The sequence below is a fragment of the Candidatus Bathyarchaeia archaeon genome, assembly GCA_035283685.1.
In the GTDB taxonomy this organism is placed as follows: domain Archaea; phylum Thermoproteota; class Bathyarchaeia; order Bathyarchaeales; family Bathyarchaeaceae; genus DATETJ01.
In genome coordinates this window covers 57,672-112,281 of the sequence record DATETJ010000009.1, presented here as the reverse complement: position 1 = coordinate 112,281, position 54,610 = coordinate 57,672, and the positions used below count along the sequence as shown (strand labels likewise).

At 47.5% G+C, this 54,610-nt stretch carries 68 protein-coding genes and 1 tRNA gene (2 of these 69 only partly in view); 36 read left to right on the top strand and 33 right to left on the bottom strand.

Annotation, left to right across the window (positions count from 1 at the left end; translation table 11 throughout):
• On the top strand, window positions 1–542 hold the 3' portion of the coding sequence (locus VJ249_07245) for an MFS transporter (GenBank protein ID HKZ94357.1). The gene continues 106 nt to the left of window position 1, outside the view; only the last 542 of its 648 coding nucleotides appear in the window; its start codon lies off the left edge, out of view; the stop codon is at window positions 540–542.
• On the opposite strand, the gene VJ249_07240 is transcribed toward VJ249_07245, so the two are convergent.
• Window positions 442–1,263 (bottom strand): extradiol ring-cleavage dioxygenase, encoded by an 822-nt coding sequence (locus VJ249_07240; GenBank protein HKZ94356.1) that lies wholly within the window; start codon window positions 1,261–1,263, stop codon window positions 442–444. The two genes, VJ249_07245 and VJ249_07240, sit on opposite strands and share 101 nt — an antisense overlap.
• 101 nt (window positions 1,264–1,364) lie before the next feature.
• Here VJ249_07240 and VJ249_07235 point away from each other — a divergent pair, with 101 nt between their 5' ends.
• Genes VJ249_07235 through VJ249_07225 form a run of 3 tightly spaced genes read left to right on the top strand, consistent with a single transcriptional unit; the run spans window position 1,365 to window position 3,400 of the window.
• On the top strand, window positions 1,365–1,868 hold the full coding sequence (locus VJ249_07235; protein ID HKZ94355.1) for a rubrerythrin family protein: 504 nt from the start codon (window positions 1,365–1,367) through the stop codon (window positions 1,866–1,868).
• A gap of 51 nt (window positions 1,869–1,919) precedes the next feature.
• Entirely contained in the window at window positions 1,920–3,134 is a 1,215-nt protein-coding gene (locus tag VJ249_07230) for an FAD-dependent oxidoreductase (protein HKZ94354.1), read from the top strand.
• A gap of 56 nt (window positions 3,135–3,190) precedes the next feature.
• Window positions 3,191–3,400, top strand: coding sequence for a hypothetical protein (locus tag VJ249_07225; GenBank protein ID HKZ94353.1), 210 nt, complete (start codon window positions 3,191–3,193; stop codon window positions 3,398–3,400).
• Between the two features lie 101 nt (window positions 3,401–3,501).
• On the opposite strand, the gene VJ249_07220 is transcribed toward VJ249_07225, so the two are convergent.
• The 4 genes from VJ249_07220 to tdh all read right to left on the bottom strand — a co-directional run bounded on the left by VJ249_07220 (window position 3,502) and on the right by tdh (window position 8,417).
• Window positions 3,502–3,975 (bottom strand): hypothetical protein, encoded by a 474-nt coding sequence (locus tag VJ249_07220; protein HKZ94352.1) that lies wholly within the window; start codon window positions 3,973–3,975, stop codon window positions 3,502–3,504.
• Window positions 3,975–5,663, bottom strand: a complete 1,689-nt coding sequence (locus tag VJ249_07215; protein ID HKZ94351.1) for an ATP-dependent DNA ligase — start codon at window positions 5,661–5,663, stop codon at window positions 3,975–3,977. The genes VJ249_07220 and VJ249_07215 overlap by 1 nt, the downstream gene beginning before the upstream one ends.
• 440 nt (window positions 5,664–6,103) lie before the next feature.
• Window positions 6,104–7,297, bottom strand: coding sequence for a glycine C-acetyltransferase (locus VJ249_07210; GenBank protein ID HKZ94350.1), 1,194 nt, complete (start codon window positions 7,295–7,297; stop codon window positions 6,104–6,106).
• A 52-nt stretch (window positions 7,298–7,349) separates the two neighbouring features.
• Complete coding sequence (gene tdh / locus VJ249_07205) at window positions 7,350–8,417, bottom strand: L-threonine 3-dehydrogenase (protein ID HKZ94349.1); 1,068 nt, start codon at window positions 8,415–8,417, stop codon at window positions 7,350–7,352.
• A 274-nt stretch (window positions 8,418–8,691) separates the two neighbouring features.
• Between tdh and VJ249_07200 the strand changes: the two genes are divergently transcribed.
• On the top strand, window positions 8,692–9,810 hold the full coding sequence (locus VJ249_07200; GenBank protein HKZ94348.1) for an ATP-NAD kinase family protein: 1,119 nt from the start codon (window positions 8,692–8,694) through the stop codon (window positions 9,808–9,810).
• A 15-nt stretch (window positions 9,811–9,825) separates the two neighbouring features.
• On the opposite strand, the gene VJ249_07195 is transcribed toward VJ249_07200, so the two are convergent.
• A complete protein-coding gene (locus VJ249_07195; protein HKZ94347.1) occupies window positions 9,826–10,230 on the bottom strand; it encodes a secondary thiamine-phosphate synthase enzyme YjbQ in 405 nt (134 codons plus the stop codon).
• Window positions 10,231–10,593: 363 nt separating this feature from the next.
• Between VJ249_07195 and VJ249_07190 the strand changes: the two genes are divergently transcribed.
• The 3 genes from VJ249_07190 to VJ249_07180 all read left to right on the top strand — a co-directional run bounded on the left by VJ249_07190 (window position 10,594) and on the right by VJ249_07180 (window position 11,650).
• On the top strand, window positions 10,594–11,052 hold the full coding sequence (locus VJ249_07190; GenBank protein HKZ94346.1) for a CBS domain-containing protein: 459 nt from the start codon (window positions 10,594–10,596) through the stop codon (window positions 11,050–11,052).
• 61 nt (window positions 11,053–11,113) lie between these two features.
• Window positions 11,114–11,290 carry a hypothetical protein gene (locus VJ249_07185; protein ID HKZ94345.1) on the top strand — a complete coding sequence of 59 codons (177 nt, stop codon included), beginning with the start codon at window positions 11,114–11,116 and terminating at the stop codon, window positions 11,288–11,290.
• A gap of 186 nt (window positions 11,291–11,476) precedes the next feature.
• Window positions 11,477–11,650 (top strand): hypothetical protein, encoded by a 174-nt coding sequence (locus tag VJ249_07180; protein ID HKZ94344.1) that lies wholly within the window; start codon window positions 11,477–11,479, stop codon window positions 11,648–11,650.
• Between the two features lie 13 nt (window positions 11,651–11,663).
• Here VJ249_07180 and VJ249_07175 read toward each other — a convergent pair whose 3' ends face one another.
• Window positions 11,664–11,870, bottom strand: coding sequence for a hypothetical protein (locus VJ249_07175; protein HKZ94343.1), 207 nt, complete (start codon window positions 11,868–11,870; stop codon window positions 11,664–11,666).
• Window positions 11,871–12,043: 173 nt separating this feature from the next.
• Between VJ249_07175 and VJ249_07170 the strand changes: the two genes are divergently transcribed.
• Window positions 12,044–12,475 (top strand): hypothetical protein, encoded by a 432-nt coding sequence (locus VJ249_07170; protein HKZ94342.1) that lies wholly within the window; start codon window positions 12,044–12,046, stop codon window positions 12,473–12,475.
• Between the two features lie 40 nt (window positions 12,476–12,515).
• Here VJ249_07170 and VJ249_07165 read toward each other — a convergent pair whose 3' ends face one another.
• Window positions 12,516–12,980: a hypothetical protein gene (locus VJ249_07165; GenBank protein ID HKZ94341.1), complete on the bottom strand. Its 465-nt coding sequence runs from the start codon at window positions 12,978–12,980 to the stop codon at window positions 12,516–12,518.
• A gap of 238 nt (window positions 12,981–13,218) precedes the next feature.
• On the opposite strand from VJ249_07165, the gene VJ249_07160 reads away from it, so the two are divergent.
• Window positions 13,219–13,983 (top strand): class I SAM-dependent methyltransferase, encoded by a 765-nt coding sequence (locus VJ249_07160; GenBank protein HKZ94340.1) that lies wholly within the window; start codon window positions 13,219–13,221, stop codon window positions 13,981–13,983.
• A 200-nt stretch (window positions 13,984–14,183) separates the two neighbouring features.
• On the opposite strand, the gene VJ249_07155 is transcribed toward VJ249_07160, so the two are convergent.
• Entirely contained in the window at window positions 14,184–14,942 is a 759-nt protein-coding gene (locus VJ249_07155; protein ID HKZ94339.1) for a hypothetical protein, read from the bottom strand.
• A 237-nt stretch (window positions 14,943–15,179) separates the two neighbouring features.
• On the opposite strand from VJ249_07155, the gene VJ249_07150 reads away from it, so the two are divergent.
• Both VJ249_07150 and VJ249_07145 read left to right on the top strand, forming a co-directional pair.
• On the top strand, window positions 15,180–15,410 hold the full coding sequence (locus VJ249_07150; protein ID HKZ94338.1) for a hypothetical protein: 231 nt from the start codon (window positions 15,180–15,182) through the stop codon (window positions 15,408–15,410).
• 110 nt (window positions 15,411–15,520) lie between these two features.
• Window positions 15,521–16,804, top strand: coding sequence for a glutamate-1-semialdehyde 2,1-aminomutase (locus VJ249_07145; GenBank protein ID HKZ94337.1), 1,284 nt, complete (start codon window positions 15,521–15,523; stop codon window positions 16,802–16,804).
• Window positions 16,805–16,941: 137 nt separating this feature from the next.
• Here VJ249_07145 and VJ249_07140 read toward each other — a convergent pair whose 3' ends face one another.
• The 6 genes from VJ249_07140 to VJ249_07115 all read right to left on the bottom strand — a co-directional run bounded on the left by VJ249_07140 (window position 16,942) and on the right by VJ249_07115 (window position 20,105).
• Window positions 16,942–17,160 carry a DUF2249 domain-containing protein gene (locus VJ249_07140; protein HKZ94336.1) on the bottom strand — a complete coding sequence of 73 codons (219 nt, stop codon included), beginning with the start codon at window positions 17,158–17,160 and terminating at the stop codon, window positions 16,942–16,944.
• A 57-nt stretch (window positions 17,161–17,217) separates the two neighbouring features.
• Complete coding sequence (locus tag VJ249_07135) at window positions 17,218–17,463, bottom strand: hypothetical protein (GenBank protein HKZ94335.1); 246 nt, start codon at window positions 17,461–17,463, stop codon at window positions 17,218–17,220.
• Window positions 17,460–17,762, bottom strand: a complete 303-nt coding sequence (locus VJ249_07130; GenBank protein HKZ94334.1) for a hypothetical protein — start codon at window positions 17,760–17,762, stop codon at window positions 17,460–17,462. Before VJ249_07130 ends, VJ249_07135 begins: the two co-directional genes overlap by 4 nt.
• A 4-nt stretch (window positions 17,763–17,766) precedes the next feature.
• A complete protein-coding gene (locus VJ249_07125; protein ID HKZ94333.1) occupies window positions 17,767–18,096 on the bottom strand; it encodes a metalloregulator ArsR/SmtB family transcription factor in 330 nt (109 codons plus the stop codon).
• 283 nt (window positions 18,097–18,379) lie between these two features.
• Complete coding sequence (locus tag VJ249_07120) at window positions 18,380–19,792, bottom strand: cbb3-type cytochrome c oxidase subunit I (protein HKZ94332.1); 1,413 nt, start codon at window positions 19,790–19,792, stop codon at window positions 18,380–18,382.
• 22 nt (window positions 19,793–19,814) lie between these two features.
• A complete protein-coding gene (locus tag VJ249_07115; protein HKZ94331.1) occupies window positions 19,815–20,105 on the bottom strand; it encodes an iron-sulfur cluster assembly protein in 291 nt (96 codons plus the stop codon).
• Between the two features lie 368 nt (window positions 20,106–20,473).
• On the opposite strand from VJ249_07115, the gene VJ249_07110 reads away from it, so the two are divergent.
• Complete coding sequence (locus VJ249_07110; protein ID HKZ94330.1) at window positions 20,474–21,046, top strand: hemerythrin domain-containing protein; 573 nt, start codon at window positions 20,474–20,476, stop codon at window positions 21,044–21,046.
• Between the two features lie 21 nt (window positions 21,047–21,067).
• A complete protein-coding gene (locus tag VJ249_07105) occupies window positions 21,068–22,285 on the top strand; it encodes an FprA family A-type flavoprotein (GenBank protein HKZ94329.1) in 1,218 nt (405 codons plus the stop codon).
• Here VJ249_07105 and cofE read toward each other — a convergent pair.
• Complete coding sequence (gene cofE, locus VJ249_07100) at window positions 22,282–23,037, bottom strand: coenzyme F420-0:L-glutamate ligase (GenBank protein ID HKZ94328.1); 756 nt, start codon at window positions 23,035–23,037, stop codon at window positions 22,282–22,284. The genes VJ249_07105 and cofE overlap by 4 nt on opposite strands.
• A gap of 301 nt (window positions 23,038–23,338) precedes the next feature.
• Window positions 23,339–23,734: a hypothetical protein gene (locus VJ249_07095; protein HKZ94327.1), complete on the bottom strand. Its 396-nt coding sequence runs from the start codon at window positions 23,732–23,734 to the stop codon at window positions 23,339–23,341.
• Between the two features lie 103 nt (window positions 23,735–23,837).
• Here VJ249_07095 and VJ249_07090 point away from each other — a divergent pair, with 103 nt between their 5' ends.
• Both VJ249_07090 and VJ249_07085 read left to right on the top strand, forming a co-directional pair.
• Entirely contained in the window at window positions 23,838–24,443 is a 606-nt protein-coding gene (locus VJ249_07090; GenBank protein HKZ94326.1) for a hypothetical protein, read from the top strand.
• A 159-nt stretch (window positions 24,444–24,602) separates the two neighbouring features.
• Window positions 24,603–24,758 (top strand): hypothetical protein, encoded by a 156-nt coding sequence (locus VJ249_07085; GenBank protein ID HKZ94325.1) that lies wholly within the window; start codon window positions 24,603–24,605, stop codon window positions 24,756–24,758.
• 197 nt (window positions 24,759–24,955) lie between these two features.
• Here the strand turns inward: VJ249_07085 and VJ249_07080 are convergent, their stop codons facing one another.
• Together VJ249_07080 and VJ249_07075 are read right to left on the bottom strand one after the other, a co-directional pair.
• A complete protein-coding gene (locus VJ249_07080; protein HKZ94324.1) occupies window positions 24,956–25,576 on the bottom strand; it encodes a molybdenum cofactor guanylyltransferase in 621 nt (206 codons plus the stop codon).
• 53 nt (window positions 25,577–25,629) lie between these two features.
• Window positions 25,630–26,046 carry a zinc ribbon domain-containing protein gene (locus VJ249_07075; GenBank protein HKZ94323.1) on the bottom strand — a complete coding sequence of 139 codons (417 nt, stop codon included), beginning with the start codon at window positions 26,044–26,046 and terminating at the stop codon, window positions 25,630–25,632.
• 131 nt (window positions 26,047–26,177) lie between these two features.
• Between VJ249_07075 and VJ249_07070 the strand changes: the two genes are divergently transcribed.
• Entirely contained in the window at window positions 26,178–26,696 is a 519-nt protein-coding gene (locus VJ249_07070; protein ID HKZ94322.1) for a hypothetical protein, read from the top strand.
• An 81-nt stretch (window positions 26,697–26,777) separates the two neighbouring features.
• Here VJ249_07070 and fdhD read toward each other — a convergent pair whose 3' ends face one another.
• The 3 genes from fdhD to VJ249_07055 form a co-directional block, all read right to left on the bottom strand.
• On the bottom strand, window positions 26,778–27,593 hold the full coding sequence (fdhD, locus tag VJ249_07065) for a formate dehydrogenase accessory sulfurtransferase FdhD (protein ID HKZ94321.1): 816 nt from the start codon (window positions 27,591–27,593) through the stop codon (window positions 26,778–26,780).
• Between the two features lie 24 nt (window positions 27,594–27,617).
• The gene (locus VJ249_07060; GenBank protein HKZ94320.1) at window positions 27,618–28,526 is read right to left on the bottom strand and encodes a RimK family alpha-L-glutamate ligase; all 909 of its coding nucleotides are present in this window, start codon (window positions 28,524–28,526) and stop codon (window positions 27,618–27,620) included.
• 159 nt (window positions 28,527–28,685) lie between these two features.
• The gene (locus VJ249_07055; protein HKZ94319.1) at window positions 28,686–29,624 is read right to left on the bottom strand and encodes a metallophosphoesterase; all 939 of its coding nucleotides are present in this window, start codon (window positions 29,622–29,624) and stop codon (window positions 28,686–28,688) included.
• 80 nt (window positions 29,625–29,704) lie between these two features.
• On the opposite strand from VJ249_07055, the gene VJ249_07050 reads away from it, so the two are divergent.
• Both VJ249_07050 and VJ249_07045 read left to right on the top strand, forming a co-directional pair.
• Window positions 29,705–30,808: a prenyltransferase/squalene oxidase repeat-containing protein gene (locus VJ249_07050; protein ID HKZ94318.1), complete on the top strand. Its 1,104-nt coding sequence runs from the start codon at window positions 29,705–29,707 to the stop codon at window positions 30,806–30,808.
• A 17-nt stretch (window positions 30,809–30,825) separates the two neighbouring features.
• Window positions 30,826–31,863: a Coenzyme F420 hydrogenase/dehydrogenase, beta subunit C-terminal domain gene (locus VJ249_07045; protein HKZ94317.1), complete on the top strand. Its 1,038-nt coding sequence runs from the start codon at window positions 30,826–30,828 to the stop codon at window positions 31,861–31,863.
• A gap of 12 nt (window positions 31,864–31,875) precedes the next feature.
• Here the strand turns inward: VJ249_07045 and VJ249_07040 are convergent, their stop codons facing one another.
• Window positions 31,876–33,126: a hypothetical protein gene (locus VJ249_07040; GenBank protein HKZ94316.1), complete on the bottom strand. Its 1,251-nt coding sequence runs from the start codon at window positions 33,124–33,126 to the stop codon at window positions 31,876–31,878.
• 64 nt (window positions 33,127–33,190) lie between these two features.
• Window positions 33,191–34,150 (bottom strand): triphosphoribosyl-dephospho-CoA synthase, encoded by a 960-nt coding sequence (locus VJ249_07035; protein HKZ94315.1) that lies wholly within the window; start codon window positions 34,148–34,150, stop codon window positions 33,191–33,193.
• A 108-nt stretch (window positions 34,151–34,258) separates the two neighbouring features.
• Between VJ249_07035 and VJ249_07030 the strand changes: the two genes are divergently transcribed.
• Window positions 34,259–34,948: a hypothetical protein gene (locus VJ249_07030; protein ID HKZ94314.1), complete on the top strand. Its 690-nt coding sequence runs from the start codon at window positions 34,259–34,261 to the stop codon at window positions 34,946–34,948.
• Window positions 34,949–34,993: 45 nt separating this feature from the next.
• Window positions 34,994–35,464: a hypothetical protein gene (locus VJ249_07025; protein ID HKZ94313.1), complete on the top strand. Its 471-nt coding sequence runs from the start codon at window positions 34,994–34,996 to the stop codon at window positions 35,462–35,464.
• A 12-nt stretch (window positions 35,465–35,476) separates the two neighbouring features.
• Here the strand turns inward: VJ249_07025 and VJ249_07020 are convergent, their stop codons facing one another.
• Genes VJ249_07020 through VJ249_07010 form a run of 3 tightly spaced genes read right to left on the bottom strand, consistent with a single transcriptional unit; the run spans window position 35,477 to window position 37,778 of the window.
• On the bottom strand, window positions 35,477–35,854 hold the full coding sequence (locus VJ249_07020; protein HKZ94312.1) for a cupin domain-containing protein: 378 nt from the start codon (window positions 35,852–35,854) through the stop codon (window positions 35,477–35,479).
• A gap of 26 nt (window positions 35,855–35,880) precedes the next feature.
• Window positions 35,881–36,795: an LLM class flavin-dependent oxidoreductase gene (locus VJ249_07015; protein HKZ94311.1), complete on the bottom strand. Its 915-nt coding sequence runs from the start codon at window positions 36,793–36,795 to the stop codon at window positions 35,881–35,883.
• Window positions 36,792–37,778, bottom strand: a complete 987-nt coding sequence (locus VJ249_07010; GenBank protein HKZ94310.1) for an LLM class flavin-dependent oxidoreductase — start codon at window positions 37,776–37,778, stop codon at window positions 36,792–36,794. Before VJ249_07010 ends, VJ249_07015 begins: the two co-directional genes overlap by 4 nt.
• Window positions 37,779–37,818: 40 nt before the next feature.
• Between VJ249_07010 and VJ249_07005 the strand changes: the two genes are divergently transcribed.
• On the top strand, window positions 37,819–38,865 hold the full coding sequence (locus VJ249_07005; protein ID HKZ94309.1) for a hypothetical protein: 1,047 nt from the start codon (window positions 37,819–37,821) through the stop codon (window positions 38,863–38,865).
• On the opposite strand, the gene VJ249_07000 is transcribed toward VJ249_07005, so the two are convergent.
• Complete coding sequence (locus VJ249_07000) at window positions 38,839–39,933, bottom strand: nucleotidyltransferase domain-containing protein (GenBank protein ID HKZ94308.1); 1,095 nt, start codon at window positions 39,931–39,933, stop codon at window positions 38,839–38,841. The genes VJ249_07005 and VJ249_07000 overlap by 27 nt on opposite strands.
• 169 nt (window positions 39,934–40,102) lie before the next feature.
• Between VJ249_07000 and VJ249_06995 the strand changes: the two genes are divergently transcribed.
• The 3 genes from VJ249_06995 (at window position 40,103) to VJ249_06985 (ending at window position 42,831) form a co-directional block, all read left to right on the top strand.
• Window positions 40,103–40,801, top strand: coding sequence for a metal ABC transporter ATP-binding protein (locus VJ249_06995; protein HKZ94307.1), 699 nt, complete (start codon window positions 40,103–40,105; stop codon window positions 40,799–40,801).
• 9 nt (window positions 40,802–40,810) lie between these two features.
• Window positions 40,811–41,611 carry a metal ABC transporter permease gene (locus VJ249_06990; GenBank protein ID HKZ94306.1) on the top strand — a complete coding sequence of 267 codons (801 nt, stop codon included), beginning with the start codon at window positions 40,811–40,813 and terminating at the stop codon, window positions 41,609–41,611.
• Between the two features lie 329 nt (window positions 41,612–41,940).
• Window positions 41,941–42,831, top strand: a complete 891-nt coding sequence (locus tag VJ249_06985; GenBank protein HKZ94305.1) for a hypothetical protein — start codon at window positions 41,941–41,943, stop codon at window positions 42,829–42,831.
• A 463-nt stretch (window positions 42,832–43,294) separates the two neighbouring features.
• Here VJ249_06985 and VJ249_06980 read toward each other — a convergent pair whose 3' ends face one another.
• Both VJ249_06980 and VJ249_06975 read right to left on the bottom strand, forming a co-directional pair.
• A complete protein-coding gene (locus VJ249_06980) occupies window positions 43,295–43,816 on the bottom strand; it encodes a DUF367 family protein (GenBank protein ID HKZ94304.1) in 522 nt (173 codons plus the stop codon).
• The gene (locus tag VJ249_06975) at window positions 43,809–45,326 is read right to left on the bottom strand and encodes an NAD(P)H-hydrate dehydratase (GenBank protein ID HKZ94303.1); all 1,518 of its coding nucleotides are present in this window, start codon (window positions 45,324–45,326) and stop codon (window positions 43,809–43,811) included. The genes VJ249_06980 and VJ249_06975 overlap by 8 nt, the downstream gene beginning before the upstream one ends.
• Before the next feature lie 114 nt (window positions 45,327–45,440).
• Between VJ249_06975 and VJ249_06970 the strand changes: the two genes are divergently transcribed.
• The 3 genes from VJ249_06970 to VJ249_06960 all read left to right on the top strand — a co-directional run bounded on the left by VJ249_06970 (window position 45,441) and on the right by VJ249_06960 (window position 47,565).
• Entirely contained in the window at window positions 45,441–45,677 is a 237-nt protein-coding gene (locus VJ249_06970) for an Lrp/AsnC ligand binding domain-containing protein (protein ID HKZ94302.1), read from the top strand.
• Between the two features lie 89 nt (window positions 45,678–45,766).
• A complete protein-coding gene (locus VJ249_06965; protein HKZ94301.1) occupies window positions 45,767–47,122 on the top strand; it encodes a tRNA(Ile)(2)-agmatinylcytidine synthase in 1,356 nt (451 codons plus the stop codon).
• 89 nt (window positions 47,123–47,211) lie between these two features.
• The gene (locus VJ249_06960; protein HKZ94300.1) at window positions 47,212–47,565 is read left to right on the top strand and encodes a hypothetical protein; all 354 of its coding nucleotides are present in this window, start codon (window positions 47,212–47,214) and stop codon (window positions 47,563–47,565) included.
• Window positions 47,566–47,584: 19 nt separating this feature from the next.
• Here VJ249_06960 and VJ249_06955 read toward each other — a convergent pair whose 3' ends face one another.
• A complete protein-coding gene (locus VJ249_06955) occupies window positions 47,585–47,830 on the bottom strand; it encodes a hypothetical protein (GenBank protein HKZ94299.1) in 246 nt (81 codons plus the stop codon).
• A 125-nt stretch (window positions 47,831–47,955) separates the two neighbouring features.
• Between VJ249_06955 and VJ249_06950 the strand changes: the two genes are divergently transcribed.
• The 3 genes from VJ249_06950 (at window position 47,956) to VJ249_06940 (ending at window position 49,619) form a co-directional block, all read left to right on the top strand.
• Window positions 47,956–48,315, top strand: a complete 360-nt coding sequence (locus tag VJ249_06950) for a cupin domain-containing protein (protein HKZ94298.1) — start codon at window positions 47,956–47,958, stop codon at window positions 48,313–48,315.
• 58 nt (window positions 48,316–48,373) lie between these two features.
• The gene (locus tag VJ249_06945) at window positions 48,374–48,679 is read left to right on the top strand and encodes an FUN14 domain-containing protein (GenBank protein ID HKZ94297.1); all 306 of its coding nucleotides are present in this window, start codon (window positions 48,374–48,376) and stop codon (window positions 48,677–48,679) included.
• A gap of 202 nt (window positions 48,680–48,881) precedes the next feature.
• Window positions 48,882–49,619 (top strand): hypothetical protein, encoded by a 738-nt coding sequence (locus tag VJ249_06940; GenBank protein HKZ94296.1) that lies wholly within the window; start codon window positions 48,882–48,884, stop codon window positions 49,617–49,619.
• A 48-nt stretch (window positions 49,620–49,667) separates the two neighbouring features.
• Here VJ249_06940 and VJ249_06935 read toward each other — a convergent pair whose 3' ends face one another.
• On the bottom strand, window positions 49,668–50,954 hold the full coding sequence (locus VJ249_06935; GenBank protein HKZ94295.1) for a putative sugar nucleotidyl transferase: 1,287 nt from the start codon (window positions 50,952–50,954) through the stop codon (window positions 49,668–49,670).
• 75 nt (window positions 50,955–51,029) lie between these two features.
• A tRNA-Thr gene (locus VJ249_06930) sits at window positions 51,030–51,104 on the bottom strand.
• 188 nt (window positions 51,105–51,292) lie between these two features.
• Here VJ249_06930 and VJ249_06925 point away from each other — a divergent pair.
• The 5 genes from VJ249_06925 to thiL form a co-directional block, all read left to right on the top strand.
• Complete coding sequence (locus VJ249_06925; protein ID HKZ94294.1) at window positions 51,293–52,066, top strand: hypothetical protein; 774 nt, start codon at window positions 51,293–51,295, stop codon at window positions 52,064–52,066.
• A 157-nt stretch (window positions 52,067–52,223) separates the two neighbouring features.
• Window positions 52,224–53,096 carry an aldo/keto reductase gene (locus tag VJ249_06920; protein ID HKZ94293.1) on the top strand — a complete coding sequence of 291 codons (873 nt, stop codon included), beginning with the start codon at window positions 52,224–52,226 and terminating at the stop codon, window positions 53,094–53,096.
• Between the two features lie 432 nt (window positions 53,097–53,528).
• Window positions 53,529–53,696: a hypothetical protein gene (locus VJ249_06915; GenBank protein ID HKZ94292.1), complete on the top strand. Its 168-nt coding sequence runs from the start codon at window positions 53,529–53,531 to the stop codon at window positions 53,694–53,696.
• A gap of 28 nt (window positions 53,697–53,724) precedes the next feature.
• A complete protein-coding gene (locus tag VJ249_06910) occupies window positions 53,725–53,961 on the top strand; it encodes a hypothetical protein (protein HKZ94291.1) in 237 nt (78 codons plus the stop codon).
• A gap of 371 nt (window positions 53,962–54,332) precedes the next feature.
• Window positions 54,333–54,610 carry the 5' end (the start) of a thiamine-phosphate kinase gene (gene thiL / locus VJ249_06905; GenBank protein ID HKZ94290.1) on the top strand. 730 nt of this gene lie beyond the right edge of the window, so the window shows 278 of its 1,008 coding nt (coding positions 1–278); the start codon lies at window positions 54,333–54,335; its stop codon lies off the right edge, out of view.

The following is a 54,610-nucleotide window of genomic DNA, read 5'->3' as shown; positions in this document are numbered from 1 at the left end:
TCTTCGCCTTGGGAAGCGTCACACTAGCCATCGGCACCTTTCTGGCTCCAGCGATTGCGAATAAACTTGGCAAGGTTAAGGCCGTGGTTACCTGTCAGTATCTCTCGATGCCCTTCATCATGGGAGTGGCATTGGCGCCAAACTTGCCTCTGGCAACATTCGCCTACCTCGTTCGTGGAGCGCTTATGAAGATGGCGGGACCAATTAACACTACTTTACAGATGGAGATGGTTTCCGAAAACGAGCGCGCCACAACCAGCGGCTTAATGATCATAGTTGATAACATTCCCCAAGCAATTACGGCGTCAATCTCAGGCGTATTAATGACTGGCAACGATTTCTACTCGCCTTTTCTCTTCACGACCGCCACGTACTTTAGCGCAAGCTCACAGTTCTATCTATTCTTCAGAAAAACTGAAAAGAACAGAAGGAATACGGGTATTACAAAGTTGTGTAAGCTGCGCACAGCATGCCAAAGTATGTGGGCGCTTCGTACGAGACAAGTCTTCCTTTCATCGGCACGTGCTCAGACACGCCTATAAGAGTGGCTATCTGCCACAGGCTATCAGGCTTGGCGTTCTCAACAAGCTGCCGGTCCAAGCTGAGCAACCTCTTAAGGTTGCCTTCCTTGACTGCGTCTACAACTAGCTTGTCGAATTTTGTGGCGTCAGCGTGGAAACCGTAGGGGCCTCTCTTGTTGTGAGTGTGTGCTTGGTCAGCACTTGCGACTAAAGCCACTCTTGTCCTAGACTTTTCTGCGGCTTTAGCTATCACGCGTCCGAATCTTACGAGATCATTGAGCGGGATTTCTCTGGATGGTGTCACAATTACCACTTTTGTCTTCTTTTTCTGACATCCGAAGAACCATAGAGGAATCAGCGCTCCCCAATCCAGAGGCATGCAGGACGCTTCGCCATCAGCCGTGCCATAATTGACTGCCACAACGGGAAGCTTGGCTTTCTGAGTCCCTTGCAGAATCACTTCAGCGAGAGCACGGTCACACTTGAAACGAATTTGAACCGAGCCACCTTCAGTCTTCAACGACCCCTCAGCAAACTCCGTGACCACAACTCCGATGTTGCCCCTCAGTCGCAGGTTGTGCGGAGTCGCAACAACTATTGTGCTGACCTTGTGGTCTTTCATTTCACTAGCTAATGTTTCCATTCCGCGCCTTGTCTTGCTGAAAGCGTCTAGCTTTTCCCCAGCCAGTTGAGGAATTATCTCAGCTCCGTGTGGAGCAACACAAGCATATACTAAGCCCATCGAATCTCCTCATTCTTCAGGCAATGCCTTGATTTCTACTTGTGTAAGGAGAACCTATATCGCTTCGAATGTGATATTTAGCGTTAAGGGTGAAACTAATTATGCCCAAGACAGTTGAAAACCTTAAAAACGCGTTCGCAGGCGAGTCTCAGGCAAATAGACGTTACACAGCATTCGCTCGAAAAGCAGACGAAGAAGGCTTTCCGCAAGTAGCAAAACTTTTCAGAGCAGCAGCCGAGGCTGAGACGGTTCACGCCTTGAACCACCTCAGAATAATAGGTGAGATAAGATCGTCCGCTGAAAATTTGGAGGCGGCCTTGTCTGGCGAGACCTTTGAGTTTCAAAAAATGTACCCTGAATACTTGAGGGTTGCCAAGGAAGAAGGAGACAAGCAAGCGGCCTGGAGTTTCGAAGTAGCCAACAAAGTGGAGCAAATTCACGCAGGCTTGTACTCCAAGGCTATTGAAGCCGTGAAAACCAAGAAAGACTTGTCGAAAGTCGATTACTACGTGTGTGGCGTCTGTGGCAACACGGTTGAGGGCAGTCCGCCTGAAATATGTTCGATCTGCGGCGCGCCTAAGAACAAATTCAGCAAGATAACTTAGCATCGCAGTTTCTAGTCGATCATCCGGAATATCTAGGCTGGAAACGCAATATTGAACTTGGTAATCATAGGATGCGGAGTCGCGGGTGTAACTGCGGCGACCACATTGAAACAGAACAACCCAGAAGCTAATGTGACAATATACACTGACGAGAATTACCTCTACTATCCACGCCCCAAACTGTACAACATTCTTTCAGGAGAAGCTCAGCCTGAAGAAATATACGCTTTCCAGAAAGAATGGTTTGAAAATCGAGGCATCAGGATTTACACGCGAAGAAAGGCGATAAGCATTGATATAGCTAGAAACGAGCTTCTGCTCAAGGACGGTGCTAGGACAAACTACGATAAACTTCTTTTGGCCAACGGCGCCCACCCTTTCATTCCTCCGATAAAAGGCACGGACAGAGAAGGCGTCTTTTCTCTTCGTTCAATGGAAGATGCCATTGCAATCAGAGAATATGCCAAGAAAGGGGGCAAAGCTATTGTAATTGGCGGAGGGCTTCTAGGCTTAGAGTTTGCCGCATCTCTACGCAGATTGGGCCAAGACGTCGATGTAGTAGAAATTTTCCCACGGTTGCTGCCAAATCAGTTGGACATTGATGGCGCAGAGGTTCTAAGAAGCCAGATCGAGAAATTGGGCGTCAATGTTGTTTTGGGTGTTAAGACGCAGGAAGTCAGTGGAGATCAGGAAGTTTCTGGCGTCGTGTTGGACAATGGCACTGAACTTCAAGGAGGTCTTGTATTGTTTTCCGCAGGAGTCAGGCCCAACGTAGAGCTTGCGGCGGATACTGGAATTAAAGTGAGCAAAGGGGTAGTGGTCGACCAATATTTGCAGACCAGTGCTCCAAACGTGTATGCAGCAGGTGATGTAGCCGAGTTTGAGGGCAAGGTCTACGGCATTATTCCGGCTGCTGAGGAACAGGCTAGAACTGCAGCTTTGAACATGCTGGATAAAAACCAGGAGTACCGCGGTACGGTTTCATCTAACACGTTAAAGATTGTTGGCATAGACCTAACTTCGATCGGTTTGGCGAATCCAGAGGGTTCGCGGTTTGAAGAGGTTAAGAAAATCGAGAAGGAAAGAGGGGTTTATAAGAAAGTTGTCTTGGATCAAGGCAGAATAGTTGGCGCCATACTGCTTGGAGACAGAAGGGCAGCTACGGCGATAACAAAACTCATGGAGCTAGGAAGAGACATCACAGAGCACAAAGACGACATACTGGAAGATACTTTTGATTTCAGAAAGGCTCTGAGTCCTAGGTAGGAATCAACATTCAAGAAGTTGTTGTTATGACAAATTAGCCTGAGGCAATAACAACTTTGAAACAGCTTAGTCCCATCAACGCCGAAGATAGCCTGCTTTTGTGCGTTCATCTACGACTGTTCAAGCCACTGCCCGCAGCCACAAACATTCTGGGCGTTGATGTCACCCGGAACACGCTGACGACGACATCCATACAGCTTCAGCTGCAAAACGCATCTCAACATGGTAGAAGAAGGCTAAAGGGAAAAGGCGCCTTCTTCTTCTGAAATTTACTTTCCCGCAGCCTCCAACATGCACAACCAACACTCGCTATTACCTTTAATTCTACAAACCGCATCGCTCGCTTAACCAACATTCATCCTTGAACCTAATTCTTCCTTTTCGCCAACATAGCCTCGATAGAGTCAGCAAAAATCAATAAACCGGAGAAAATCCACAGCGCAAACAATACGAAATACGGCGAGTTTGTTCCCAGGTAATAAACCAGAGGCTCGTTATAAGGGGGCAGAAGCTTACGAGCAGCGTAATCTGCGAAAGCCCAGTACCATGCACCAAAGAACCCACCTATGACCATAAGAACGAGCCCGAGGAAAGCAAGCAAACCCTTCGGACGCTCGGACTTCCAGAACGTCTTACGCCCGGTGATGTACAAAACGAGTCCTGCAATAGTCAACACGACCGAGGGACTAACCATCAGTGCTGCAAAAGTCAGGGCGGAAATTTGATACGCCCAGTACCAACCAAGGAATAAGTATCCAATCGAATACCACCAAACGAAAGTGGACCCAACACCAACAAAAAAAAGCACCACTCCGAGTTGAGCCATTTTACTCTGCTGCATTACAGTCTCGCCTTCTTCTCGTATTGTTTCTCATATATTTCTCGAATATGTTGTATGGTATCGGCGTCTTCAGGAGCTTTATCATCCCTAATACGCATTATACGGGCGAACCGTAGAGCCATGCCGCATTCATATTTAGGGCTTTTCTGAATCTCATTGTAGGCTACTTCAACCACAACTTTAGGTGCAACAATGACCCGATGCGGCTCTTCGCGGACTATCAAAGCCTTCAGTCGCCCAGTCATATCGATTATTTCCTGATCGGTCAAGCCCTTAAACGTCTTGCCCACACTCATGAATTCTCCTGTTTGAGTGTCCCGAGCAGCTAGGTAATAATCGCTGAGCCAATTGTGCCTCCTGCCGTAACCCCACTCAGCTGCCACGATTACAAGATCTAAGGGCTCAAGCACTTGTTTAATCTTGAACCAACGCTTGCCCCTTATGCCAGGTGTGTAAGGACTGTCGAGCTTTTTGGCAACCAAGCCCTCATGACCACTGTTTAAGGCTTCACGCAAGAACTCTTCAGCCTGCCTTTCATTATCGGTTACGATCTGCTTTGTCAGCTGTATTGCCCCGGCAATGTTGACCAGCCTTTTCCTCCGCTCGGCATAGGGCATGTTCACCAAACTCTCACCATCAAGAAAGATAACGTCGAACAATTGAAGCTCAACGGGAATCTCCTTAGTCATCTCATCTACCTCATGCACTCGGCGAAACCTGCGCATCAAATGCTGAAACAGAAGCGGACTGCCACGATCTTTGCCTACAGCTATAACTTCACCTTCAAGAATGGCATGGCGCGCTTTAATTTCCTCACGAATGAGTTCAACAACCTCCGGAAGGCTTCCAGTTACATCCGTAAGGCGGCGACTGTAAACTCGAACCTCATTGTCCGACTTGTGAACCTGTATCCGTGCACCATCTAGCTTGTATTCAAAAGCTACAGATCCGCCTGCCTCTTTCAGTGCTTCCTCAACGTTTTCGGCCATCTGCGCCATCATCGGCTTGACAGGTCGGAAAATCCGAAACCCCAGCTGCGCTATTCCCTCTCTGCCTTTTGTCCTTAAGATTGACGCTGTTTCGCCTATGTCGCCTGTCAACATGCTTGAGGTTTGAACCTCTTCGAGCGGAACCTCGAAGGCTTTAGCCACGGCCATCTCCATTAATCCTTCATTGAACCCTGTCCGCACTTCTCCAATCAAAATCTTGACGAGATACTTTGCCTCAAGAGATGAGACTTGACCAAACAATGTTATCATCAAGCGCTCTTTGCGTTCTCTCGAACCAGAACCTGATGCCTCTGCAATGTTCTCAAAGGTGCGCCTCACTTCCATAATGGTCAATGGCTTATCAAACAGCGTAGCCTGCTTTCTAATCTTACTAGAATCAAACACAACTTTGATGGCTGATCCAAGGTCACCAGACTGACCATACGCAACTCGAAAACTACTCCAATCAAGATCCGTGATACGTTTGACTACGCCACTCAACGTTGCCCAACTGATATCGAGCACGCGCTGATCCCACCTTGGAAAAGGACGCCCCAAAAGCATAGAAACCGCTGGCTCAACCTCTTCAGGCTGAAGGCTTCTCAAAAAAACCGCAGCCAAACTAATCTTCGCGAGACGCTTGGTTGTAGATCCCAGCTTCTCGCCAAGTTCGCACAGGTCGCGGAATACAGTGTGCATATGCGCCTTTCCTTACGTGTCAACCGTGTCGCCCTCAAACAACATAAACGTTTTCGTGATTGCTAACACTCAGACTAGAAAAGCGATTCAAAACGAAGCTTAAATAGGCAAATCTAGACGGATCATTACCTGTTCGAAGCCCATAGTCAAGGCTACCCGAAAACTGCAGGTGGCATAAACTACTCACCAAATCAAGAGCCGGGAACACGGAGCCATTGGAGCTAGCACCAAACGCGTCAAAAATGGGTCCCGAATCTACGCGAATCGTTCACAGTTTAAACGAAAGGCGCAAGATTCAATTCGGACACGTTTCTTCCTTGTTGAAAATTGCGTTAATTTTGCTTTGGCTTTGGCGCCAGCAGTAGAAAAGACTGTCGAATTGCGGTTCTAAGAGTCTCTGGTGGGGATCGGTCTTGAACTGAGGCTGGGGAGATGGAGACTTATATGATGTGCAGTTCTTTGCCGATCTTTTCAAATGCCCTTATTGCGAAGTCCAAGTCTTCAGTTGTTAGTTGAGCGTTCATCATGGTTCTTATGCGGGCCTTGTCCCTCGCCACCATAGGAAAGACAATCGGCAGAGCGAAAATGCCCTCTTCAAACAACCGCGAACTCAATTTCTTGGCCACCCCGCTTTCACCCACAATAACTGGTGTTATGGGTGTCTGACTATTACCAATGTTAAAGCCCAAGTCCTTCATGGTCTTCTTAAAGTATCGTGTGTTGTCCCACAGATTTTTCACATGTTGAGGCTCTTTCTCAAGTACATCGATTGCGGCTATGCAAGCAGCCGCTACGGGTGGTGGATGCGAACCGCTTAGCAGCCACGTTCGAGACTTGTTGAAGGCGAAGTTTACAAGGTCTTGGCTTCCCGAGATGTGACCACCTACAACGCCGAAAGCTTTAGAGAATGTTCCCATCTCAACGTGCACATTGCTGCGGCTGAGTTTGAAGTGAGAGACTATGCCTCTTCCGCCATCCCCTAAGACTCCTTCGCCGTGGGCGTCGTCAACGTAAACCATAGCACCGTGTTCTGCACCCAGTTTTGCGATTTGGTCAAGTGGCGTGATGTCACCGTCCATTGAAAACACTCCGTCTGTCATTATCAGAATTCTCCTGTAAGACGGCGTGTGTTTTTCAGCCTCGTTCAAAACCATTTCTAAATCTTTCATGTTGCTGTGTTTGTACACTGCCCTCTCCGAATGGCTCAGTCTCACGCCGTCGATTATACTGCCATGGTTGAGTTCATCACTGATCATCAAGTCTTCCTTTCCAGCTAGTTGCGGGATGAGTCCGGCGTTCGCGGCAAACCCAGTTTGATAAACCAGTGAGGCTTCCGCGTGTTTGAACTTGGCAAGTCGTTTTTCCAGTTCGATGTGCATGTCCATGGTTCCTGCGATTGGTCTAACCGAACCGGAGCCTGCTCCATGCGTCTCAATAGCCTTCAACGCAGCCTCTTTGACCTTTGGATGTGTGCTCAAGCTCAAGTAATTGTTCGAGCAGAGCATCAGCACTTTCTTGCCGTCAACCTTGCACCAAGCCGTGCTCGGTCCTTCAAGTACTCTGATTTTCCAGTCAAGTTGGTTCTTCACCAGCTCTTGATATTCCTGTGCTAAGAACTTGGTTGGGTCACGCATGGCATCTTCACCTTGAGAAGTTAGTCTCACTCCCGCATTTCTCTTAACCTTTTCACCACTTCGGCTCCAAAACGATTTTTCCAGCCTGCTTTGAATTTATCAAATCCAAAGCCTTGCCTATATCATGAATGGGCAATCTATGCGTTATCACAGCGGAAATCTTCTCCCTAAAGCTAGGTTTAGCAAGCAAGCCACGCACTTGATACCACGTTTCGAACATTCTCCGACCCGTAATGCCAAACACTGTTGCAGACCTGAAAATCACGGCGCTATTTAGATCGAAGTCAACGGGGTTCTCAAAAATCCCCAAAAGTGATACCCTGCCACCTGGCGTCAACATTTCAAAAGCTTGTCTTAAAGCGTTCGGATCGCCAGACATTTCTAGGGCAATGTCCACTCCATCGCCGTCAGTTGCGTTAATTATGCTCTCGACCAGTTTATCGCCTTCTTCCTTCGCGCTTAGGACCATGTCCGCTCCCATTATCCTAGCCAATTCCATGCGGGTCTTGTTCAAACCTCCTGCGGTGGCAAAAACCTTGGCGGCGCCCAACTCTTTCAATACAGCAATGGCCATTAAGCCGATTGGACCAGCGCCCAAGACTGCTGCGTTTCTACCAGCAATGTCTTCAACATGCTCTTTTGGCAAAACTGCTTGCACAGCATTTCCTAACGGTTCTTGGACAGAAGCCACACCGAGATCGAGTTGGGGATCATTTTTCCACGCATTTTCTTCTGGTAGTGTGAACTGCTCTGCGAAAACGCCGTCTCTGTCTACGCCCAAGATCTCCATGTTCTTGCACACATGTTTTCTGTCGGTTTTGCACTGGTAGCATGTGTTGTCTACGATGTGAGTCTCAGCCGACACCCGATCGCCAACCTGAAGACTCATGACGTTCTTACCGACCTCGATCACTTTGCCAGCAACCTCATGACCAAAAACAACGGGAATCCTCTTCATGCGGCGCTGAGCCCACTCATTCCATTCCCAAATATGCACATCGGTGCCGCACACAGACGCGGCTTCAACCTGAACAAGCACCTCATTATCCTTGATTTTGGGCCGTTCTACCTTTGTCATTTCGGCTCCAGGCTGCCTCTTAGCCTTGACTATTGCGTTCATTTTCTCCAACTTAATCGTCCTGGGTCTCTGCCCATTGTTGCCCGGTTGTGAAGTGCTTAACTTGGCAAGGCTGATAGATTAGGTTTTTCATAGCGCGCGTAATGCCTACCAAGACAACATCAGAAGAAGGCCTTAACGGTAAGTCGCCTTCTTCTTCCACACAGTTTCAGGGGCAACACCTACTTATTGCACAGATCAATGAAAAAGGAATTGTTTTTCCGTTCACACAAATAGATAATTAAACCAAATAGCCCTTCCGGCGTGAGAAAGCAGATTGAAAATAGGTTTTCTGGTTAATCCCATTGCGGGCATGGGCGGGCGAGTTGGACTGAAAGGAACCGACCACAAATCACGGGACGCCGCCAGGCTGGGAGCCAAACCGGTCGCGCCCTCAAGAGCTGCGGACTTTCTCAAGAGGCTGAAAACGCTTGAACTAGCCTCAAGAATCAACCTGATAGCATGCCCAAGCATCATGGGCGAGAAAGAAGTCAGAGACGCCGGTTTGACAGCACAAGTTCTCTCGATGACAGTTAAGCAAGAGACAACGGCTGAGGACACGAAGCTAGCCGTACAACTGATGGCAAAGTCGAAAGTGGACTTGACCGTTTTTGTGGGCGGAGACGGCACAGCGAAAGACATTCTCGACGCTATGCAAGGCTTGAACAAAATGCCAGTGTTAGGCGTCCCATCAGGAGTGAAAATGTACAGCGGTGTTTTTGCAGCCAGTCCGAAAGACGCTGCCGATATTGTAGGCGATTTCATTGAGGGTGCAACGCAGCTTGTGGACTTCGAAGTGATGGACGCTGACGAGGAAGCTATTCGAAGCGATCGCTTCAATGTGCGCCTCTACGGTTTGCTAATGGGACCATTTGTGCCTATGCGGCTCCTGGGCACCAAGCAAGTCAGCCCCGAGACAATGGATGAACACGAAAGCCAGATGGCAATCGCACGATTTGTCGTCGAGGATATGAAACCTGAAGGGTCATATATTCTCGGACCAGGCACCACAATCAAATGCATAGCAGACCGGCTAGGCGTTGAAAAAACGCTATTGGGAGTTGACGTCTACCGAAATGGAAAAATAACCAACGATGTTAACGAAAGGGCAATCCTCAAAGAAATCAAAGACTGGGACAACGCGTGGATCATCTTGTCACCTATTGGGCGACAAGGCGTGCTACTAGGCAGAGGCAACCAGCAGATAAGCCCCGAAATCGTTAAGCGAGTTGGAAAAAACCACTTGATCGTGGCTGCTACACAGCACAAGCTTCAGGGAATCGAGGGCGGCGTGTTCAGAGTGGACACTGGCGATGCCGAGGCTGACAGGTTGCTTAAGGGCTTCCTCAAAGTGGCTGTTGACTACCGCGAGTGGCGCCTAATCGAGATTGTCTAGCCGATCTCTCGATCATCATTCCCCTAAGACTTGCACAATAATCGTCCTTTGGCGAGGATGCACATCTGTCTCAACGAAAACAAGTGACTGCCATGTACCGAACATGATCCGCCCATCTAGAACTGGCAGGGTTTTGTCTGGACTGAACAACATTGATCTTAAGTGCGAGTGAGCGTTGGATGGATGCGCGTAATCTCCGCGTTTTGGAACGAGCTTCTCTAAGGTATTCTTGATGTCTGTGAGCAGGCTCGGCTCGTATTCAGTTAGTATCAGAACTCCAGTGGCATGAGGCGCGAAAACATGGGCAATGCCGTTTCTAACGCCCGACCTGTCAACAACATCTTGAACCCTGTCAGAGATATCAAAGAAATCAACCTCGCCTCTTGTGGACAACCTCAGATTTTCATTGAACACCTTCATCTCTGTCTCGCCACTTTCTCTTGATTGTAAGACTGAGGCGCGTGTTTATGCTTTTGTATTCCTCACGCAGGGAGTTCGGTGGCTAGTGGTGATGGGAAGCTGCACGAGTATTACTGGTACACTAACATCACCTAACGCTCCTCTGACAATGTCCACTCTGGTCAAGAATCGACGGCTAGGTCGGCATTAAGTGGTCAAGAAGTATTCTAACGCAACAGATAAGCCTGATTTGAGCTTATTTTCTGGAGCCAGCTAATGGTCTAGTCACCAAAAGTGGATACAAAAGCATAGACAGCTCTTAGTCTCCCCCGGTTAATCTTTTAACCTTGGACACACAGAGTTGAAGCCGAGGAACAAGCTAGAATGTCGCTAAAAGTTGAAGACACCATGGTCGAGGATGTTGTGACAATTGACGCTGACGCCACAGTAAAGAAGGCTGTGGACCTAATGAACAAACATGAGATAGGCTGCCTCATTGTCGTGAGAAATGGCAAGGCCATTGGCATTGTGACCGAACGTGACATGCTCAACCGCGTATTGGCTCAGTATCGCAACCCCGATAGAACCAAAGTGTCTGAAATAATGACCTCTCCCCTAGTTGTGGCCGATCGAGAAATGGATCTAGAGGAAGCGGCTCGGCAGATGTTCAAGATGAAAGTAAAAAAACTGCCAGTTGTTTCAAAAGGAGAACTAGTTGGCTTGATCACTTTGACAGACATTGCTCGTTTTCAACCTCAAATCATAAAGATGCTGAAGAAAGAGTATATTAAAGCGCAGACGCCCAAAAGAATGCAAAAAGTCGTCGACTACTACGTAGTCTAGTACTCTTTCGGACGTGAGGTCTTATTCACATGCTAAGGCCCAATGTATGTTAGCAGGTCTCATGGAAAGGATAGGCACTTTTGAAGTGGAATGGACTAGGCTAAACAGCAAAAAACATCCACTCGTTGACGGAACCGACAGTTTCCCCATTGACCTAAACGACAAGATAAGATATCGTCCACCGACTTGCAGAGCGCTCGTTCTTCACGTGCTTTTGTCGGAAGACGCCGAAAACTAGCAGAGTGTGTGCTGAATGCACACAAACACGGCGTTGGTGCGTTTTGTCGCGGAAGGTGCTCTTTTGCGTCGAATTCACAGTTTCCATCGATTTTGGTAGACTCTATTTAATGAGGCCCCCATAATCTAAGCGTTTGCTGCACAATCAAGCTTTTATATGCAGTGTGCGTAATCGTGCTGCACGGTGATGATTCTGGACGCAACTGAGGAAAAATCAGCTCACGAGAACTCAACTGAGGGACGGCGTCTTACTAGCATCAGGCTTCGTAAAGAGACAGTTGAACAGCTGAAAGAGAGAGGGCGCAAAGGCGAATCCTACGATGATATTGTCAGAAGATTGCTTGAGAAACGAAGAAGATAGAAGCGCCCTGGTCTCACGGCTTCTTCTCGTGCTTGAAGGACCTTATGTTATCGATTAGACTTGTGATAAGTGATTTGAAGAACTCAGATTGTTCTAGAGTGAATTTGGGGTCAACGTCTTCTTCCAAGTGGCTCATCATTTCGAGAAGTTTGCCATACGAGTCTTGACACTTAGCCTGTGTTGCGTCTCCGGCTCGCGAGAGCCATTCATTCGGGTCCAACTCGTGCACCTACCTGCATACGGTGTATTTGTCTCTATAAGTAAGATGCTTCACCGGTGACAATATATCGGAAACCGATGTATCAAGAGTGAAAATGGACAGATCGGAAATTTGAATCCAGAATTCATAAAACTATTTAGAAGATTCACTAACGCCAATGCATTTGACCAACCATGACTCAGAAATCAACGCTCAATCGGGAGAGGCGAAAAGGTTTTACATTTGAGGTCTTAAGCCGCGACTTGATCACTCGAGTTCTCGGAACTGTTGCCAATGACAGGGCGTTCTTTTTCTACTTGGACGTTGGCAAGCCCACAGGCGACTTCGCAGTTAGCTTGTCGGACTTTCGCGGAAAGATCAACGTCGTTGCACCGAAGTCTTTGATTTATCACCTCAAACGTGGGGACTTCGAAAACTGGGTGAGAGAAGTCATAGGTGACCTTGAACTCGCTGAACGAATAAGCAAGACAAAGACTCTTAAAGCAACATGGAAAAGCGATTCAACCATGAGGAACAGATTGCATACCGTCGTCGGAGATCGCATAGCCGAACTCCAAGACCTGTGGTGCCATGCCTGGACTTGGCCGGAAACAGTAACTGCCTAGACTCGGACTTGCCTGGGAAACATCTCTTCGCATTCCTACCTTACTGTCCGTCTTGTACCGGTCTAGTTGTCGTGCTCTCTTCGTCCACTTTCAACTTGAAGTTGCCAATATCACGCTTCAGGATGCGTGCCTGTTCAGGCAGCTTTCCTTCCTTCCACAGTTGCCAGTCAACTTCATGAAAGATCCATCGCTTGCCCATGTGTGCGGCTAGGATTGGATGTTTATACTGCTCTTCCGCAGGAATGAATTGATTCAGGAACTCGAACAGTTTCTGAATTTGCTGCTTCGGGAAGTAAGCGTAGTAGCTGGCGTTTTTGACCTCGAATGCGTAAACATGTTTATCACGTCTAGCAATGATGTCGGGTAGCGGGTTGAGACTCGGATTGCTTACCGGAACCCGCACAGAGAAGTAGCTGTGCTTCTGCAGGAGTTTGACAAGGGAGATTTCACTGTAAAAGCCGCGTCTTCGCCATCGGCGGAGTCTTTCTGCATCTTCCCTCTTCATGTCAACACCAAAGCTGAACACGACGCACATCAATAGAGAAAACCACTCTTAAAAGACTAGGGGAATCCGAATACGCAGCTGCTCAGAAGGTGTTGCCGAGAAGATCGTGACGACTACTTCTAGTTGAATGTGCCGCGCCATCATCGCCTACTTGAACCTTGAGACAAACCTCAAACAAGAAATAGCTAGTATTGCTTAAATCACAAGGCACGTTTTTAAGAGATTTGAGGTTTGACCGTTGGGCCGACGGAAATCTACAACACGTCAATTGTATGTAAACATATTCAATGACATGAACACGGATTGGGAAGCCATCGCTAACGCACGTGACACTGAACATGAAGTTGATTCTCTCGAAGACACGATACCCAAGAAAGGCGTTGTCCTTGATCTATGCTGCGGAACAGGGCGACACTCTATTGCTCTTGTCAAGCGTGGATGGAACGTTGTCGGAATTGATCTGTCTAGGAACCTCCTCGAAATAGCCAAGTCAAAGATGAAGAGAGTTGTCCTCAGATTTCCTCTGGTTAGGGCTGACATGCGATTCTTCCCGTTTCGAGAGGGCACATTCAGTGCTATCCTAAGCATGTTCACCAGCTTTGGTTACTTGCCTTCAGAAAGCGAAGATGTAATGAGCTTATTGGAGATTAATAGAACTCTCAAAAAAAGAGGCAGGTTCCTGCTCGACCTTGCCAACCGAGACCACATTGTCAAAAGCTTCAGAGAGAGGGATTGGGCTGAATTTGAACCGTTCTATATGTTTGAGAAGCGCTCGTTTGACCTCAAGAATTCCAAGCTGTCAAGCCAATGGACGATCATAAAGAAACACTCATGCAAAGTGAAAACTATTCAGCACACCGTCCGCTTGTACACGCCCACTCGAATAAAGCAATTGCTAAACGAGGCTGGATTAAGAATCAAAGACATCCGCGGCGGATACGACAAACAGGAATTCACGCTTGAAGCCTCACGAATGATAGTCGTCGCCCACAAACTGGCATAGTCACCGTGAGACGGAAAGCTCAGACAGCCAAACCATTGAGGCCTTAAGCCGCCTAGATGCATGAGTCGGCTAATCGAGCCCAGAACGAGCCGGAACTCTTCCAGCACAACATGTTAAAATGGTCTCAATCAGCATAAGCGCGAAAATGTCAAATTGGGCAATGAACTTGGAGAGCGTGTCTGTGTTCTTAACATTCTCGTTTAAATCAAAGTCGTTTGCTTGGGAGGCTCAGGTCTTCTTTTAGCTAAACCTGTCAATTTTGAGTCACTGCTGTCCAGTTCTCTACTGAATTGGAGCAAGAAGTCGGCTCCCAAGGGACCTTCATTAATAAAGTCCTGTATCTGTAGGATTGGGACGACTGGCACTCTGTTATAGAACTTGTATGGTCCCTGAGTTAGCGACAGAATTAGTGGGGCAAGTTTTGCGGTTTGCCAACCTTCGAGTCCGAGCATCTTCTTATACGTGGGCAAGGTTTTGGTAAGAGCCACGGTTCGTTTCTCCTGAGCTTCGGCGGCTTTCGCCGTAGCCGCGCTTTGCCATCCGCGCCTCCAGTGTTTGCAGTCAACACACAAAATTAGTGGTTTTCGCAAGCCTATTACGTCGATTTCCCATCTCTTATCTAAGCTTTTGAAATGGAAGTTCCTGATAACTCGAAAGCCATTAGCCTCGAATGCTTGAACAGCAACTCCTTCAAATTCTGCCCAAGAGAGTAGGCTGCACACGCGCTCAAGGTCAGAGCCTAGCTTCAGAGCCGCAATTAACATCGTCACCCGTTGAACAGGGGTTGCCTCAATCACACCACGATACTCTTTGAACAATGCAGCTCGTGAGAATTCTGCAAGCGCCTTCTTCGCTGTCCGTGTTGGGATTCGTGTAGCTTTCATGAGCAGTGATCTGTTAACTGGGCCTGCTCTTGTCAATCGCAGCAAGGATAAAAGAACATCTTTCTCGGCTGTCATCTTATGTCAGGAGTCTACATGGAAATTACCTTCTTAAAGCTGTTTCCGGTTGTCCAGATGTGGATAAAAGGGGCAATTACGCGCTGAGGAATCCCAAAACTTGCAACGTTAATGGCAAAATGGAAGCTGGATTTCCGTTCTAATGATGTGCTGGGATATATGGTGATATTATGAAGTCTTAAACACAGTGCTAGCTGACCTCTGAAGTTTGAGTCTAAGTTAGTGGAGTTCGCCGATATGAGCGAAGTGGGCAAGTCGATACACGATTCTTTAATTGGGCCTCCAAAGATTCAGAAGGGCAAATGCAAAGCTTGTGGGTCGGCAGTGGAGCTCTACGAACTCGATTTCAGAAAAAGCGCGAAGATTATGAAGTGTACGCGTTGCGGCATGTTGCACTTGTACAGGAAGGACATTATCGGCAAGTGGAGACTTCAGAAAGCGACGAAGCCGGAAGCGCCATCAAGGTAGAAGACACAGAATTAGAAACCATGCTCAACAGAATGTCTTTCTCATTTCCCTGAGCCGTTAAACTTTAAAACACCTGATCTCAAACCAAGCTAGGTGAGGCTTGAAGGCGTTTGTCTCGCCGCTATCTATCAAGAACGCGGAAGTCGCGAAGATTATACCAACAAGCCAGACGGGTTCTCCCTGCAGGTGTTTCCTACTTTCTGCGCTACATTGAACCCTACCCTTTCTACACTGCCCGAGCGAGAGGAAGCAGACTTTTCGATGTTGATGGAAACGAATACATAGATTTCTGGCTTGGACATTACGCACTTATTCTAGGGCACAGTCAGCCCCAAGTCATGCGCGAAGTCAAACGGCAAATTGATAAAGGTACACACTTTGGCACAGCCCATGAGTTGGAAATTGCCCTAGCTGAGCAGGTTGCTAAGGTGGTTCCATGCGCCCAGATGATTCGTTTCTCAAACTCAGGAACAGAGGCTGCCATGTATGCCACTCGATTGGCAAGAGCCGTCACTGAACAAGATAAAATCGGCAAGTTTGAAGGCGGATGGCATGGTGGGTATGACCCCCTTCATGTTGCAGTGAAGCAACCCTTTGATCTTCGAGAATCCAGCGGCTTGACTGAAGGTGCATTGCAGGATACAGTTGTACTGCCCTATAACAAGATTGAACCACTGAGAAAGATACTCAAAACCGGGAGCATTGCAGCTGTATTCATCGAGCCAATAATGGTATCCGGAGGATGCATTCCAGCAGAGTTAGACTTTATGAGGGAACTCAGAGAGCTTTGCACTCAGAACGGCACACTACTGGTTTATGACGAGATAATAACTGGCTTCAGATTGGCTCCTGGGGGAGCGCAACAGCTCTTCGGGATAAAACCTGATATCACCCTCTTTGGAAAGATTCTCGGGGGAGGTTTCCCGATTGGGGCTATTGCAGGCTCACGCGAAATCATGGAACACATGAACCCATTAGTGTACGAACGACCTAAGTATGCCTTTCACGGCGGGACTTTCACCGCTAATCCAATAGCAATGACCGCGGGCTTGGCAACCGTGAGAAAACTCGAGAACGGACAGCTGATCAACAAGCTGAACAAGCAAGGCGATTATCTGCGGCGACAACTTCGAGGGATCCTTGAGAAAAAGGGTCTAGAGGCTCAGGTGACTGGCTTAAGCTCTCTATGGCACACGCATTTCACGAAGGAAAAGATCACTGATGCAAATGACGCGGCAAAAGCGGACAAAGAAAAGCTGCGAAGATATCATATGCATCTGCTCGAAAGCGGAGTCTTCATGTTCCCAGGAAAAGGCGGCGCATTAAGCACGGCGCATACGAAGGCTGATATTGAAAAACTATTGTCAGAAACAGAAAACTTCAACTTCAGATGAATAGCGTCTGGGACAGGAACTGCTCGATTTCCTTAGTTTCCCTGCTCAAGGTGCACATCAGTCAGATCTGAGTGTTCAAGTGTGTTTCGCCTGACCGTCTTTTCCAGCTTCCGTCTCAGACATGGTACTTTCTTCTTCTATTCTCCTTTCTTCACGGTTACTACCCACTTGTCTTCGGCTTCTTTCTTGACCTGGTACTGGAACCCTCTTTTTGCTAGCTCGGGGTACAATGGGCGAGGCTCATGGTCATTTATGAACGTGAAGCTTTCTCCCGTGTTCAGCTTCATTAATTTGGCAAAGAGCACGTTGTGTCGCTCAAAAATACTCACTGTTCTCAAGTCGACCGGTTCAGTCATTTGCATCCCTCCTATTCCCTTTTCTTTATAGTTGTCAAGGCTAATATCACCGTGAAGTTAACCGAGTGCGCTTTTTTTGCTGTCAATTATGCCTTTGCATTTGTCAGAGAATTCGCACCAGTCTAAACATGATTTTTCCTTAACTGGTCTCGGTGACTCTTTTTCGCAGTTGGTGCAGATTCCCATGTCTTCGTCGCTCCAGATTTCTACTTTTCCACCGCAGAATGGGCATGGGAAAAATTCTGGAACGGGTCGGATGAATTTCGATATGCCAGGGCATGTGTCGGGGCTCTTGCCGCTCATTTCTTTCCTTCACCTCCCTCAACGGTTCGAGTTGTTAGGAGTGACAGTTTTCTTCGGATAATAGACAAGACGGTGATGAAGGGCAGTTTGAAATCGTCCTTAATGTGTCTTCTGTATTCGGTCAAGCCGTTTTCGCCCCAATTGTTTTGAACGTATTTTGAGTATTTCCTGAGTCGAAAGTGCCTTGGAAGCCGCTGGGAAAGTGATACTTGATCTCCATCTAGCCATCTGTTTAGTTCGATGTATTCGTCGCCAGTTCGCTCCACGCTTCGTCTAACGTGTTCAGTAAAAGAAGGCAATTGCTTAGTCTCCCTCACAAATTTCGTTTTTCGGGCACTTCATTCCGGGGCAGTATGTGCCTGTGTGTTGGTCGATGAGTTGAAACACGGGTTTCATAATTTTCTCGTTGAGAGTGTATATGCGTTCCTTCCATTGTCTTTCCACGAGGACAAAACCGCATCTTATCAAAGGCTTCAGATTGTGGGAAATCATGCTCTGTTCTTGCTTGAGAACATCGGCTATCTCACTAACATTCATAGATCCATTTCTGAGGATTTCCAAAATGGCTAATCGTGTTGGATTCGCAAGCGTTGAAAAGAACTGGTGACACGTCTCGCTTAAGCCTCGCTTCATCCAATCACTATGCCCGTCGTATCATATGAAGAATGATTCATATTAACAGGCAGATAAGCCTTGCGGTGCTTCGGCGTACAAGATTTATTTACTAATAACGCGGATTCTATTCCGAGAGTGAATTTCAAAGGAGGGCTCACATATAGAAAAGAAGTGTCCGAAGTGTGCAGGCGAAATGGCTGAAGGACATCCATTCGCAGGCTTCCCTATAGAAGAAATGGTCAAATCATACATCTGTAAGGGATGCGGCTACATCGAAATGTACAAGAAGTAGCCAATTGATCTAGTCTTTCAGCCATCCATACATTTTCTGCACGTTGTAGGCAAAGAGAAGCACGCCAGCTCCCAGAACAAGGACAAATGCGATTGACAGTAAAGTAAACGGAAACGTCGACGCGTCAAGCTGCGCCAAAGATGCGCCCTGCTGTGTAAGCGTTGCCGTCACATAGCCTTCGCCAACCAAGCCCGTGATGTATCCCCCGACCCCAACGCTCGACAGCCAAAAACTGAGTCGAGAAAGCCTCTCGTTGTACATCTCTGTTAGGATGCTCGGAACCTTTTTCTTTCGTGCGTGAAGGTCCACCACTGCCAGCATTGGTATGATGGAGTAAATTGAACCCATGATAGTTAGCGACACGAACCCGATCACGGACAGCAGCCCATGACCCAGAATTATTTTCGTGCCTTCGGAAAAATCGTAACCCTGCTGAGTCTTCAGGACGACGCCGAAGAGACCTGTCAGGGTGAAGTAGAATAGCGCGACCAGATAAAATTTCACGGAGATATTGAGTTCCTTCCTCTTCCTCGATAGCACAATCCACGCCATTATGTACACGAACAGTGCAGAACCGATTCCCGCAGCCACAACACCGACAGTTTGCAGCACGCTGAGCAGGTTGACTTCAACGCCTTCCAAAATAATCCGTTTGGCTCCAAGAAGCCCCGCGACTCCAGTGAGCACGGTTCCAATATTCAATGCATAGAACTGAGCGTTAGCGAGTTTAAAGTTTGGAACTCTAGAGATTGTGAACATTGGCAAGAGATGATACATGGCGCCCATAATGGTCAAGGTCATCCACCCTAGAGTCGTAAAAGGTGCGACCCACAGGACTCTTGCAAAGCTAAGCCCAAAGAAAACGGCGTCAGTGTAACCGAGAATGGAAAAAGCGGCGATGACGATAGAGGCGAGGAAGTAGGCAATTGACATTCTAAAGAACTTCAAGGATAATCCAATGCTTGGCTCTGCGACCTTAGCGGTTCTTAGCCCAACGGTCTTGTAGAAGTTGTAGGCAAACGAGAAGCCGCCTGCAACAATGAATAGAGCAAGAAGGAATTCAAGATTTGTTGTGAACGCTGGGAGGACTAGATGATAAACTCGCTCAGCAACCCCTTCAAGAATCAAGAGGATAGAGTATCCAAGTATCCCGATATTCATTAGCCAAAATGTAACTTCGCCCCACTGTTCGCTGTGCAAGTCCTTTCCCAGCATTGTGGGCACCATCTTGCTCATAACGCCCATTATGGTCATCGTGACCCATCCGAAGAAGACAAAGATTATGTGGCCAGCGGCAATTGCCGACTTATGCGTGAACGGTTCAACCTGCGGTATGGAGAAGAGAATGCCCATGACACCGCTAATTATGAAATAGATGACGGATATTCTGAAGAACCTGAAATGCAGGGCAAGTTTGGGCACGGTCCTTTGCCTTCCGTGTATTTTATTCTGTATTGACTTGTTTGTTGATCGCTTCTTCCATAGCGTGTTCACGACAGTAAACCTTGGCTTTATGTACACCTTCAGCTTCCAAAGTCTTCTTCTTTATCTCAGATGCCAAGTAGAAGGCTATTGGGCACACAGGGCTTGAAGGAACAAATTCCACAACAGCATTTCCATCTTGATCAAGCTTCGCAGTTTTGATCAGACCCATGTCAACAACGCTTGCACCTAGCTCAGGATCAATCACGCTCTTGAGTTTCTCCATTAACCTAGGATCCTTTTCGTCTTCCAACCTGTTTCTCGCCTCCTTATGAGAGTCATCCATAAAGCTGACGGGTTTTAATTAAGCTTTAGCCGCCACGGATTCCTCGGACAATACGTTGCTTGTACATCGTGCTCTTCTTTGGCGAAGTGAATACTCGTTTCCTTTCGGAGCAACTGGGTATTCAATGGCTCTTGCTGGTTTCCTATTGAGACTTCTCAAGTTGGTCCATGATCCCTCCTATTTTCCTCGGATGAGCGGTACTGAAAGCAGCAGCACCGAATTGTCTTAGGTTCGCATTGTCCTTCCAAACTTTTTCATTGCACACATGCATGACGAAAAATTTATTAAACGTCAAGACTTATTAGCGCTTTCACTCTGATTTGAAGGGGACAGTTTTGAATCATTCACATGGGACTTCTCCCACGGAAAGCTTGAAAGAAGACCACAGGATCATTGAACGTATGCTTAACATACTCAATGTTGCCACGGAAAGATTGAAACGGGGCGAGGAAGTTTCTCCTGAAGTCTTTACGAAGGCTGTTGATTTCATAAGGAATTTCGCTGACCGTTGCCACCATGGAAAGGAAGAGGATACTCTGTTTCCCAGAATAGAGCTCCGCGTTCCTAGGCAAGGGGGACCGACTGGCGTAATGCGTATGGAACACGATCAGGGTAGAGCCTATGTTCGAGGTCTCGCTGACGCAGCGGAGAGATATGCGAAAGGAGATAATGCTGTAAAACAAGCCATCATAGATAATGCCCGTGGCTACGTCAATTTGTTGTCCCAACACATTCCAAAGGAAGACGATATCTTGTACCCGCTGGCAGACCAAATGTGCGGACCAGATGAACAAAAAGAGTTGCTGGAGAAGTTCGAAGAGATCGAGAAGGAAAGAATTGGCGAGGGCAAGCACCACGAATACATTCATCTTGTTCATGACTTGGAGAAAACGTTAGGCATAGAATGAATAGTTGAGTAGGCGTTTCTTATGAGCGTCAAGCACACGAACGAGATTGGGTCTGGTGTTTTTTGGGTCGGTGTTGAAGACTGGGCTCGCCGCTATTTCGATTCATTGATACCCTTGCCTCGCGGAACATCTTTCAACTCTTATTTGGTGGTCGGAAAAGAGAAAGTTGCTCTGGTTGATACGGTTCACAAGACGTTTTCAGACCAGCTTCTTGAGAATATCGGAAATATCGTGAACCCAGAGAAAATCGACTATCTTGTCATGAATCACGCTGAACCAGACCATGGAAGTTCTATTCCGAGGATCTTATCAGTTGCCAAAAACGCCAAACTCGTTGTCACCAAGGTTGGAGTTGACATGGCAAATGTCTTCTACGAGCCTCCGGCTGAAAGAATAATGGTTGTCAAGGATGGCGACACCATCGACTTGGGCGGAAAAACACTGAGGTTCATAGAAGCACCATGGCTACATTGGCCTGAAACCATGTTTACGTACTGCGTTGAGGACAGAATCCTTTTTTCATGTGACTTTTTTGGGGCACACTTCGCAAAGAGCAGGCTCTACGATGACGAATTTGGAGAAGGGTTGTTGCCTGAAGCTAAAAGGTATTATGCAGAGATAATGATGCCCTTTTCTGTCGCTATTCATAGGGCATTGGATAAGCTGAAGAGCCTCGATGTGAAGGTGATAGGACCGAGCCACGGTCCAATCTATCGAAACCCGAACCGAATATTGGACGCATACGAAAACTGGGCTCGCGGACCTCTGCTTCCAAAAGCTGTTGTTATCTATGTCAGCATGTGGGGCAGCACCGAAACATTGGAGCAAACAGTTGTGAAAGCTATTTCCGAGGAGGGAGTCGAGGTTGTTCCTCACAATCTGCTTCTAACAGATATCTCTCACGTAATCTCAGACTTGGTTGACGCCAGCGCTATAGTCATAGGCGCACCAACAGTGCTTAACCAGCCTCATCCATTGGCGATAATGGCAGTCGAATTCATCCGAGCCTTAAGACCCAGAGCGAAAATAGTTGCTGTCTTTGGATCTTTCGGTTGGGGTCGTGCATCAGCTCGAGTTATTGCGGAACGTCTTGGGCAGTCAGGCTTCGAAATCATAGAGACTCTTGAAGTGCGCGGACCACCAAAGAAGGAGGACTTGGAAAAAGCAGTGACCTTGGGCAAGCATGTAGCGATGAGGGTTAAAGAGAGCCTTAAGATTCAAGCTGAATCTGAGCATTAAATAAACAGGTCTTTTCTTCGTTTTCTGACGAGCATTTTTGCGCTTGCTTTTTCAGACTTGGGGTAAGCGTATCCTCTGATTATTGCCACGGGTATTCCCTCTTTTGCTTGTCCTATGACGAGTTCGGCTGCTGATGCCAATTCGTCAGCGATAGCTGTTTGTTTCACTCTCAGAACATACCCGAAGAGGTCGGTTTCCCCTCTTCTGTCTCGTATCGGAATTAAGCCTGCAACGCCTACGGCTACGTTTATTTCTCCTTCCCGAAACGGGCGACCGTGCGTGTCAGAGATTATGACCGCCACGTCTTTTCCAGTCAATTGCCTTATCCTACGTCGTATGCGTTGTGCTGAACGGTCAGGGTTCTTAGGCAAAGGCGCAACTGTTCTCTCGCCTTCTGGCACGTTGGACTGGTCGACTCCGGCGTTGGCGCACACAAATCCGCGTTTGGTTTCAACTATTAGGTGTCCGTCGCCCATGCGCCTAATGCTCTTTGACTCGCGCAGGATAACCTCTACTAACGCTGGGTCTTTGTCGAGCTGTTTGGCAACAGTTTTTGCGAACTCTGAAGGAACAACCTCGTCAAGGTTGACGACATTCCCTTCGGCTCTGGAAGCGACAACATGAGTAACAACTACCACATCATTGTCTTTTATTGAATCCCGCTGTTTTTCAGCTCCCCTGCAGATGAGCCCAGCTAAGTCGTCTCCTTTTTTGATTATTGGCAAGCCTTTGATGCCAAAGACCTGAATCATGCCTATGCACAACCCTTGAATGCAACTATCCAAAATGCTATCTTCAAATATAAACAAAAACCCAACAAAGATAGCCTAGATTGCTCACATTGGAAGGTCACGCCCACCTCAGATGCCGCCTGAAATCCTCTGCGCTTCTGGTTTCGGCTCTTCTGTATTCGCTTTTTCTCAAGTCGTGAAGGTTTACCCCATTTAGCAGCGTCCTTCGCCAAAGGACCAAGTCCTTTCTTTTAGACCTTAGCTCGGACATTTCTGAACACACGCCAAGTCGGTATTATTACGGTCTCTAAGAGGAAACTCCTCAGAAACCTAAGAATCCTCTTACAACAAGCCCTATGATAAACCATAATGCTCCAATTAGAATTGTCCATACTCTGTTCATGCGGTTGCTCTCTTTCAGAGTCGCTCTCAGTTCTTCCTTAATCGCTTTAGCTTGCTCTTCCCTCAACGATGCTAATGAATCGAGTCTTTTTGAAAGGTCATCTAATTCTTGAACCTTTCTGGTTTTTGTTTGAACTTCTTTTTCTAATTTCTCGATTTCCAGACTCGCCTCTTTTAACACATTAGACAAACGGTCTATTCTCTGACTTGTTTTCTCTATTGTCCGTTCTTCTCGTTTCTTTCGTCTCCGAGACAAAACGTATTCTAAAAGCGCCGTTGGCGAAGCCATAGCAATAGGCAAGGCAACTTCTGACACGCCCAGGTCTCCTCAAAAAGAGAAATTAACCGTTCAGTTCATGCTTTAACGTTTTCGCCTAAGCGTTTTATATTTAGCCTAAGGATATTGCATGCTGATACCTATGTCTTCTGAGAAGCAAAAGCCAAAAAGAGATGAAGAAAGGCTCTATGAACCATTAAGGGAATGTTTACAGAACAGATTTCTCCACTTTTACATTGATGAAAAGCGTCCTCGGTTTCAGCGTGCTCCTAACGAACATGAGGAAAATGTCTATTTAGAAATAGTCGGAGCGAAAAAGACTTTTACTGAAACGCTGAAAAAGGCATTTCATGATGAAACATTTAGGACATTAAGTTACGAAAGGAAATATCCCGATATAATGGGATTTGTAAAGAGGAAACAATCAAATCAGAAGGAGCTTATAACCGTTGAAGTAAAAAGAACAACTATTAGCCTACTGGACATCTTACAGGCGAAACTTTATCAAGACGTTTTTAGGTCAAAATTCGGTCTGCTCGTATCATATAAGGAAATTCCCGAAGAAATAAAGAGATTTGTGTTGCATACGAGTCTAGGTAGGAATATCAGAGGAGAAGTCATCATTGCTCAAGCCGCTGAGAAGCGTTGGGGGGCACAGTATGCGGATAGGCGTCTTATGATTCTTGAAATTGATTCTAGATTCAAAGACAGTATTCCCAAGCCATTCAAAGAGCTGTGTAAGGCGTAGTTCTTTCGCCTAAGTGCTCTGTGTTCTCTGTTTTGCTGTGCTCAATGCGTGTGTCAGCAACATGGAAGTAGTAGTCAACGTACACGCGACGCGGACTACTACTTCTGAGCAAACACCAGCTCGGTGTTATTACTTGTTCAAAGCGAAAGTTGACGACTCATGAAATTCCAGACCGCTACAAGCATTCTGCGATTGCATGCTCAACTGCAACTGTCCAAGCTCTCCCAGTGCCCCATGTTGGGCGTTGATGTCAGCGAGAACACTCTGATGACGATGTCCACACAGCTTCAGCCGCACAACGCACCTATAACATAGTAGAAGATGGCTAAAGGGAACCATCACCTTCTTCTTCTGAAATTACTTCCAGCCACCACGCTCAGGCAACATAAGATGATGGTGATGCTAAGAATGTGTCAACACTAACACACACAACAGAGCTACAAACTTGTTGATGGCACTATGGCGCGATTGGTCATCAACACGCACACTCAGCAACAGCCAAAACTCGGCTATTACTGGGTTTTCTTCAGCATAGACTCAGCTCGTTTCCAGTCTTCGACCGTGTTAATGTTGAAAAACGTCTTCAACCCTTCATCATACTGCTGCAGAACCATCGTCGAAACATACCGTATCTGACGCAGATGCGCAATCATCGCCAACATATCACGTTTCCCGTCATTCAACGCCGTTTTCGCAGCGTCCGCAGCGAGCTCCACATTGTAAGCAGCTTGAATGGGCTCAACGCGACCATCAGGCCAACGCGGAATAACAGCACTCCTGCCAACACACAAATCCAAGAGCAAAGCCGCAATTCCCGAAGACACAAACGCCGCATCACACGGAAGCAGCAAAGCGCATTCAGCTTGCACCGCTTCAAAACCCGTCAACGCACCTATCAACGGACTATGATCACCGTACTTATCGACAACAACTCTTGCCTTCAACCCTGACAGACCTAAAAACGCATTTCGCTGAGCCTCAGAACCCACCACAATCACTCTCTCATCAGCCACAGAAGCGACCCGATCCAGCACATGAACAACTAACGGCTTGCCAGCAAGATCCTTGACACACTTGTCCTGACCAAACCTACGAGAAAACCCACCTGCCAGAACAATCACGGCTCTCTTCAAACCCGCACCTCAGCTCTGACATGAACACAACGCAAAAGAAATGAAAGCACTCTCTAAGTCTGCGGATGTCGTCTAGCTGCCATGGTAGCGGCGTACACCGCGCCAACTATGACAATGATTCCAACGATAACAAAGAAAATTGCCCCAAGAGCTTCCCATGGAATCGCAGAGGTCAGCATCAAGTAGAAAGCCAATCCTAAGAGAACCAGAACTGACCCACCAATCAATGGACCCACAAAAGCATACTCACGTTTCTCATACCGCTCCTCCTTCTCCATTCTTCCCTGCCTTTCACCCTTCTCCTCCTTCTCACGTTTCTCTTGCTTCTCAACTCTTATGGGCGCTGCCAGAGGTTGGGGCGCCGCCGGCACTGGTGCCACGGCTTGCTCCACCTTAAGCGATGAACCGCATTTCGGACAAAAATTCATGTCTTCTCGAACTTTGGAGCCACATTTGGGACAAGACAACATGTATCTCCGCCCTTCTCTATAGACCGTTTTAGTTTACATTCTAAGTATTTAAGATATCTACCCCAAACCCCTGAGTGAAAAGAAACGTTATATGCACAAACCATGAAATACTGGAACCAAGGTGAATCAACTTGGCTGAGAGTTACGGCACCTTCGCATACGCCTACAAGTACAGAGAAAGCTTGATCACAGGAGTTTCTGCTGGATTTTTCCTAATCTTGGTAGGCGCCTTATTCATCATGACTCCTGCGCTTTTCAACAGAATCATGGACTTCTTCAACGATTTCGATATGATTCGAGTTACCAACACTGCAATCTACTTACCGGCGCCTGCACGTCCCTTAATCCATTCAGTTGTCTATACTGCCGTAGAGCGATTTGGCTTTGCCTTCGGAGTGTTCCAAGTAGTCATATTAGCCCTGAGGTTTGCAGTTCGCTCTACAACAGAAAAGAAGGCAGAAACTGCTGGAAACCTCGTTTTCTGGCTAGGTCTCGGCTACTTAACCCGCAGTCTGCTTCTGGAACCAACAAGATGGACGGCGCTGACAACATGGTTCGTTTTCTGGGCAGCAATACTGATGCTCATAGGCATAGGCCTAATCATCAGAGCCATCATCCTAGCGGGTACAATGACAAGACGGATAGTCTAGCCGACGCAGAGACGAGCCAGACCCAGCAACGTACGCGACCTTCTGAAAATGCCAACCGATCCGCATGTGGCTTAGTCTTGCCTAGGCTCGCTTAGTCTTACTTACGACAACCCGATCTGGAAATGTGAAAACATTCATGCGCTGACCTCGGACAAAGCCGACCAAAGTCACTCCTGTCCGCCTAGCCACCTCAATCCCCGAATCTATTGCAGCAGCCAACGAAGCAACAACTGGAATCCTCATTCGAGCTGCCTTCAAAGCGATATCACCGGTCAAGCGACCGCTCGATGCCAAAAAGCACTGAGAGAAGTCGTGCTCTCTAAAGGCACAGAGCCCGATAACCTTGTCTACCGCATTATGACGCCCGATATCCTCGGCACACGCAATCAACACTCCGGAAAAGGAGAAAACTGCCGCAACATGAACGCCTCCTGTCTTCCTAAAAGTTTCAGCAAGTGTATTCAAACTTCTCACAGCTTCCAGAATGACCTCGGCGTGCACTTCAAAACCTAGAGGTATTTTTCTCAGGTCAAGTCTGTCAATTAGCTTGGATAAGGGCCAGTAATCGGGCGAGCCACAAGCAGTGAGCACAAGTCTCGCAAAGGGTTGCGAAGCTGCAATTCTCTTCTCAGCTTCCACACCACTTCGCAACTGCACTCGACATTTCCCGCCCTCCTCAAACTTGATGTCTTTAATCTCATCCAGAGACTTCAGCAAGCCTTCCGACAGCAAATAGCCAACTGCCAACTCCCTCAACAGCGTTGGAGAACAGAGAATCGTGACATAATGGATTTGATTCAGAAACAAATGCAGCGGCTTCTCTTCAGCCACGTTATCCACTCGATGCTCCCGTGCATGAGCAGCCACGTCTATGCGCGTCACACCAACTTCAACCATTACGAACTCACGCTTCCAACAGGTTTAGGCTTTGGCACCGGAAATGACGAACCTCACGATCTCCTCAGCGATATTAGTCGAAGACACAGTCTGAAGCCCTCTCCATCCAGGTTGGCTGTTAAGTTCAATGATGAGTGGTCCTTCAGCAGTTTCCAGCAAATCCACGCCAGCTATCTTACAGCCGAGGACGTTGGACGCATCAAGCGCCAAACGCTCCATGTCTCCCCTCATCTTCAAAGCAACGGGCTTGGCACCTAAGCTCACATTGGTTTTCCAGCCAGCAGCCACCCTATGCATAGCAGCTACTATCTTGTCATCCACTACAAACGCCCGAACGTCGGAGTCGCCGTGCGGGATGAACTTTTGCAGATATAGAACGCCATGGTAGAAGATTATAGCTCGAAACAGTCGTTCGGCAACATCCAGGTCTGCGACTCTGGTGGAGCCTATTCCACGTGAACCGAATAGAGGTTTTATCACGACATCTCCGCCCAAATCGCGAAAACCGGTTAGAGCTTCCTCAACGCTTTCTGTCACAACTGTTGGAGGCACAGGTAAGCCATGTTCTTCAAACAACGCTAAAGTATGGTATTTGTCCACCGACCGCTCGATTGACAAAGGTGGATTGACGACAAACATGCCTAGCCGCTGAAGTTTATGCAGGAGATCCATGCGATAGATGATTTCTTCCAAAGAACCCCGCCCAATAGGGCGAATGATCAACGAATCTAAGTCTGCGATTATGTCGCTTTCTCCGATAGATACCTCTGGTTTCATTCTGACTCTTGCCGCCAAGTCTCGGAAGTTTAGAAACACCGATGGAACGCTTTGTTTTTCCAATGCACGCTGTAGTTGTGTCGAACACCAAGCGTCTTTGTCTCTTGTGATTACGCCAACCCTCAACGGTTTTTCACTACCTTTTTGTTGATTCAATCGAATTCATTGTGGCAACTCCTTCCCTTTTAGGGTTTATTCGTTGTGGCTGAGTTGTTTGATTTCCATAACATGTTGACTACGCATTAAGAAATGTTTGCGGGAGCCGCGTCACATGCCGAGTTATGTATGGTCAACGCAAGCAGAGCAGCAAGTCTCTCACAACTGCGTCACAAAGGGCTTGAGGTGGAAAGCATCTGTGATTCCTTCGGCAAGGTTGAAACGTAGAAAAGCACCTTGGCTGTTGAAGTAAGGCTCACCTTTTCGTGAGAAGAGGGTCAAGATGCGGCCTCCGTGATTTATTTTGAACCCGGCGTTAGCTGGTTCATGTCCTCTGATCAAGACTTTGACTTTCAGCATATTGAGGAACCTTTCAGTGACATCCTCTCCAAACAGTTTGCCAGCTCCTCTAGGTGAAGGATACGTGCCCTTCAAGCCCTCTTCGGGGTCGCTCCAAAGAATCTCTTCCAAGTGACTCTCGTGAGGATGCTTGGAGTGTGCATAAGCTAAGTCGTCAATTGACTTCGCTTGGCTGGGCACTCCTCCGTGCAACAAGACGTAATGGTCTTCAACTAGCACAGCGGTATTGAGATAGCTGAAAAGCTCCTTGAGTTTAACGTAGGCTTCAGACCATCCTTCGCCGAACCGATTATGAAGATACGCAGGCAGATCATGGGGTGAAACCCTAAGATCGTCTGGGCCTTCATGGTTTCCACGCATCAGAACAACATGTTCTGGAAGACTCGCCTTTAGCTTTAAGACAACATAGTAGGTTTCGGGCGAAAGCATGCCTCGATCTCCGTAGTCGCCTAAGAACAGTATCCTAGCACTTTCATCACGTTCTGTCTTCTGCAGAAATTCGCTAGTTTCCAGGATTTGCGCCAAGGTCTCAAGATCGCCATGAAGATCCCCAACCACAATGGCTTCACCCTCTGCGGGAAGTTCGATCAACCGACCCTTAACTTTCATGTTTCCCACATGGTTTCCTTCAGCTCGCAACACGTCAACAACTTTGCTGGTCAACTCTACGAACTCCTTGAGGCTTGCATTCAATGATTTTTTCGTTAACTGCTTCACATCTTCTGTGCGACTCGTCATCAAGACACCATGTGAAATGGTTTTTATAACCCCATGATGGTATTAATGCTTCTTCACGCTCACCGCTTGGCGACCCACAAATGAGTACATGGCAGTCCCTTTTGACACAGAGTCCGATCGACTGGTTGCTCGAAAAACAGAACCCGTCAATTCGCTATTTGACACTCACAGAGCTGCTGGACACAAATCCAACAGATTCCGAAGTCAAAGATGCAAAGAAGGCTGTTCACGCATCCAAAGTTGTCACGACGATTTTCTCCAAACAGAACAGGAAAGGCTTCTGGGAGGACCGCGATAACCCCTACCTTCCCAAATATAAGTCAACTTATTGGCAAATAATGATGTTGGGACAGCTGGCAGCAGATAAAACCGACGAGAGAGTTCTAAAAGCTTGTGAGTTCGTTTTCAGCCTTCAGCTGGGCGAAGGCGGATTCTCTTCCCACACACGAGAAAGAGCACTTGAGGAATATGAGTGGATGCGCACTCGCACCGCGTTGAAGGAGAAACTACAACCTGAAGCCAACGCGTGGGCTCAGTCACTCGTAAGGGAACACCAGTACTCGTGTCTGACAGGCAATGTTTGCGCCGCCATGCTACGCGTCGGATACAACAAAGATGCGAGGCTTGCGAAAGCGTTGAATTGGTTGGTCAACGTTCAGAACGCGGATGGCGGCTGGCTTTGCCCTTATTGGAAGGCACATGTCAAGGATACGCATGGCTGCTTCTTCGGCACAATCTGCCCGCTTGAAGCTTTTTCAGAAGTCCCCGAGGCTGAGCGCTCAGACGAAATGAAACAAGCAATCGATCGTGGTGCTAAGTTCCTTTTGATGCACCATTTGTACAAGGCGGATCACCACGGCTTCAAAATCATAAACAGACACTGGTTACGATTCGGTTTCCCATGGTTCTACGGGTACGATATACTGAGAGGACTATCCGTCTTGACCAAACTTGGCTATGAGAACGACAACCGCCTAGTCGACGCCGTGGAACTGTTGGTCCGAAAGAGAGGATCCGACGGAACATGGTTGCTCGAAGCTAGCCCGGTCGGGCGAATGCAAGCAAGCCTAGAGCCCGTCGGCAAGCCAAGCAAATGGATAACCTTAAACGCCCTGAAAGTGCTAAAACGGCTTCACCAAACCAAGAATAAACAACCGAGAGCCGTGTTAGCGAAAATTCAGTGAGAGAGGCGACATTGACTGTGAGCACTACGAAACTCAGCTTTGAAGAAAGTCTTCATGAAAGCGTGGTTCTGAAGGAACTCTGCTCTGGATGCGCCGCATGTGTTCTTGTCTGCCCATTCAACTGCCTAGAGTATTTTGAAGAAAAGCCTAGCCTGACCAAGAAGTGTGAGATATGTGGAATCTGCCCCAAGGTATGTCCTCGCTTCGAGTTTTCCGAAGCATTGCTAGAAAAACTCGTGTTTGAGCGAGAGCGTCAGCCTAGCGAGGAGTTTGGATTCTATGGACAGCTAGCCATTGCCCAAGCCACGGACAACAACATCCTTCAATCGTGCCAAGATGGCGGCGTGGTCTCGGCTCTTCTGACGTACGCGTTCAAGAACGGAATAATCGATTCGGCGATTATTTCAGACACTAGCCACGAGAAGCCATGGTTTCCCGTGCCACGATTAGCGTCAAGTCCAGAGGAAGTTCTGGCATGCGCTGGAACGAGGTACACGTATTCACCGAATCTCCTGGCCTTGCAGGAGGCGGTGCAACAAAAGAAGAAGAGCCTTGCTTTTGTGGGCACGCCGTGTCAAATACAATCCATACGCAAAATCGAGGCATTTCCACTAAGGAAGTATTCGGGCATGATCAAGTTCACTGTTGGCTTAATGTGCACGGAAGCCTTCACTTATGAAGGATTGATGAGAAGACACATTGAAGGCGTGTTAGGCGTTAACCTCAACGATGTCAGAAAGATAAACATCAAAGGCAAAGTCCTAGTAACCACCAAATCAGGTGAAACAAAAACGATACCTTTGCAAGAGGCGAAGCAATATACTCGAAAAGGCTGCCTCCCATGCAGAGATTTCTCAGCAGAGCTTGCGGACATTTCAACTGGCGGCCTTGGGCTGAACGGATGGACATTCACTGTGATACGAACAAGGAAGGGCGAGGAGATCTTCAAGGGCGCAGAAAACGCTGCCACAATCCGAACTCGACCTGTCGAGGAGGAAAAATTCGCCTTGGACTTGTTACTTAAACTTACAAAGAAGAAAAGAAAGGTTGCTTGACAGGATCACGCATCAGGTTGGAAAACTGATTTGCACGTTCTTTCGGGTCAATTGAGAGACTCTTCTTTCTAACTCCCTCTTGAGATATTCGGTTCTTTCCTTCAACTTGATCTGATTGTTTTTCAGAGCTTTGCTTTGTGAAGTGACTAGCTCGTAGTCTTTCTGCATTGATTCAAGCTGCGTTTGAAGCCGCGCTGACTCATTTTGAAGTGCTTTTGCCGCGTCCGATGACAATATCTGTTTTCTCTGATCTAGGGCTTCCTGTCCTTGTTTTTGCAGTTGAGTTAGCGAGTCGTTTAGAACGGCCTTGATTTGATCCTGGGCTTTCCGAAGTCTTGTACTTTTCAGTTTCAACTTGCCTTGGGTTATAGTAGTTTCGAGCTTCATGAGTATGCTTCTCAAAGTAGGGGTGCCGCCATCTTCATTTACAAGCGTGAGCAGGGGGTCGGCTAGGTAATCATCCAGTTTTCGGATCTCATCTGGTGGCACCGCAACTTCCGAGGCTCGTGAGAGGCTTTGAAGCTTGTAGAAAGGTTTCTGTAGATAACGAAGATTATGTTTAACCTCTGTCCTCAATTCTTCAATAATTCGGTCGAGTTTAACCAGTTCATCAAGTTCAGCGTTTGAGCTGATCTGGAGTAGCTTTTCCTTTGCTTCAGAGATTTCCCTTTCAAGGTTTCGCATTCTTGCTTCTGTTTGTCCAAGGTTGTCTTCGTTGTGTCTCATATCATTAAGAGTCTGAATGAGCTTGTCTACGTTGGAATGCACTTCGTCGATAGTTTTGACGTTTCCGTACTTCGACGTGAGGAAACTGCGGAGTTCCTTGGTCATGTCAAATAATCGTTTCACGAAAACGTCTAGTCTTCTGCGGTCAAAAATGAAGTATGGTGAAATATATGGGTACGCGCTTCTCCTGAGCTGATCAATGTTGGCACAGGTTTTCTCCAGTTCATCGCAGAGTGTCCGAAGACTTTCATGTTGAACGTTGCCTGAGAACTTGACTGTTTTCAATGTGCCGATCAGGCTTTCCGAAAACTTGTTGGCGTTTCTCGCAAAGCGATAAGTCTTTGGATTGCTCCTGTCCATTTCGTTTTGGCTGTTGCCTGAGATTTTTTGGGCACTGTCCATGGTGTCTTCCACTCGTTCTTTGACTTCTTTAAGCATGCTCGCTGCTTTGCTCTTCAAAGGTTCAATCTGCGACGCTGTTTCCTTATTGAGCCATTCTTTGACTTCAGAAAGCTGCACCTGTGGCGGCTGTGACATAAGCGCTTCACTCAAGATTACGGTTGATTGCTATTTAATCTCTCGCTGTCCGAGGGCAAATGGGCTACGGTCTGTAGCCTTCAAGAATGGCGACCGCCAAGACTGCCGATATTATGTCAGCTGTTGCCCCTGGATTCAGCCTGTGACTGGCGTCATGCAGCTGTCGGTCTAGCCTGAGGAGGCGCCTACTCCCCTTTTCGGTTGCCAGTCCACCTTCATCCAGCACCTTTCGAGCTTCTTCCGAGGCCCACTTAGCCTTGGCTTCTCCAGCTTTCCTCGCGATTAGAGTATCTGGCACTGCAGATAATATCTTGAGAAAAGTATGAACCGACGCCGTGTTGACGTCTCCAGTCTCCTTTATCTCATGCTTGAAATGTGGGTAGCCTATGTCGAAGGTGATATGGAAACGATTCACCCATTCTGCTGATATTGAATCCCAAGGCGACGAAATCTTGAACACTTCGTACAAGCTTGTGTCTTGCGAAAGAATTCGCTGCCTAGACTTTGAGTCTTTGACATCAAGTATGGGAGCTTTGCCTAGTCCACCAGGTCGAGCCATCTCTATTGCGTCGTAGACATCGACCGCGTCTTTAGAGGTGGTGGATTCGACTACTGAGACTAGATGGTTTCTGAAAGCGTCAACTGTGATTCGACCGTTCTTGGCAAGGGTTAGTCCGGCAGCCGCAGCCATCGGGGACAACAGTATGATGGAGCCCAGCAGCGTGTTTTTGTCGCGTTGCCACAGGGCAACCTCTGATACTGCACTCTTGACTGTGTCACCAACGCCTATCTGATTTATCCCAATTTTCCCTTGGACGACATTCACGCCTCTTTGGGCAATATGAGTGAAATGCGGATACACTGCCACCGCAGATGCTAGAAAATGCTCGTACCTCGTCTCGTCAAAGTTTGCAGTTCTGTGGACATTGCCAGGCTTCGGATAAGCGCTTACCTCCAGGAGGATGGCAAGCTGAAGGCATTGGGAAACACAAGTCGGGATGGCAGTTAAGGGTCTGGAACCCATGACAGCAAGTCCTTTCGTCGTTATGGCATATTGCATTGAAATGGAAAGTCTTATTAAGATTGTGTAAAAAGTTACACAAGCAACTAGAAATCTACACAGGGTGTCTGCATGAAGCTGTCGACAGTTGATGTAGCGTTGATGGCAGTTTTTGCTGCTCTACAGGCTCTTTTATCGTATCTTCCATTCACAATTGCGGTGGGTGTTTCCGGCTTTATAACACTTGGAGTCGTGGGTGGTTCTCTGATCGGTGTCTTGCTTGGCCCAGTCATTGGCGGATCTGCTGTTCTAATAGGCTCACTTGTGGGAGTCTTCCTCAATCCTCAAGGGGCAATTCTGGGTATATTCACAATAATTCCACCATCAGCGGGGGCATTTGGCGCAGGTTGTATCAGAATCAATAGAGGCTATTTGGCTGGCGCGGCGATTCTTGTTTCACTTCTAGTCTTCTACGCTAACCCCTTCGGTCGTCAAGCTTACCTGTTCCCTTGGCTTCACATTGTTGCGATGATTGTTGCCTTCTCACCTATCGCTAAACTCGCTGGTTCAACTTTCAACTCCGCGGAACCAACTAAGTTACCATTAGGCATCGTATTAGCCTCTTTCATCGGCGTGTTGACTGACCACGCGAGTGGAAGTGCTATCGGAGCATGGTACCTTTCACTAAGTCCTGAAATATGGTATTTCATCATGCCCATTTACCCACTTGAAAGGGTCGTTGCATTTGTTGTGATATCCGTCATAGCTATACCGGTTTACTCCAGCCTGAAAAGAACAGGATTCCTCAAACTAGATAGGTAAAATCATATTCTGGAATGGATTAGATAGACATCAGAGGCAAGACGATTGGATGTGGATTTACATCCTTATGTAGTCTTTCTCCCAGCAGAACAGAAGAGCAGGATACTAAATGCAATTTTTGGCTCTAAAGCAGCTGTTGACATACTGAAGTTCTCGCTGAAACAGGGAGTTTCAAGGCGCATTTATCAGAGGGTTCTTATGAAGGAGCTTGCCTTTTCAAACAAAACAATCATTGAGACGCTGAAGTCGCTGACTCGTTTTGGTGTTCTTAACGAAAGCATGGAAAAGGCTAGTAAGAGCGGACGAACCGTGTGGATCAAGGCTTATCAGCTGTCTGATGCAGGCAAATGGTTTGCCTTGCTTCTTGCAGAGGAAAAGGATCTTTCGGGATCGGAGAAGGTGGAGATATTGCAGAGTATATTTAGGAGTTATGTAGGATGGGTCAGAAATCTCGCGGAAAATCTTAGTCTCGACAAGGAAAGCCTGAAGAAAATCTTTGACCAAGAAATGAAATAAACTTCTGCAGTGTCAACGCTTTTGCGTTTGTTCTTCTGTTTGTTTGAAGAGTGTAAGCAGGAAGACTAGGTTGCCTGTGGCTTCGATGGCGTGTGGAAGTTGCGCTGGCATGTAGAACCATGCGTTGGGCTTTGCTTGATAGGTTTTGTCAGCTAAGGTTACTTCTCCGCTACCCTGTAGCGCATGGATTATCGCAGGAAAACTGGACTTGTGCGTGGACATGGACTGTCCCTGCGACATGCAGAACAGGCTGATTTCTCTTCCCGGCATCTTGACCAGCGTTTTGCTCACTATGCCATCTTTCGCGAACTCTATCATCTCATCTAAGTTAACATGCTTTCCTTTTCCTGATGTGCCGCCCGTTCTATTCACGCTCTCGTGTTTTCGCAAACATTGCTTTCCGTTTGCTTTTATGTTTAATGTTGTCTTTTCAAAGCTAGGGCTAGCTCCCTAACAGTCTTCAGTGAGTAGTTTTGGGGATAACTGAACACGACATGTTGAACTCCAGTGGCGGATAGCTGAGCCAAGTAGCCCTTCAGCTTGTCAGACGGTCTTGAGATGGAGAACAACTCCGTGGCTTTGGATGGAACGCAGTTTATCACGGACTTCATCGTGGCGCCTTCCCTGAGCCGATGCTTGCCCTCTTTAACTAGGTCGTAGAGGTTCAGCCTTCGAAGAACAGCGTCCGACGCCCCAAGAGCCACGACAGCACTGTTAATTTCCAGGAGCCTGCCTATTTCGGAATCAAAATCACTATAAACATAAGAAGGGGCGTAGACTCCAAACTGCAGACTCCTTTTGCAGTGCATTTTTACCGTTTCAAGAGCCCATTTCACATGGTCAGGGTGCGCGTAATTGAGCCAGACGCCGTCAAAGTTTGCAGCGGCTTCAAGCATTTTTGGCCCTTGTGCGCCAAGCCAGAGCCTACAGTCTATGCCTTTTTCTTTCAGCATTGTTTTGATTTGGTGTTTTACGTCTTTGAAGTAATGTTGCACACCCTCAGGGTGTTTCAGTGAAACGCCCACCCTTCTAAGCAAGTCTCTGTCCCCTGGCCCAATGCACAGTTCGAATCTTTCGCCGTACGTCTCAACCAAAGTGACGAGGCTTTGGGCTATGTGACGCGGCGTATGAAGATATGCGCTTATTAAGCCAAGGCCGATACGAATTTTTCGAGTATTCTCGGCGATAGCGGCTACAACAGCTGGAGCATACAACTGCACTGGAACATCAGAGACCCATACGTAATCGATTCCCAGCCGCTCAGCTTCAACGCATTTTTCTACAACCTCGGTTGTTGTCTCGTTGACGTTGACTCCCAAGCCGAACTTCATGCGTAGTCTCTCCACGCATTCGCGACTTCTGTCAATGCAACACGTGGCTTGGAACCATAAGGCGGTCCGAAAACAACCTCTTGAACGCCCATTCTTTCAAATCCCTTCAAGCTTTCACAGACCTGCGTAGCGTCTCCCTGAACTGCAGACTCATGTAGTAAGGCTTTATCCACTAGCCTTGCGGCGTAAGCTATCCCATGGCGTTCGCCAGCTTTTTTCACCATTTCGACCTTTCCCAAATCAAGTTGAGCCATTTCCAGAACGCTCTTAGGAGTATCTGAAAGGACATAGGCAACAATCTTCTTGACTAGACCCAAGTCTGATCTCTGTCGAACCAGCATCGTCGGAACCCATATGACAAAAGTGAAATCTTCTACCGATCTTCTGCTTCTTTCAATGCTGCTCCTCACCAGTGTAATCGCCTTTCTCAAGTAAGTTGTAGGTCCGCTCAGGACAATTCCATCAGCGATTTCACCTGCCAAGTTCAGCAGTCTGGGTCCCCTCACTCCAAAGAAGATTGAAATCGGGCGGTCCACGTTTACGCTTGAGCGATAATGATTAAGCTTAAAGTCGTCAGCCTCAAAGGTCACTTTCTCGCTCTTCCAAATCTCCCGCAGAAGGGTCGAAGCACTGCGTAACGCGCAAGCTGGATTTCGAGCAGTCATCCCGAGCTTCCTTAGGTCTTGAAGTCCGCCGATCCCAAGCCCAAGTCTGAAGTGGTTATCGCCTCCGATTTGTGCCAGTGTAGCAGACGCTCGCGCAATAGTTGTGATGTTTCTGATCAAAGGGCTGGTTACACCGATTCCGGCGACAATGTTCTTGTGTTTGAGCATGATTGTAGATACTAAGGTGAAGATTTCGTGGGCGCCTGTAATGTCGTCGCCTACCCAAACCTTTCGGATGTTCATTTTTCCAGCGATGTTTACCAGATCGTGGATTTGACGTAGCTGCATGCCGCTTGTTAAGCCAAGGACTAATTGCATTGGAGGCGACCTCTCGAAAAATGTATCTTAGAGAGAATACATGACTGTTATCTCTAAAGACTTTGGGAATATCATGAAGGCACGTGAAGGCGACCTGATCGAAACCTTCGATGGCAACATATTCGACGTAAAGGGGCTAGTCCATCCGCCTGACAAGATAATCGCCTTCATACGCTTCACGCCCGACCTGAAGGGAGAAAGACGAAGAGGCAGTACACGCTACAAGAAAATCTACCCTCTGCAAGAACGATACACCTTGCTACGCGAAAAGTTCCCACAATACTTGGTCTTCGACTCCGTATTCCACCAATGGCTCTGCGAAGTCCCAACTGGGATTGTGAAGAAACACTATCAACCAACTGAATTTCTGAGTCAACTACGCCACAGAAAAAGTCTTGACAAACTTGGACAGCAAACAGTTGAGTTGGCAGAATTACTGCACAGAGAAGCAGGAGTCAATTGGAATGCTTTGGGCGTTTCAGGTTCGCTTCTTGCAGGCCTGAACACCTCAAAGTCTGACATGGACCTTGTGGTTTACGGCTCACTTAACTGCAAGAGAGTTTACGCTGCTTTGACGCGGCTGGTTCGAGAAGAGGCGGGTAACGTAAGACCTTACACCATGCAAGATTTGAAACCATTATTCGATTTTCGTTCGAAAGATACTGTTGTGAAGTTCGAAGACTTTGTTCGAACCGAGTCCCGCAAAGCTCTGCAGGGCAAGTTTCACCAAAGAGACTACTTCATTCGGTGCGTCAAAGATTGGGACGAGACAACCGAGACATATGGTTCAATCACGTATGAACCAATGGGAGAGGCGATGATCAGCGCGACTGTAACCAATGACTCCAATATGATTTTTACACCGTGCACATATCAGATAAATGGCTTGCAATGGCTCAATGGCACGACGCCTCGAGTTCTCCGAGAGATTGTCTCTTTCAGAGGGAGATTTTGTGAGCAAGCCAGAAAGCGTGAAAGAATCATTGCTTGTGGCACGGTTGAAAGCGTTAGGGAGGGAGATCAGGAGGAGTGCTTTCGCCTCATTGTTGGGAATAGGCAGTCAGACTTTTTGATTCTTGCCCAATAACGATTGTCTAACCTTCAGTGTTTGTTCGTAGTATCTTGGACCGTGTGTCAAAGTCACCTGTTGAAAACTCTCTTCAGGTGTAGAGACTTGCTCCAAATTTCCCTCAACAACAACCAGCTCGTCTTGCTCAACCTGAAGTCGAAACTCCTCCACAAATGAGACAACACGCTGCAAGTTGTCAGGTCTAGCACCTTTCAGAGTCATGACTGGTTCAATCTGATAGATTGATGGCATGAACCCCGCGTCTGGGGCATTGGTGATGTGGGCGTGTAATTTGATCCAGCCCTTTTGCGAGATGCTAGTGATGTGGTCGTACTCGTTGTGAATTTCGTTCCAGCGTTTGACTGGTTCAAACTCTGCTTTGATCGCTCTCCCCCTTTGGGGCGGACTGAAGATGCCGTAAATGCGCTTTCTTCTCTGGTGCCACAAATACTCCTTTGGACTGTAGTTCAGGAACTTCCATTGCTTGTCATGCACGGATTTCATGTCGACGAACTCGTTACGTAGAGGCGAGTCAGCTTCGCGATATAGGATGTCTAGCGTTTCTCTCAGGCGGTCTAACTCTTTGTCGCCATAGATTATGAAATCTAAGTCTGAGAAATCAGGGTGGTAGAAGTCATGAAGGAGCGAACCGAAAACGCCAAAGTCAGACATGGGCAAGCTTGATCTCCGTAGCACGCGATCGAGAAGTGAATGCAGAGCTTTCAGAAGTGAGTCTTTGGGTCTCTTCTGAAACAAAGACTGAAGAGCCTCGTGGGGCTGCCTTGTCCTCCAAACGTTTTCGTGGTGAACCCCGATGAGCTTCCGTCTCAACGGTTTAACCCAGATAACATGTTGAGGATAATTACGGCGAACGAATCGCAGCCCTTCGTCAGTGTAAAACTTGTAATAGACTTGCCTGCCTTTTTCTCTGTAAGCTCTGGAATCCCTTGATTCGTAGATGCGGCCGGGAGCGTATTCGGGATCGCATACGTAAGCGTTTGAGGGATGCGAATAACCATACACTCGCATGATTATCCCTTCCTGAGTGACGATGGCGTCGCGGTCTCTGAGCTTGAGGAAAGCCAAGCATGAGCCTCTGAGATTGCTTCTCTCTGTTTTGTGGCGTTAATGTAAAAGCGTGTTATATACTGTTTTGGACAGACTCCACCTGTCGCTTAAATTGTCGATTCTCTTTGACTGCTTTGCGTTTCAGCGCGGTTGGGAAAGCCTATATTAACGCTGGGGTTAGTTGAAAGTGAGCTCGTTGACTATGGAGACTGCTGACGAGTACATACTGAAAGTGTCAAACTTAACGGTGGAACTTCCCAACCAAACAGTTCTTGATAATGTGAGTTTCAAGTTGAAAAGAGGCACGACGCTAGCTATAGTTGGACCGAATGGCGCTGGTAAGACGATTCTTTTCAGAGCATTGCTCAACCTGATTCCATTCAAGGGAGAAATCGAGTGGACGCCGAAAGTCAAGATAGGTTACGTGCCTCAATACCTGTCTGCAAGCGACATCCCCGTGTCAGTTAAGGAGTTTATGGCGTTCCAAGGTACTCTGAACGTGGACGATGCCTTGAGGTCAGTTGGCTTGGACTCCAAGGAAGTGTTGAACAAGCGATTAGGCGCCTTATCCGGAGGACAACTGCGCAGAGTTCTGATTGCTTGGGCGACGATTGACAAGCCGAACGTTTTGTTGTTTGATGAACCCACCACTGGAGTTGATTTGGACAGCGAGGAAGCGATCTATAAGATGCTCAATGACCTAGAGGAGAAGTACAAGATAACGATGTTACTAATCTCGCATGACCTTCACATAATCCGAGACTATTCAGACTATATGCTAGCCTTGAACAAATGCGTCACTTTCTTTGGCGAGTCTATGCGGATTATGGAGCCCGAACTGCAACAGGTGATCTACGGCGAGCCCGTGTGTGTGATTCCACAATAGGTGAGTATTATGGTTGAAGAATTGGCGTTAAGCATGTTGATCGGGGCTTCTGTTGGGCTGTCGGCAGGCTACCTAGGTTCGATTATGGTTCTTGAGAAGATGGCTCTTGTCGGTGACGCCCTCTCACACGTCGCTTTGCCAGGTCTAGCCCTTGGTCTCCTGTTCAACTTTAACCCGTTGCTGGGAGGCTTCGCCTTTCTCTTTGCGTCATCAGTCATCATTTGGCAAGTCGGAAGAGTCACTAAGCTGTCTTTTGAAACCATTGTGGGCGCCACGTTCACTCTGTCTCTGGCTGTGGGGATACTGATGATTCAAGATTTGGAAGTGTTGGAGGAAGCTCTTTTCGGCGACATTGCCACCGTGACCCTGTCCGATGCAGTAGCAGCAGTGGTAATCGCCGTCGTAGCCATATACTTAACGAAGATTGTCTACAACAAAATCGTGTTAAGTATGATTTCTGAGGAACTCGCGATCTCGAAGGGCGTAAATGTTCCCAGAGTGAATCTTCTATTTCTATTACTGGTATCGCTTGTTGTGGCAATTGGGATAAAGATAACCGGGACATTGTTGGTGGGCTTCTTGGTTGTTGTTCCCGCTGCAGCTGCGAAAAATTTGAGCGCCAACTTGTCGCAGTATTCTGTCTTGAGTTCTCTTTTTGGAGCAATCAGCGCATCTATAGGAATCTTGCTAGCAAGCCTCCTTGGCTATTTGGAAACGCCGCCTCCGCCCGGTCCGTTGGTTGTTGTTGTGGGCGTAGCGATATTTGTGACAACCACTGTGGTCAGATGGAGAAGGCGGATGAGCATCTAAGAGCCCATTTGGCAAGTCGTACCGATGATGCCCACTTTCTCGCGATGCTTCTTTCCATTTCAACCATGGGCATATCCGTCTGCCCAGGTCCACGTTTCTTCTGACCTTGCAAACGCACTTTATTTAAGTAGAGTATTATACAAGAGATGGAAATCTAAGGGTCAAGGCTTATGCGTGGGTTTAGGGACAGAGATTTTCTAAGAACGAAGGAAGGCTTTTTCTTTTGTGTTGTCGGTTCGCAACATCCGCCCAACAGAGTCATATCATATCTCAAATACGCTCCGTCGAGACTGGGCAAGTGGGGGAGGGGAAACTGGAGATTTAAACGAATGTTGAAAGACTATACGATCCCAAGCTTGCTCGAGACCTTCAGAATCTTGGAAAGAGACCACCCACAATATCTTTTCTACTCCCCGTTCAACAATGTTCTCATGACAGCAGTGCCTCTGGAATCTATGGCAAAGCATTACAAACCTGAGGAAAAACTGGTCCAGATAATGGGAGCGCAGCGATCAGACCAGCTGCAGAAAAAACTAAGAAAGTTCATACTGCTACTTGCCGAAAAAAGCGGCGTCCAGCCAGATCTCTTCGGCGTCACCGGCTCAATCCTCATCAGCATTCACCGGTTGAACATTTCAGACTTGGACGTAACAGTCTATGGCTACAAGAACAGCTTGTCCGTTAAGAGAGCAATAGTTGACGCCTACTCACTGAAAAGCTCAGAGATAAAGAGGTTTGAAGGCGCCGATCTTACATCGTGGTGCAAAAGCAAGACGCAAGCCCATCCGCTAACTTTCGACGAAGCTTTGCAGCTCTACAAACGAAAATGGAACATAGGCGTCTTCGAAGGAACCCGGTTCTCCGTGCACCCCATCAAACCAGAAGAAGAAGTCGCCGAGCAATACGCTGACAAAGTGTATGAACCATTAGGAAGCGCAATTGTCGGTTGCGTAGTCCATCAAAACCTCGACTCCATGTTCCTGCCAGCAGTCTATCAGATTCGTGAAGCAAAGGTGATCAAGGGACCTGAGGTGAATGACATTGAGGAAATCGTGTCCTATGAAGGGCTGTACGGAGACATAGCAGAAGTGGGAGAAACATTGCTTGTCAAAGGAAAACTGGAGGAGGTGGCAGATAGGAAAACCAAGAGGAAATACCACCGGTTACTCGTAGGCTCGCCTGAAGGGAAAGGTTCAGAGTATGTAAAACTGATAACCTAGCTCGTTCAGTCCTCGCGGTTTTGTATCATTTGAATCGTTCATACCGGCTCATTCCAAATCGTGTTTTAACAATTCTTATATACCTCTATAACCACATAATTAATACGGAGTGGGGTCCTCCTTTGAATGCCAAACTATGCGAAATTGGCAACTGCCTCCTGATTTTGAGGCCCTGCCTTCCTCTCTGATCCCGTCAATTAGTGTAGGGTGGCATTCAAAGGATTTTAGTTATGCCAAGTCGTGTCCTAAACTTCGTATCCCCATGATTGCATTACCGTCATTTTTTCGTCATTGTGAACCCCTCGATGTTCTATTCTCTCCGTCAAGCACTGCAAGCAGCGTTCTGGTGTCTTCTGGCACTTGTGTCCACAACGAATAATCATGCACATTCTGAAATGTCTATTTGCCAAGAACCCCGACTCCAAGGGTGCATATATCTGACGTTTCTGAAATTAAGTTTAACCTACGCCATGAACCTGCTTTGCAACTCTACGATTTCCGCACTATTTTTGGCATCCGCGTAGGCATCAAGATACACTTGGTTCAGCCTGAGGAATTCAGGTCCCCACTTGAACTTGGAAAGGAGCTTCTGGGCTTCTCCAGCGAAGCCTGCGATACACAAGGCGGCGGCCAATGCTTCAACTGTGCTTAGCTTTGTTGGCGAGCCATAGTTAACAGGGTTAGCAGCCACCAAGTATGGCAACGCTCTGCAAACACCACGCATACTAAGTTCGAACACTTGAGTAGCATGTATCCAGCTGCAGTCAATGGCGGCCAATCCATGCCGGATTATCGCTGCACGGTCGGCGGGCGAAAAGGCTTTTTCAGAAAAAGGGTTCAGAATTACAGCACCACGCGGCAACGCCTTGATGTGCCGAACCACACGCGCCAATCTGAAGCGCTTGAGCTTCAGCGTTGTACACTTTCTTGGGTCATCTTGCTCAGCGTGGTATATAGATATCCTGACTTGTCCTTTTTCAGCCAACTCTTCGCACTCTCAGATGCGACATGGGGTCGTTTATTACTTTAGGAATCCATTCGAATAGGTCGGTGGCGACCATGTGGTAACCTTTTTCTGAGGCCACGAAGTCTCCCGCGGCACCGTTTATGAAAGCTCCTGCAACCGCTGCTTCGAAGGATTCGGTGCCCTGCGCCAAGAAAGCAGCGATTATGCCAGACATTACATCGCCTGTTCCTCCGACGGTCATTCCTGGATTTCCTGTAAAATTGAGCTTTGTCCGTTTACCATCAGATATTATGTCGGTGTTTCCTTTGAGCACGATCACGCAGTTCAGTTCTTGGGCTGTCTTTTGGACCTCTGCGGCTCTCTGCTCTACATCGTCCGACAGCTCGTGGCCTGTTAGAATTCGGTATTCCCCCGGATGTGGAGTCAATACTGTGCGCGACTTCAGTTGACGCTTGAACTCCGCAAACGCTTTCAGTCCGTCAGCGTCGAGCAACACGGGGATTTTGTGTTTTTCGACAAGCTTCAACATGTCTTTGATGGACTCTTTTGTGTCTTTGTGCAGTCCTAGACCTGGGCCCATGGCAACGGCAGTTGACTTCACTAGGAAAGGCTCGATTGCAGCTATGTTGCGCGGACTGAGATGGTCGCCCTCCAGTTTGATTGTGATTAGGTCAGCTGACATTGAAGATAGGGCATAGGCAGTCCTTGTTGGGGCTGCAACATGAACTAGGTCTACGCCAGCTCGGTAAGCGGCTAACGCAACGAGGGCTGGTGCACCCGAAAAAGTTTCGCTTCCACCTACTACGAGCAATCTGCCAAAATCTCCTTTGTGCGCTGAGGGTGGGCGAGGTTTCTCGACTATTTGAACATCGCCTGGTCCTGCAAACCGTTCAAGAAGCGGAGGCAATCCTACTGAAGCTACGATTACCTCGCCCGCGTGTTTCTTGGCTTTTTCTAACCCGGGTTTCGGCTTATGGAAAGTTATTGTTAGATCCGCTTCAACTGCTTCATCGATTGCCTCGCCTGTGTCCGAGTTAATTCCTGAGGGCACGTCAACCGCCAAGCGAAATGCTTCCTTGCTATTGATTTTAGCTATTAACTGGCGCATCGGCGGTCGCGGCTCGCCTTTTAACCCAATTCCCAGCAGAGCATCGATTACAACATCAGCTTCAAAGTCTGGAATTATGGCTGAATCATGAATTTCGTGTATGGCTATGCTCTGCCTCAAAGGTTGCAGCGCGTTCCAGTTTGCTTGAGCCGCCTTGTCTGTGATTTCGCTTGACTTTCCAGCTAACACAACTTCAACCTGAAAACCATGGCTGATCAGATGCCTAGCGGCTACGAAGCCATCGCCTCCATTCCCACCTAGCCCGCAAAAAACTGCGATTCGAGCCTTGCTTGGTTTGAACCGAGCTGCGATTTCGTCCGCTACGGCTCTGCCAGCGTTTTCCATGAGCTGAAGCTTTGACACGCCGTAGTATTCAGCATTAGTTTCGAGGGCGCGCATTTCCCTGCTTGAAATCGACAAGCATGTAACGCTCCTGTACCGGTTTCAATGATTGATGGTTGTATGACAAAATATTTTAGGTTATAGGATACAACTGTGTAAGCAAAAAGAGCACAATGGAGGAATGTATGAACATTGCCTATGGCTTTCGTGTTGATCAACGCTGAGATTGGTTCAGAGGAAGAAGTGTTGAAGGAATTGAAGAAAGTGGAGGGCGTGGTTGAAGCTTTCGTGGTCTATGGGGTCTATGATGTTGTTGCCAAGATCAGGTCGGACACGATGGATAGACTTAAAGACATTGTTACATGGCATGTGCGCCGTTTGAACAAAGTTCGCTCCACGCTGACTATGATAGTGGTTGAGACGCCTTAGCCGCTTAACTTCCTTTTTTATTGTAAGTCTGCCAGAGGACTAGATTCTTATCGTAGAGCTTAAGTCTTGAATGACTGAGCTAGCGCTGAATGATCACGCTACATATCGGGATAGATGATACCGACTCGCCTCAAGCAGGCTGTACCACGTATGTGGCGTCGCTTTTGGTTGAAAGACTTCATGCTCTGGGCGTCTTGTTCATCGATTATCCAAACCTTGTGCGACTAAACCCAAACGTGCCGTGGAAGACCCGTGGAAATGGCGCTTTATGCTTGAGGGTGAGGTGTGACGAAGCGCAGGTTGAAGACATTGTGGAAGTCGTTGTTGACGCCGTGGAAACCAATAGCGACTTGTCGCATGCCGGCACTGAACCTGGCTTGGTGTTACTACCTGGGGAGAAGATTTCCGTTGAGCTGACTGCTTTTGCGAAGAAAGCGATTCAAGGCATAGTCAAAATGAAAAACGCGCTCAACTTAATCAGCGAGTACAAGGCAGAGGCTGTGGGCTTCAAAACTGGACGCGGAATCATCGGAGCCCTTGCAGCGGTAGGGGAGACTCTTGCTGAAGATCATACTTTTGAACTGATTGCGTACAGAGTCCCCGCGAACTATGGGACCAGAAGACGAGTCGACGCCGACTCAGTTTTCAAGATGAACGAGAAAACCGAGCCATTCACATTCAACAACATTGACTCAGAAAAGAGGCGAATTCTCATCTCGCCTCATGGACCTGATCCTATCCTCTACGGCATTAGAGGACAAACAGCCAACATTGTCAAGAAAGCTCACCAGATGGTCCGTTGTTTCGAACCAGTTGAGCGTTGGACCGTATTTCGCACAAACCATGGCACAGACGCCCATCTTCGACAAGTTGCCTCAATCAAAGACATACGAGCGTATCATCCAGTGGTTGTCAAAGGCGCAGTTTCCAAGCCGCCGTGGATAGTCCCTCGAAGGCACGTTGTGTTCACAATCAAGGATGCAACCGGGCAGATTGACTGTGCCGCTTACGAGCCCACTGGCGGCTTGAGAAGGAAAGCCTCTGAACTGATTGTTGGAGATGCAATTGAAGCATGTGGCGGTGTTCGTTCTGGGTCGCGCACTGGGCCGATGACCGTGAATCTGGAGAAGTTTCAGGTGACCCGTCTGGAGCCGAAGCTTGCTTTCATGAATCCATTGTGTCTGCGTTGTGGCAAACGTATGAAGTCTATGGGTGCTGGACAAGGCTTCAGGTGCGGTAGATGTGGTTTTCGTTCTGTTAAAGTCAAGAAACATATGACTGAGATTAAGAGAGGCTTGGAATCGGAACTCTATGTCACGTCGCCTCGTTCGCAACGTCATTTGACGAAACCTCTCAGTCGCTATGGGATGGAAAATATGCACAAGCCCAGAAGGATGGTTTTGCAGTGGTTTTGGGTCAACAAGAATCCAAACCTCGTGCCCTAACAAGTGTTTGTTGAGTTTTGATTCTGAATTCATATCCATTAAATAGCTAGCAGGCGAGAGTTCCGTGTCTTAGAAGGGTGAAGACTCCATTGGATGAAAATGAAGCACACTGGGCGGGACTCGTTGTCGCCACGGTGATGCTGGGCAGCGGCTTTTCCTTGCTTCTGGTCCCAACGTTCACTGGTTACGGTGCAGTTATCCTCTCGTTGGGTATTATGACGATGATTGTTGTTTTGATGACCAAGGCTTTGATAATTCAGATACAGAAGTGGATGGATTATAACGCGCGAATTGAGGAAACAGTGGCAAATATTCTTGCAATGAGGCAACAAGTGGCTCCGATTCAACCTAAGACTGAAACATTGAAAGCAGGCGAAGGTGAGCCTCATGCTGAAAAGCTCGAGGTTGAGTCGTCTGAAGAAGCAGAAATTGAGGCAACGTAAAGCCTGCTCGAAGTCAGGTCTATTTTTCAACGTTGAACATTTGCGTTAGGAGCTTGTAAAGTTCGTCGCCGCCTTCAACTCCTTTGAACAGGTCCTTTTCTGCTCTCAGTATTCTGCCGACCACCTCGTAGGTTCTTCTCCATTCAGCCTCTTTCCAAAGGACTTTGAAGTGTCTCAGCTCAAGCCAAGCTCGAAACACAAGCACTGCGAACATCCCGACTGTTACGGCTAGGTTGAGCAAGTAGATTTCAAAAAGTTCGACCATTTCCTTGAATCACCTCAAGCGTTTGATTTACAATATGACTGAGTGCGTTTTATCCGAATTTAAGATATTGTGAACTGGGCGACAGTGTAAAATTGGCGATGCGATAACATGCTCGGTGAGGACCGATGAGAATGGATGTTACGAATATAGAGTCCTTGGCGACGTTTTCATCAGAGAAGTACGTAAAAGTGCCCCTTGGGCACACAAAGGGGCTTGGGCGTTTGCTGTGCTTTGAGCCAAGGCAGGAAGTGCCTTTGCATATGCATCCTGAAGCTGACGAAGTGTTCTATGTGGTGAAGGGTGTGGCAGTGTTCGCTGTGGGGGAAGAGACAATTCAGGTGTCGGCTGGAAGCCTAGCCAGAGCCGATGCAGGAACACGTCACGGCTGGAAAAATGGCTCGGGGAATCTCATCTTACTTTCAGTGCTGGTGCCGCTTTCAAGTTATCTTGTTGCCGAGCAGGCGGCGAAGATGGAATTTGTTTAGGTGCTATCCAAAAGACATAAAAACGGATTGCCTAAACTTATGAGGCGAGGTAAGATCATTGAGCGCTTTGACGCCACTTTCATATCAGCTCGGAGTGGGAGGAATTGGAGGATTCATAGCTGGATACGCTTTGAAGAAGTTCATGAAAATCGTAGCTGTCATAATCGGTTTGTTCATACTCGCACTTGTATACCTCGGCTACAGAGGCATCATTACCGTTAACTATGGTGAACTGGGAGACTCTGTTTCGGGCGCTCTAGGTCTGTCAGGCCAAGCGGCAGAATTGATAACGCCGATTATTGCGCACTTGCCTTTCGCGGGCGCCTTCGGTCTGGGCTTCTTCTTGGGCTTCAAGATGGGTTAAGCGATTAGTTCTATATTTCCGCTGAATCGAGCCAGAGCCATGACGGTTGGTTATGGCAGAGGAGATTCCTTTTTGATAGCTTCAAGTTTATTGATTGTGCCAGTTCCTTTTGGGAAATCGAACCATAGTGGCTTAATACTTACCGTCAATTCATAAATCACTTATTAATCATGTCGCGCTGTTGACTTTAGGGTGTAAATGATTGGCAGTGCAGGCAGTTGCGACTGTTCCAGTTCCTAGCATCATGGAGTCCATACCTGAAAAGTTGGCAGATCGAAAGATCATTGTTTACAAGACTCTCATTGATCCAACCGTCATCAAACTTGCCACTGAGAAGGTCAAAGATCGCCTTTTCGTTAAATTTGGCTTTTTGAAACCTAACCCGGACCAGATACAACAGGCGTCATTTGAGAAGGATTATGAAGCGTTTGTAATTGTCGATGGGAGATACAACATAGACTACTATCGACGGCGCATTTACACCGTGAGAGTCGACGACAAAGCTCAGGAAGTCATATTGTTCAATCAAACCTTCAAGCCTGAGGTCTCAAGCGAACCAGTAGGCAAGGTAGTGCGAATTGAGGGAGAAGAACGCCTCATTCACGAGGCAAAAGCATACATTGTTCTCTCAGCCGACGGCAGAGAGGTCTCACCTAAACGCATACCTTCTGCTCCATCGGAAGAACATTCTAAGAAACTCGCTGCTGAGATCGAAGCAACCAAGAGGCTCGAGATTCTGCCAAACGAGGAAATAGACATCGTGCGAAACAAGATCGTGAGGAGACCCCCTGAGATTAAGCGCGTAGTAAAGGAGCTGTTCGAAGTCACTGATCGCGCCATCATTTACACCCCCATTTACAAGGTGAAGTTCCAGAACACTAAGACAGGCGAAGTCAAAACCGTGAAATTCGATGGTGTAACCGCTCGCCTTCTCTCATGAAGCGTCTCTGGAAGTAATCTACCTTAAGCAGCGGTGAGCCTGCAGGCTTTAGAACGCGAATTTCTTTCTGGCTACACCTGATTTCTTCCGTTCTGGGGCGGTGATTTCAAAAAGCTTCGTGAGCAGTTCGATGTCTTCTTTGCTCTGTTTAACGTTTCTTCTTGCCATAACTCGCTTTTGTGTTTCGATGGCTGACTTCAGGTAGAGTTCCGCTGGTTTTGACCCCAGGCTTTCTGACCATATTGTAAATGAAGGTACATCTTTGGTTACGAAGCCATGCACGTGTGATGCAATTCCGATTTTCTTACCTGTGTAGATTTGTGTGCCGATTGATGTTTTGGCGTGGTCTCCTATGAAGCAGCCTACTTTGGTTGTGGCTGTGTCCACGTTTTTTCCTTGTATGTCTACTTGGATGTTTCCGTATGTGTTCTTTAGGTCTGAGTTGGTTGTGGCTGCTCCTATGTTTACCCATTCGCCGATGTAGGCGTGGCCTATGAAGCCTGTGTGATACTTGTTTGTGTAGCCTTGAATTATTGTTTCTTCCAGTTCGCCACCTATCCGGCAGACAGGTCCGATGCTGCAGCCTTCGCGGAGCAATCCGCTTGCAATTGTCACCTTGTCGCCTATGTATGCTGGACCTGTGATTCTGGAGCCCGACTGCACATTGGTGCCGTTACCAACGTATATGGGTCCGCTCCGTGCATCTAAAGTCACATGGGCTTCGATGAATGAGTTCTTGCCCACGTGTACGTCTGTTTTCTTGCCGTAGACGGTGGCTTTGCTGTCGATTGTTCCTTCGGTTTCGTTTTTTCCTTCAGTTGTGTAGTCTCTTTTGATCAGTTCTGCGTTGTGGTTTACTAACTCCCATGGGTACGTGAGCAAAGGCAGTTTTGAAGTCTCGACTTGCTTGCAGTTTCTTGAGAGTTTCTTTATGCTTTGGCTGGTTAGGGGTGTGCACAGTTCATCTGCGTACCCTTGAGCTGTGTTTTGGCTTAGGTGCGCAGCGGCTACTCGTCCGTTTTGCATCATCAGAGTGTTGCTGGTGATTTTTTTCTGAATGAGTTGTTTGGTTCCTTGGTCTAAGATTAGAGTTCCGTTTATCAGAAGAAGATCGTCTTCGATAACGTTTGGTTCGTTCACGGGAAGTGTGATTCGCTTCCTCAGGGTTGGCGCGAGATACTTCCGTGTGAAGCAGATGAGCCTTGATGCCTGCAAGGAGTGTTGCGTGCGTTCGAGCAGGGTGAACATTCCTGTTCGGCATTCGTAAACTGGCCTTATGTATGTTATTGGAAGGAAGTTCTCGTAGGTTTGATCTTCGAATAGGGCGAGAATCATTTTATTGTCCTTTCCAGTCTTTCTAGTTGTTGAGGTGATTTTTGATATTTAAGTGATTCATGAGATGGCACTCGTTGGAGCCCCGGGCGGGATTTGGACCCGCGACCTACGGTTTACGAAACCGTTGCTCTGCCGCTGAGCTATCGGGGCTTGATTCACGGATATTGAGACTAAAGCCTGTTCTTAAGAGGTTTGGTGATTTGCAGTCTGTATTGCTCGTAGTGAGCTCTTGTTCATAAACGATAACAACAAAGGGCGGTTTATTCTGCGTTGTTGGATACCCTTTGAGTTCTCCGAGCCCAAAAACTGAGGCAGGCACAGGCTTTGTTAGTCCATACTTGAAGATGGCGTACATTTTGTGCTTGATAGGGGGCATCGGAGTTGCCATTGTTTACGCCTTTCAGGGTTTCTATAGTGAATTTATGTACGATTTTTCTAATGTTGCTCCGCCCTTCATTGCTGGCGTGGCCGTTGCTTCATCTTTCTTTGCTTTGCGGAGATACTGGGACTATTTTGGCAGTAGGCTCTCGATGATCTGGTTAAGTTTTGCTCTGGGAATGCTTCTCTGGTTTTTGGGGGAGGTCGGTTGGGCTTACTACACTATGGTGGTGGGCATTGAGGTTCCGTATCCTTCAATAGCTGATGTCTTCTGGCTTGCAGGGTATCTTCCACTTTTCCTTGCACTGTTGCTTTATGTTGAGCTTTTTCAACCTGCGATTTCCGTGAGGCTTTTCCTACTGGCGGGTGCAATTGTTGGCATCGTTAGCGCTCTTGTTTTTTCTTCGCTGATGATCCCGGTGTTGGCTAGCGCGTCGGAACTGGATTTTGTCACCTTAGGGATCAGCCTTGCCTATACAGGGTTGGACTTGCTTTTGTTCCTTGAGGCTGTTTTAGGGCTTTTGGTGTTCACTGTCACTAAGCTTAAGGGTCGCCTTGGGAAGGCTTGGCATTTTATGAACGCGGCGATTTTTCTTACCACCTTGGCAGATATGAGTTTCAGCTATACCACTCTGGATGGGAGTTATTTCAACGGTCACCCGCTGGAAATGCTTTACCATGCCAGCTATCTGCTCTTTGCCCTTGCCTTTTTTGTGCATTCCAAAGAACTCTGAATGGTCGCAAAGGCTTTTGTTTGCTTTCAGGCAAAACAGACGTGTAGTTTTCAGACTTGCATGTTCGAGGACCTTGTAGCAGTTGCGGTATGATGCTCAAAAAGCTTAAGCCAATGCCGAGCAGCCTTTTGAGTGTTCGAAGGAGTTTTGGGGTGAAATGAACGGGGCTATTCCCAAGCGTCCTCTGGGCTCCACAGGTGAAATGGTGTCACTGTTAACTGTGGGCGGGTTCCACATAGGTTTGCCATCCGACTTCGAGGTTGGCGTGCAGATTATCCGCACAGCAATCGATAATGGCGTGAACTTTCTGGACAATGCGTGTTGCTATCACGGTGGAAAGAGCGAGGAGATCATGGGGCGTGCGTTGAAAGAGGGTTATAGGGAAAAAGTTGTGTTGATGACTAAGAACCACGGTCGTGATTATGAAACCTTCAAGAGGCATCTGGAACTGAGCTTGACGAGACTTCAGGTTGACTGCATCGATGTGGTTCAGTTCCACGAAGTAATCGAGGAGGGCATGCCTGAACGCCTCTTCAAAGATGGTGCAGTGGACGCTGCGGTTGAAGCACGAAAGGAAGGCAAGATTCGTTTCATAGGTTTCACAGGGCACAAGAAGCCAAGCATCTTCTTGGACATGCTGCAAAGAAACTTCAAATGGGACACAGTTCAACTGCCCGTAAGCGTTTTAGACTACCACTTCAGGAGCTTCACACAGGAGATCATTCCCATCCTTGTTGAACGCAAAATCGGAGTCATCGGCATGAAAAGCCTCGCCGGAGGAAACGCCATAAGAACGGGCACATTGAAGGCTGAAGAATGCGTTCGCTACTCCATGTCACTGCCAGTTTCAACAGTCGTGGTTGGCATGGAATCCCTTAATCTACTCAAGAAACACCTCAAAGTTGCAGCCACGTTCAGCGAAATGTCTGAAACCGAGAAATCAGAGCTCTTGCAGAGGTCGGAACCTTTTGGAGAGAGAGGCGAATACGAACCATATAAGACCACTAAGCATTATGACAGCGGCCTGTAAGCTGCAGACTTAGCTTTGTGCTTTGACCTGTAGTCTTATAATCCTAGAACACGCAAACAGAGACTGAATGGTTGAAAGATATGCCCAGCCTTTATCTTAAGTGCAAAACGTGTGGCGTGAAATTTGAATCAGGTATTGTAATGGAAAAGAGGGGTTTGGAAGCCATTAAGCTTGTAGACAATCAGCATACATGCCCAAAAGGGCACATACATGCATATAGCAAGAAAGACTACTTCTTCTAAAAGGCACACTTCGGGATATATTCATCTCCAACCTTCTTTGCTCTCTTCTTCGGTTTCGTATTCGGCCATTCCCTTATAAGGGGCGAGCTCTATATAGTAAGTAGGTAGACTTCGGATAAAGGATATTGCCGAAGCGCGGTACACCCGTTTGTCTCTATCTTTTCCGTTCTGCCTAAATCTGGAAATAAACATGAAAACAGAAAACAGGACTCATCATGAAACCGGGGAATTCGAGATAGAAGCACTGGAAGAAAGAATACTAGGCTTAAGAGGTAAATGCCGAGAAGAAGCAATGGCTGCTTACCGTAAGCTCTTGGGCACTTCAAGAGACAAACCTGCGTATTTTGCGCGATATTAGCAACCGTACTTACACGAGGTGAAGTCATTTGGACATTTGGACAAGGCTTGACAAACTGCAGACAAAGATTAATGGTGAACTGAGGAGTGCAGGATCTCCCTTCTACGTCAGGATCGACGACTACAGTTACAGGACACGATCCTTTGAGTATAAGCTTGGACGTAGGGATTCACTTTTAAGCGAAGGAAAGGAAAAGGCAGAAGCAACGGAAATAATTCTAAGGCATTTTGCAGTCTGGAAAAAAAGGAGTGTCTTCCCGATTTGACCCTTATCGCACTAAGCTTCGCGTAGGCTCGGGCACTCGATCTTTCTTTTTCTGCATATCCACGTAAAGCTCAACAAAGCCGCATTCCTGACACACAAAACCAACGATTCTATCATGTTTCCCCTTCTCCAAACACTCTCAGAATCAGAAAAGCTCAACAAAGTATCCTCCACCGCGTGTCCTCAGAGTCCTTCTTTCCATATCGCCGCCACGCTTGGGACACTTCTTAACTTCACTCATTCAGAACGCTTCTTTACATTTCAATGGATTTCATGTAGCTGTGTTCTTAGGAGGGTTGGTGACCAGCCACAAACACTTAAACCGTTTTCCGCTCCATAAAAAGAAGAGCTGAGGTTGATTATTTGAAAAGCGTGGAATCTCTAGGCGAGCGCATGATAATTGACATGATTCTGAAACGCTTGGAACCAATGCCTGACATGCCTATACCCTTCGGAGATGATGCTTCTGCAGTTGATCTTGGAAACGGAAGGCTTGGCGTCATCAAGACTGACATGCTTGTGGGTAAGACTGACGTGCCGCCTGAGATGAGCCTATGGCAAGCGGCGCGCAAAGCTGTGGTCATGAACATCAGCGATTTGGCTGCAAAAGGTGCAAAGCCTGTTGCATTGATGGTTTCGCTTGGCGTTCC

Bases quoted from the DNA above. Each gene is read 5' to 3' on its own strand.
- VJ249_07240 (HKZ94356.1), bottom strand. From the start codon at position 1,263: ATGGGCTTAGTATATGCTTGTGTTGCTCCACACGGAGCTGAGATAATT.
- VJ249_07235 (HKZ94355.1), top strand. From the start codon at position 1,365: ATGCCCAAGACAGTTGAAAACCTTAAAAACGCGTTCGCAGGCGAGTCT.
- VJ249_07220 (HKZ94352.1), bottom strand. From the start codon at position 3,975: ATGCAGCAGAGTAAAATGGCTCAACTCGGAGTGGTGCTTTTTTTTGTT.
- VJ249_07215 (HKZ94351.1), bottom strand. From the start codon at position 5,663: ATGCACACTGTATTCCGCGACCTGTGCGAACTTGGCGAGAAGCTGGGA.
- VJ249_07210 (HKZ94350.1), bottom strand. From the start codon at position 7,297: ATGCGTGACCCAACCAAGTTCTTAGCACAGGAATATCAAGAGCTGGTG.
- tdh (HKZ94349.1), bottom strand. From the start codon at position 8,417: ATGAACGCAATAGTCAAGGCTAAGAGGCAGCCTGGAGCCGAAATGACA.
- VJ249_07195 (HKZ94347.1), bottom strand. From the start codon at position 10,230: ATGAAGGTGTTCAATGAAAATCTGAGGTTGTCCACAAGAGGCGAGGTT.
- VJ249_07190 (HKZ94346.1), top strand. From the start codon at position 10,594: ATGTCGCTAAAAGTTGAAGACACCATGGTCGAGGATGTTGTGACAATT.
- VJ249_07185 (HKZ94345.1), top strand. From the start codon at position 11,114: ATGGAAAGGATAGGCACTTTTGAAGTGGAATGGACTAGGCTAAACAGC.
- VJ249_07180 (HKZ94344.1), top strand. From the start codon at position 11,477: ATGATTCTGGACGCAACTGAGGAAAAATCAGCTCACGAGAACTCAACT.
- VJ249_07170 (HKZ94342.1), top strand. From the start codon at position 12,044: ATGACTCAGAAATCAACGCTCAATCGGGAGAGGCGAAAAGGTTTTACA.
- VJ249_07165 (HKZ94341.1), bottom strand. From the start codon at position 12,980: ATGAAGAGGGAAGATGCAGAAAGACTCCGCCGATGGCGAAGACGCGGC.
- VJ249_07155 (HKZ94339.1), bottom strand. From the start codon at position 14,942: ATGACAGCCGAGAAAGATGTTCTTTTATCCTTGCTGCGATTGACAAGA.
- VJ249_07150 (HKZ94338.1), top strand. From the start codon at position 15,180: ATGAGCGAAGTGGGCAAGTCGATACACGATTCTTTAATTGGGCCTCCA.
- VJ249_07140 (HKZ94336.1), bottom strand. From the start codon at position 17,160: ATGACTGAACCGGTCGACTTGAGAACAGTGAGTATTTTTGAGCGACAC.
- VJ249_07135 (HKZ94335.1), bottom strand. From the start codon at position 17,463: ATGAGCGGCAAGAGCCCCGACACATGCCCTGGCATATCGAAATTCATC.
- VJ249_07125 (HKZ94333.1), bottom strand. From the start codon at position 18,096: ATGAAGCGAGGCTTAAGCGAGACGTGTCACCAGTTCTTTTCAACGCTT.
- VJ249_07105 (HKZ94329.1), top strand. From the start codon at position 21,068: ATGAGCGTCAAGCACACGAACGAGATTGGGTCTGGTGTTTTTTGGGTC.
- cofE (HKZ94328.1), bottom strand. From the start codon at position 23,037: ATGATTCAGGTCTTTGGCATCAAAGGCTTGCCAATAATCAAAAAAGGA.
- VJ249_07090 (HKZ94326.1), top strand. From the start codon at position 23,838: ATGTCTTCTGAGAAGCAAAAGCCAAAAAGAGATGAAGAAAGGCTCTAT.
- VJ249_07085 (HKZ94325.1), top strand. From the start codon at position 24,603: ATGAAATTCCAGACCGCTACAAGCATTCTGCGATTGCATGCTCAACTG.
- VJ249_07075 (HKZ94323.1), bottom strand. From the start codon at position 26,046: ATGTTGTCTTGTCCCAAATGTGGCTCCAAAGTTCGAGAAGACATGAAT.
- fdhD (HKZ94321.1), bottom strand. From the start codon at position 27,593: ATGGTTGAAGTTGGTGTGACGCGCATAGACGTGGCTGCTCATGCACGG.
- VJ249_07055 (HKZ94319.1), bottom strand. From the start codon at position 29,624: ATGACGAGTCGCACAGAAGATGTGAAGCAGTTAACGAAAAAATCATTG.
- VJ249_07050 (HKZ94318.1), top strand. From the start codon at position 29,705: ATGAGTACATGGCAGTCCCTTTTGACACAGAGTCCGATCGACTGGTTG.
- VJ249_07040 (HKZ94316.1), bottom strand. From the start codon at position 33,126: ATGTCACAGCCGCCACAGGTGCAGCTTTCTGAAGTCAAAGAATGGCTC.
- VJ249_07035 (HKZ94315.1), bottom strand. From the start codon at position 34,150: ATGGGTTCCAGACCCTTAACTGCCATCCCGACTTGTGTTTCCCAATGC.
- VJ249_07030 (HKZ94314.1), top strand. From the start codon at position 34,259: ATGAAGCTGTCGACAGTTGATGTAGCGTTGATGGCAGTTTTTGCTGCT.
- VJ249_07015 (HKZ94311.1), bottom strand. From the start codon at position 36,795: ATGAAGTTCGGCTTGGGAGTCAACGTCAACGAGACAACAACCGAGGTT.
- VJ249_07010 (HKZ94310.1), bottom strand. From the start codon at position 37,778: ATGCAATTAGTCCTTGGCTTAACAAGCGGCATGCAGCTACGTCAAATC.
- VJ249_07005 (HKZ94309.1), top strand. From the start codon at position 37,819: ATGACTGTTATCTCTAAAGACTTTGGGAATATCATGAAGGCACGTGAA.
- VJ249_06990 (HKZ94306.1), top strand. From the start codon at position 40,811: ATGGTTGAAGAATTGGCGTTAAGCATGTTGATCGGGGCTTCTGTTGGG.
- VJ249_06985 (HKZ94305.1), top strand. From the start codon at position 41,941: ATGTTGAAAGACTATACGATCCCAAGCTTGCTCGAGACCTTCAGAATC.
- VJ249_06965 (HKZ94301.1), top strand. From the start codon at position 45,767: ATGATCACGCTACATATCGGGATAGATGATACCGACTCGCCTCAAGCA.
- VJ249_06955 (HKZ94299.1), bottom strand. From the start codon at position 47,830: ATGGTCGAACTTTTTGAAATCTACTTGCTCAACCTAGCCGTAACAGTC.
- VJ249_06950 (HKZ94298.1), top strand. From the start codon at position 47,956: ATGAGAATGGATGTTACGAATATAGAGTCCTTGGCGACGTTTTCATCA.
- VJ249_06935 (HKZ94295.1), bottom strand. From the start codon at position 50,954: ATGATTCTCGCCCTATTCGAAGATCAAACCTACGAGAACTTCCTTCCA.
- VJ249_06920 (HKZ94293.1), top strand. From the start codon at position 52,224: ATGAACGGGGCTATTCCCAAGCGTCCTCTGGGCTCCACAGGTGAAATG.
- VJ249_06915 (HKZ94292.1), top strand. From the start codon at position 53,529: ATGAAAACAGAAAACAGGACTCATCATGAAACCGGGGAATTCGAGATA.